Consider the following 56,146-nt stretch of genomic DNA (forward strand, 5'->3'; position numbering starts at 1 on the left):
GCAGTACTGGGAGCCGTGGGCGTCAACAGCACGTCAACCGACTGGAAGGCCTTGTCAAAGTCACGCCGGATCAGCGTTCTCACCTGCTGCGCTTTCTTGTAGTAAGCATCGACATAACCGGCTGAAAGGGCATAAGTGCCGATCAGAATCCGACGTTGCACTTCACTGCCGAACCCCTCCGCACGACTTCTGGCAGTCATGGCAGCCAGAGATGTTGAATCATCGGCCCGATAGCCGTACTTCACGCCGTCGTAGCGCGCAAGATTGGCGGATGCCTCCGAAGGCGCGATCACGTAATAGGTGGCGATGCCATCGTTGAAGCGGGGGCAGCTCACATCCACCAGTTCGGCGCCAAGAGCCTTGAGCTGATCTGCTGCCGCCAGCACCGACGCCTTCACCTGCGGGTCCAATCCGTCCTGGTCAAAGCACTCGGTGACCAGACCGACCCGCAAACCCTTGATCGGAGCGGCAAGGCCAGCGGTGTAGTCAGGAACGGGAACATTCAGACAGGTCGAATCGCGAGGATCAGCTCCTGCCATGACCTGCAACAGTTCGGCGGCATCCGCCACCGATGAGGTGAACGGTCCCACCTGATCCAGGGAGCTGGCGAAAGCCACCAGGCCATAGCGACTCACTCTCCCGTAGGTGGGCTTGAGACCAACGACCCCGCAGAAGGATGCGGGCTGACGAATCGAACCACCGGTGTCGGAACCGATGGAGGCCAGACACTCGCCGGCGGCAACAGCCGCTGCACTGCCGCCGGAGCTGCCACCGGGCACATGCTCAGGATTCCAGGGATTGGCGGTGGCACCAAACGCGGACGTTTCGGTGGAGCCACCCATGGCGAATTCGTCCAGGTTGGTCTTACCCAGAAGAACCGCTCCGGAGGCCCAGAGCCGACCGGTCACCGTGGATTCATAGGGAGGAACAAACTGCTCGAGCATGCGACTGGAGCAGGTGGTGCGCACGCCCCTGGTGCAGAGATTGTCTTTAATGCCCAGGGGGATCCCAGCCAGTGGCGGCAAATCCTCGCCGGCACGACGAGCCTCATCAATGCGATCGGCATCGGCACGAGCACGATCCACCGTGACTTCAAGAAAGGCATGCACGCTGGGGTCGACCGCATCGATCCTGGCCAGGTGATGGTCGGTGAGTTCCCTAGCGGACACTTCCCCGGTTGCCAGTTGCTGACGCCACTCGGCGATCGCCATGGTCAGGATTTGCGTGCAGCTGAGACGCTATCAGTCAGATGCGTTCGCATCGGGCCAACTCAGCCCTGGGATTCGATCGTGAACGGTTCGGAACGACGACAGCGCACCAATGAATGATCGAGTGAAGCGGGCGATTCCGAGGACACATCACTCAGAAAAGCCGGTAGCTCCCGCTCCAGGGTGGAGCGGCGCACGAAAGGACCGAACCAGTAGGTGACGTCTGGGCCATGGGTCTGAACCCTGGCCCACCAAGCCATGCCTAAACCGTTGGCAAGTGAGCGCATCGGTCGGTTCAGAGGGCCCATGGCGGAGCGATGAAGTCCCGCCATTGTGCCACTTTTAACGCTGGTGAAAACATTCAAATTATCGACTTGCTGAGATTGCACGTTTTTAAAGATCGATGCTGCCATCGAAGGCTGGTGCTGTGGTCTGCGGAAGACGTTCGAGTTGCAGATCAATCCCTGGATCCTCGAGCAACGAGTGAGTGGCGTCAGGCTGGACGGACGGCTGTGTCCCAGCAGCATCTAATGGCAATAGATCTGAGGAGGAATCGTTGAGTTCCTCGTTTTGCGACATCTCATCCTGAGTGGCCAACACCGATGGCGGTGCGGAGAGCTGGGGCCGCACGATGCGGGGAGAGGGGTTCTGTCCCTGAAGTCCCTTCATCCAGCCTCGACGAGCCACCTCATACAGGCAGAGAGCGGTGGCGACGGAAGCGTTCAGGCTTGGCGTGACACCACGCAGCGGGATGCGAATCAACTGATCGCAATGACGACGGGTCAGCATGGAAAGGCCCTGGTCCTCGGAACCTGTGACCACCACCAGCGGACCTTCTAAATCGACTTCTTCAAGGGTCTGACCACCTTCCTCGGCAAGACCAACCACGCGATAGCCAGCATCCTTGAGGGTTTCCAGAGAGCGGTTGAGGTTGACAACCCGCGCCACAGGCAGATGTTCCAGGGCACCCGCTGCAACTTTGGCCACGGATCCCGTAAGACCTGCACTACGACGCTGAGGCAAAACCACTCCGTGAGCTCCTAGGGCCTCAGCGGAACGTACGATCGCTCCAAGATTATGGGGATCAGTGAGGCCATCCAGAGCCAACAGCAGCGGAGGTTCATTAAGCTCACTGCAGCCATGAATCAGATCTGGAAGGCTCAGGGTGTCTGCTGCAGCGGTCTGCAAAGCGATTCCCTGATGAACTGCACCACCGGTCATCTGAGCTAGACGCGCCCAGGTGACCTCCTCCACCAAGACTCCGGAGGCCTTGGCATCCCGGAGAAGCTGCATGAATTTGGGAGCACTGCGCATCTCACTGGTGCACCAGATGCGATGGATCGGACGACCTGCCTCCAGTGCGGCCTGGGTTGCATGCCGGCCCCAGAGCAGATCATCAGCAACCGAATCAGACCCATGGGGAGTGGCTTCGCCGCGGGGCTGATCTGGAACCTGACGGTCATTGCGTTCGGAACGACCGGGGCGAAAGTTACGGGACTCGCCATCACTAAAGCGACGGCCTCCTGCACGACGGTCTGAAAAACTCCTGTCATCGGCGCGACGCCCCTTAAAGCGCTGGTCGCCATCGCGGCGATCCTCAAAACGCCGATTCTCAAAACGCCGATCGTCAGAACGTCGCTCTTCGGGGCGCCTGCCTTCAAAACGCCTGTTGCCTTCACGACGTTCACCATCACGGCGATCCTCAAAGCGACGGCCTTCAAAACGGCGGTCATCCGGACGGCGGTCATCCGGACGGCGTTGTTCAAAGCGCCGGTCCCCATCACGACGATCGCCACGGCCTGGTGGTCTTGATGCATCTCTTGCCCCCCCACGGAATGCACCATTCCGGGACGGTCCGCGTCCTCGGAACTCTCCATCATGTGATCCACGCCATGGCGTGTCAGCTCGACTGTCGTCTCCCTCTCGTCGCCGGGATCCTGTCGGGCTGCCATCCACTCTTGGGCGACGACCACGAGGTCCACCACGAGACGGTCGTCCGCCTGAGGAATCACCACCACGGGAGGGACGGGCGGGGCGGCGATCAAAACGGGAGCTCATGAAATCGATGGTTATGACAGGGCGGTTTCGGTCTCCTCAAGTCGATCCAGAAGCTGGGCAAGCCGCGTCGGATTTTGCAAAAAGAGCCAGCCAACCATTGTCTCAAACCCTGTGGCCTTTCCATAAGCCGCAGGGTCGGCACCCCGTGGGCCGCGGCCAGCACGATTACGGCCACGACGCACAAGGTCTTTCTCCTCCTCGCTGAGCCAGGGTTCAAGCCGCTTGAGGGCAATCGCCTGGGCATCAGCACGAACTTCGGCAACCACAGCACGGTGCAGATCCTTGGATCGGCCGGCCTGCCGGCAGTGCCGCAAACGTTGATGGAGCTCCCAGACGGCATCCCCGAGCCATGCCAGCTGCAGAGGACCGAGATCCGTAGAACCTGCCGGAAGAGACTGTTGAAGCCGGATCCAGTCGCTCAAGCAGCCAGCTGGGTGTAAGCCGTCTCCAAATCGTCCACCAGATGGAGGAACGATTCAAGACGGACCAATTTCACGGTCTGGGTGACACGTGCATTGCCAACCACCACGAAACTGCGCTTGGCGTCTTTGCATTGTTTGGCCAGCTGCACCAAGGCGCCGAGACCAGAGGAATCGAGAAAGTCGATTTTGCTCAGATCAAAGACAGCAGGAAAGGCATTGGCCTTCAAAACATCCATCACGTAAGTGATGAACTGCTTTTCGGAGTAGGCATCTAACTGACCGGTGAAGTGAAACACCAGGCAGCCATCCTTCTGCTCAAATCCTCCACGGAGCGAAACCGTCAGTCGCTGCAGTTCAGTGATGGGACCAGACCCCCCATGTTGCGTCGTCGTCGTGCGAAGTGTAGTGATGCTCTTCGAGACAGACCACGCATCAACGTCGATCTGACATCAGCGAAACGAAACGGGCGAAATGGTGATCGGCATCGTGGGGGCCGGGACTCGCCTCAGGGTGATATTGCACACCAAAGATCGGCTGCTGCCGATGGGCCATCGCTGCCACGGTGCGGTCGTTGAGATTGAGGTGCGTCACCTCAATGCAGTCGGCGGGGAGACTCGCCGCATCCAGGGCAAAACCATGGTTCTGACTCGTGATCTCCACCTGGCCGCTGGTGCCACAGGGATGGTTGAGACCACGGTGTCCATAACCGAGTTTGAAGGTGTTGCCTCCCATGGCCAGACCGAGAATCTGATGGCCAAGGCAAATACCGAACAAAGGGAGATCCCGCTGCTGAATTAGACCTTTGGACAAAGCGATACCGTCACCAACGGCGGCCGGGTCACCCGGTCCGTTGGACAGAAACACCCCCTCAGGCTTGCAAGCCAGCACGCTCTGCAGGTCAGTTGATGCCGGCATAACCGTCACATCACAACCATGACTGACTAATCGATCGAGGATGGCGCGCTTGATTCCGAAATCGATCGCGACGACTCGGTAAGGAGTATCCGGCCTGCCGACCTGCAAGCGTCGGTCGAAATCAACTGCACAGGGAACGCTCCAGGCGTAGGGAGTAGTTGTCGAAACCCTGTTGGCGAGATTCAAGCCTTCCATCGAAGGCGCTGAACGCACCACCTCGAGCAGCTCCGCCGGCGAGCGTCCATCGGAGCTGATCACTCCATTCATGGCGCCTGTTTCACGCAGGTGGCGAACCAAAGCGCGAGTGTCGATGCCGTGGATTCCGACAACTCCATGAGCCTCCAACCAGTCCTGGAGACTTTGACGGGACCGCCAGTTGCTGGCCACCGGTGACAACTGCCGCGCGATCAGACCTTGAACATGCGGCTTGTCTGCCTCCTGATCATCAGGATTGACCCCGGTGTTTCCCAGTTCCGGGTAAGTGAAGGTGACCAGCTGTCCGGAATAGCTGGGGTCGGTCATGACCTCTTGGTACCCGGTCATGCCGGTGTTGAAAACAACCTCACCGACCACGCTGCCGTCGGCGCCACAGGGCAATCCGGAGAAAGCAGTGCCATCGGCCAGCACCAGCCATGCCGACTCACTGGATGAAGCAGTCATCAGCAGATGAATCCCCTCAACAACGCTGGAGCCCTCATCCTCCCTCGGCGGGGGTCAGCCCCAAGCGCAACTGCTCGAGACGCTCCCAGGCAAGGCCATCGTTCAGAGCCGAAAGAGCTCGCTGCGCTCCAGACTTCAAATCCATTTCCACACCGGCTACCCAAAGCACCAGAGCGCAATTCAAGGCAACAACCTCAGCCTGAGCTTGGGTGCCGCGACCCTGGAGGAGATCACTCAAAATCGCCTGATTGCACTCAAGATCGCCGCCACGTAGAGCTGAGAGAGGTGCCTCCTGAAGGCCGAGATCTCCAGGGGAGATTGATTCTGAACGCAACACTCCATTTTCAAGAATGCGCAACGCATTGGGTCCGGCCAGTGACGCTTCATCCAGGCCACCGGCACCGTGAACCACAACGGCTCGCTCTTGGCGAAGGCTCTGAAGTGCCTCCGCCATTGGATCAAGCAAGTCTTCTGTGGCCACGCCCAACACCTGACCATCAGGACGCAGTGGGTTCACGAGAGGTCCCAACAGGTTGAACACGGTGCGTACACCCAAACTGCGACGGAGTGGAGCCAAATTCACCAGAGCCGGATGCCATGCGGGTGCAAACAAGAAGGTCACTCCGGCTTTAGGGAGAGCATCCACCACCTGACCTGCAGGAGCCTGCAGATGCAGACCAAGGCCTTCGAGCACATCCGCTGATCCCACTTTGCCGCTAGCGCTTCGATTGCCGTGCTTGGCCACATGGGCACCGCAGGCTGCGGCTGTAAAAGCCACAGCGGTGGAGATGTTGAAGGTGTCCGCACCGTCACCCCCCGTGCCACAGGTATCCACCATCAACAATTCGGGGCGTGCCCCTGGCAGAGGACAGGCACCCCTTAACACCGCTGCCATAGCACCAAGCTCACCGCCGTTGACGCCGCGCGCCCTGATCGCAGCAAGAAAAGCCCCTGTCTGCACAGGCGTGAGCTCCTCGGAGAGCCAGGCCCTCATCAGTGCCGCTGCCCGGTCAGGGTCGAGCACTCCACCGTTGAGCAGAAGCTCCAGTGTCTGAGGCCAGGAAACGGATTGAGAGACCATGGGAGAAGAGGCCTGGAGCCTTAGGGATCGACGGACAGAAAAAAGCCCGGGTGCAGATGCACTCCGGGCCGGGTGATGGGGACATCAACACTATCCCTTAAAAAGGATGCGATGGCCAGTTCGACGCCAATCTCAACCCGCCCCAGAGCGTTGCGCTCTCCTGAGCATCCGCTCAATGCCTAGTTTGTTCTTTGTTCAGGGTCCGCGATGGCCGCTTTCCGCCTCGATCTGATCCGCCGCTACCTGAAGCCCCATCGACGCACGGTGCTGATGGGTGCGATCGCTCTGGTCGTCGTGAACATCCTGAGCGTCACCATCCCCCTCGAGGTTCGACGGGTGATCGATGACCTTCAAGAGGGTTTTGCCTTCTCCGATGTGCTCCAACAGGCGGGCTGGATCGTGCTGCTCGCCACGAGCATGGGAGTGGTAAGGCTCATTTCACGCCAGCTGGTCTTCGGAGTCGGGCGCCAGGTGGAGGTTGAGCTTCGACAGAAGCTGTTTGATCAGATGCTGCAGCAGGAGCCCGGATGGGTTCAGCAAACGGGCAGCGGTGAAGTGATCAGCCGTGCGACAAGCGATGTCGAAAACGTTCGACGGCTACTTGGTTTTGCCGTACTGAGCTTGACGAATACCGTTCTGGCTTACGCCTTCACCCTGCCGGCCATGCTGGCGATTGATCCCGGTCTCACAGTTGCCGCGATCTCCCTTTACCCGGTGATGCTCGGCGCCGTTCGCTTGTTTGGAGGGCGAATGATGCGGGAACAACGGCGCCAGCAGGAAGCGCTGGCAGGTCTCAGTGAACTGATTCAGGAAGACCTGTCAGGTATCGCAGCCATCAAGATCTACAGCCAGGAAGAACAGGAGCTGAATGCCTTCAGTTCCCGCAACCGCGGATACCGCGATACCGCCATTCAGCTAGCACGCACGCGCAGCACCCTCTTCCCCTTACTGGAAGGCATCTCGTCCATCTCCCTGTTGTTGCTGCTCGCTCTTGGGAGCGGTCAACTCCAGCAGGGCACCCTGTCGATCGGTGGCCTTGTCGCGTTGATCCTTTATGTGGAACGACTGGTGTTCCCCACCGCTCTGCTTGGCTTCACGCTTAATACATTCCAAACCGGACAGGTCAGCCTGGAACGCGTCGAAGAACTGCTGTCACGAAAACCCCTGATCAGTGATCCGATTCAACCGGAGTCACTGGAACTACCAGTACGCGGAGAGCTGGAGGCTCGCAACCTACACATCCGTTACGACGGATCCGATTGCGACACCCTGAACGGGCTGAGTTTCCAGATTCACTCAGGCGAGCTGGTGGCCGTTGTCGGTCCAGTGGGCTGTGGCAAGACCACATTGGCTCGCGCTTTGGGCCGCATGGTGGAAGTGCCGGCTAATCAATTGTTCCTCGACGGGCACGACCTCACCAACCTGCGCTTGAACGACCTGCGCGAACAGATCGCACTCGTTCCTCAAGAGGGATATCTCTTTACGAGCAGTTTGGCGGACAACCTGCGCTATGGCGAACCCGAAGCAGACAGCGGACGGGTTGAAGCAGCAGCCGATCAGGCCCGCTTGCTGGGAGATGTACGCGGATTTCCCGATGGGATGAACACGCTTGTCGGAGAACGAGGAATCACTCTCAGTGGAGGCCAGAGACAGCGAACCGCACTAGGCAGGGCATTGCTCTTGAAGGCTCCTGTTCTGGTCCTGGACGATGCATTGGCGAGCGTTGACAACAACACCGCTGCCGAGATTCTCGCTTCGGTGCGACGTCAGACACAGCGCACGATTGTGATGATCAGCCATCAACTTTCTGCTGCAGCGGCATGCGACAGGATCTTGGTGCTGGACCAAGGACGATTGGTGCAACAGGGGCACCACGCTGACCTGATCAAAGAACAGGGTCTCTATCGGAGTTTGTGGGAACGGGAACAGGCTGCTGAACGGCTGGAAACGGTGGCCTGACGCAAAGGTTGCGCAATGTACGGGCGACAAACCCCATTGCCTCGGCTTAGCTGGAGTCTCTGCTGCCGAACCATGACGTCAGGTACACCTTTCTCGGTCCGCTGCACCCTGACGTTCGGGGATATCTATGGCCAGATCCTTGCCTGGATGGCCGTGATTTTTGTGAGTCTCGCCGCAGGGCTGGCCCTGATGGGATCCTCTCGACCAGTGTTTGCACTGGTGGGAGTCGGCTTGATTCTCGTGCTCAGCGTTCCGTTTCTGCTGTTCGCCTTCGTCACCACACTGCTCAATCACATTCGCCTGGATCCGATGACATCTGCCTAGGGTTGCGACACAGACAAGGATGTGATGCTGCCCAACTGGCTCACTGGTTCTCAGCAAGGACAATCAGACAGCAACGCTGACGAGCGTCACGTTGTTCTCGGTACCCCTCTGAAGGCGCCGCTGATGGAGGACCAGGAGGAAATCATTTTCGGCTGCGGATGCTTCTGGGGCGCGGAAAAGGGGTTTTGGCGGCTACCGGGTGTTGTCTCCACAGCCGTTGGTTATGCCGGTGGCCAGATGGCATCTCCCAGCTATGAGCAGGTCTGCAGCGGACGGACTGGACACACCGAAGTGGTTCGCGTGGTTTACAGCACCCCAGCCATCGACGTCAGCGATCTGCTCAAGCTGTTCTGGGAATGTCATGACCCCACGCAGGGGGACCGCCAGGGCAATGACCAAGGCAGTCAGTATCGATCTGCGATCTACACCACCACGCCCCGGCAGATGCAATTGGCCCTGGCCAGTCGGGACTGGTACCAACAGGCCCTAACTCAGGCCGAACGAGACAGCATCACGACCGAAATAGCCGCTGACCGAACCTTTTACTTCGCTGAGACTTACCACCAGCAATATCTGGCGCGACCCGGCAGCAGGCCCTACTGCTCGGCCATGCCCACAGGGATCAGCCTCGGGGCTTTTGAAGACGCCGACTTTCGATTGCCCAGTCAGGTCTGGAACCATTACGACTGGAGCATCAGTCACTGCGTCTTGCGTGGTGACAACAGTCCGATCCAGCTGCAGCCATGAATGATTCACTTCCCGACAGGGTGGTGATCGCCGTCATCACGCTGACGGTGATCCTGGTCTTCGCATTGGCTTTCACCCTGAGACCCCGCTCAGAGCATGAGCGTCCTTTTCTTTGGCGTGATCCGTCCCCTGCACCTGCCGCCCAGGTCACAGCTCCGCATCCGAGGGGAACCCTGGCGATCTGACCACTTCCTCCCCTCTGATCCAACCGACCTGGCATCGACCTGGCAAGGTTGGGAATGACTGGACTGATTGCGAGGCGTGCCCACCATTCCTGAGCCGAAGCCACCTCGCCGTCTGCACCCACTTCCGAACGGCCTTGTGGAGCTTTATGGCTTGATCGCTGTGCTGGTGGTGTTGATTCCGGAGTGGATCGCTGATGGCACTCTCAGTCTTGGGGACAACAAACGACGGTCCAACCTGCCGATTGCATCCAGAGCTTGGAGAACACTGCCGGAGCTGCAGCTTGCTTCGATGAGTCTGTCGTCGCTACGTCAGCTAGGTAGGCAACTAAGACTCTGGGGGTATGCGGGCGACAGCCGCGACAGGCTCACAACAAGACTGCTGACACGCATCAAGCGACACACGAAGAGCGGGAATGCCTTGTGATAGCTTGCATCTGCCGTCGGGGCGTGGCGCAGCTTGGTAGCGCACTACTTTGGGGTAGTAGGGGTCGTGGGTTCAAATCCCGCCGCTCCGATGTCACAGTCCAATCCATTGCTTAAGCCCCTCAAATGAGGGGTTTTTTTATGCAATTCTCTTAAATTTGCTCAAGCCAATTAACAACAATCTCAATCAATAGGCATAGGGTCACGCGCTCAGGAGCAATTCATTTGCAGGGCAGATGGGTGATCACGAGATGACGCTGGCCGTCAATCTTCAGCCATCCCTCATCTCTGAGCAGACCGATGACCCTGGTCACTGTCACACGGGTGGTGCTCAGGGCACTCGCCATCTCCTGATGGGTGAGGCGCAGATTGAGACGCAATCCGTGTTCACAGGGCTGTCCATAATCCTGGGCCAGCAACTCCAGAAAACCTCTGACACGCTCCTCAACTCGACGCAGACCAAGCAGAGAGAGAAGATACTCCGACTGCCTGTGACGAAGCACGACCGCTCCCAACAGATCGTTAGCGAGGTCCTGTGACTCACGCACCTCACCCATGGTCATGCAAAGAAGATCTGAGTCGGTGAGGGTGATGGCTTCATAGGCCTGCACCGTGCTCAACGGCTCACCGAAGGTTTCATTAGGACCTGCCAAGCCCAGCAACAGCTCATCGCCATGCACAGAAACAGCTCCGAGCTTCACCATGCCATTAACAACAAGCCACAACTTGTTTTTGTGCAGTGGCACAACGTTTCCCGCGGCGAGATGCAAGCGATTTCGATTTTGAGAACTGGAGTCCAGAAGGCAAGGCCTTACTTTTTATGTGTTTGATTCTGCAGCAGATTCGACAGCATCGACTGACGATTCCCTACCGACGAGTGTATGGAGCGCAACATCACATACCCAGACGAAGAGTCCGCAATCGAATCAATAAGGAGTGTTCAAAAGTATCGAAAGATCAGGGCAAAAACGGCCAATCGGTTGGTGTCAAACGGCGCAATGATCGTGCAGGAGGCTTGCAATTACTGAGCAATCCGTTCAACGACGGGCCGCGACTTGCTGAGAATTTCATCTGCAAGGGGAATCAAACCGAGCTGATCAACTTGGTTCTGGAACTGGTTGCTCAGCATGAAGTCAAGAGTTGCTCTGATTGCCTGCGTGTTGTCGCCGTTTCCAGACCTGTAAGCCAGAACCCAGATCAGCGTGACGATCGGATAGGCACCCTCGGCCGAAGGGTTGGGGCTGCTGCCGGCAAGATTGAAATCCAGCTCAAGGCCTTTGAGGGTCTTAGCGCCAGAGATCACACTTGGCCTTAGGAACTCTCCGGCGTTGTTCTGCAACGCAGCAAACCTAAGGCTGCCCTTGAGATGGGACGGAGAGATGTAACCAATAGCCCCTCTCCTGTTATCGATCGCAGAGGCAACTCCGGAGTTCCCTTCAGCAGCAATCGCATTGCCTGCTGGCCAGCGAATTGACGCGCCGGTCCCCAAAGGCCATTGCGAGGAAAACGCCTGCATGGATTGAGTGAAGGCATTGGTGATGCCAGAGATATCCGATCGATGCACCCAGGTCAGAGAACCCTGCTTGCAACCAAGCTGTTTCCAGTCAGTGATCCTGCCACTAGCCACCTGAACGGCCTGCTCCTGGGTCAGCTGCAAGTCGCACCCGGGTTGGTTGTATGCAAAAGCGATGGTGCTTCCAGCAATCGGGATTTGAACCACACCACGCCTCACCTTGGCCAGGTCCTTGGGTTGCATCGGAGCATCAGAAACCGTGAAATCAACGGCCTGCCTGATCAAAGCCCATTGAGCCTCAGCTGAGCCCGAGGATCGATACCTCACCTGAGGACCACCTGCGCGAGCCATCTGGTCAAACCATTTTCGGTAGAGCCTGGCGGGGAGGGAGGTGCCGACACTGGTCAGAGACGACTCTGAAGACGCCGACACACCGGTTGCAACAGCGAGCAGGGAGAACAAAACGACAGCCTGCCTGGCAAAGCTCATGGGTGGCCTGAAGGGAAGCGACCCATCCTTAGCTGAGAGAAGAACCTGGCAGGATCCGTGAGCATTCTTCTTGAACGCAGTTCATGAACGCTTTCAAGCGCTGAGGCAGTGAATCAAGACTTATGGACGGAAGCACCTGAAGGCAATCGCGTCGATGCCGAATAACGCGTCAGCCATCGATTCACTCGCGTTCGCTGACAAGTCGGGACTTCCTCCAGCAAATGGGAGAGCTCGAGCGCCCCGAGACGCTTCAGTTCGCGTACATCAACATGCCAGAGACATTCCGCCTCGCGAATCAGACGAGCCCAGGTCCGAACCTGCTGCCAGCGCTGCAGGCGAGAACGAATGGAAGGCGGATGCCTTGGAAAATCCATGACATCAGCCTGGCTATCTGAACTGCAGTACCGGCAAACCCACCGCGAGACTTCCGACTGCTAAAGCAAATCAGGACGCCAGGGGCAATTTGGGATCAACAGGCGAAACGGGGAAATCGAGATCGCAGGCCTCCCTCACTGATAGACGCCTGGCCCAGGCTCCTTTCACTGGCTCGTTCCAACGGAAACCGGCTTCCCTCGCGAGATGACGGTCGTTGTAAGACACCTGGGCACGCATCAGCTGGCGTGGCTCAAGGCCATGCTCAATCAACTGCTCAAGGTGATCACAGCGCCGGAAGACCTCCACCAAGTAGATGCAATCAGTGAGGGCACGATGGGCCGCCCAAACTGGGATTTCATAGGCCAGGGCCAGATCACGCACCGATGGCCGTGATCTGAGCTGACGATCCGCAGGCCAGCGGATGTCCTCCATGCTGCAGAGCCAGCGTTTGTCGGTGGCGGGCAGGTGGCCACGCCCGAACCACTGGCGATCGAAGGCAGCATTGTGAGCCACCAGCACATCAGCAGCATCCAGCAACGACTGGAGGTAGTCGAGGGCTGGTCGCCAGGGCTGAGACAGGTTCGTCGCTGAAGCAGGAATGCGATTGATCGCTTCCGCGGCATTGGCCTCTACCGGCAATAAAAACGATTGCTGCGCCAGCACCTGGCGACTGGGCACATCAAAAAGAATCACACCCACTTCAAGGCAGTGATCCAGCTGCGGATCCAGACCTGTGGTCTCGGTGTCAACGATCAGCAACGTGCGCGCTGGAGCCAGATCATCGTCTTCCGCCTTGAGGGCTGCACTGATCTCCTGAGGATCTGCCGCTTGCGCTGATGAAACCTCATTGAGCTGCTGCAAGGGGTGCTGAACTGGAGGTGATGCGGGATGACCTCCGCCCAAGGACAACAGATCGAGCTGACCTGGTACCGGTTGATTGTCCATGCGCTGCCTCCCTCCTGGATCACTCCATTCTCCGTCCTTCATCCACGCTTCCTAGGGTTTCGCCACCAGTTCGACTGCTTGTCATGGCCCTCACCGTTGGTGACAGCGTTCCGTCCATCAACCTGGAGGATCACGAAGGCAACAGCTGCGCCATCAGCGAGCGCAACGGCACCCCCCTCGTGTTGTTCTTCTATCCCAAGGACGAAACGCCGGGCTGCACAGCGGAAGCGTGCGGCTTTCGTGATTCCCATCAAGAACTCAAACAGTTAGGAGCTCAGGTCTGGGGCGTGAGCGGCGACGATCTTGTGAGCCATCGCCGCTTCGCCGAACGCCATCAGCTGCCCTTCCCCTTACTCAGTGACAGCGATCAACGTTTGCGCAGGGCTTTCGGCGTACCCAAAACCCTCGGCCTACTGCCTTCAAGGGTGACTTACGTGATTGATGGCCAAGGTGTGATCCAGCACGTGTTCAATAACTTGCTTGATGGCCCGGCCCATGTGCGCGAAGCCATGCAGGTCCTGCGTTCGCTGCAGCCCAGTCAATGAGCAGCTGGGTTCGTGTGCGTGACTGCTGGACCCTGTCCCCGCGCCAGCCGCGGGGACTCGTGGAATTTGTCGGCGGCAGCTACCTGTCAGCGACCCCACAGATCAGCTACAGGCGTCTGCTCGAAGGACTGGCGGCTCGTGGGATTGCGGTACATGCCTGGAGCTACGTGCCCGGTTTTGATCACCAGCTTCAGGCTCGCGAGGCATGGAGTGCCATGCGCGCCTGCCGCAATCGATTAAACGACCGCTTGAGCCAACTGCCTCCACCTCTGCGTCTTGGCCACAGCCTGGGTTGCAAACTGCATCTGCTCGCACCAGACGGAGGCCGAAACTGCAGCGGCCTTGTAGCGCTTAGCTTCAACAACTTCACTGCGGATCAGTCGATTCCTCTGCTTGGTGTCGTCGCTCCAAGCTTGGGAGTCAGCACCGAATTCAGCCCAAGCCCCAGGGAAACACTGCGCCTGATCGAGCGGCAGTACCTGCAACCTCGCAATCAGGTGGTTCGGTTCAACAGCGACCAGATCGACCAGAGCCTCGATTTGATCACAGCCTTGCAGGCACGTCAGGGAGATTGCAGCGAGCTCCTCCGGCTGCCTGGAGATCACCTCACACCCGCCAGTGCTGGTCTGCGAAGACAGTTTCTGGGCGATTGGGCGGAAGGCAGCGACAGGCAGCAACAGGTGAATCGTCTTCAGGACCTGATCACCTCCTGGGCACTGAGCGGCACCGTCTCCTCCGGGTAGATCACTGAATTGGCCTTGGGTTCTCCAAAGACGTCGTCGTCACTGAGTGCCGTCTCGATCAACTCAATGGGAACACCGTCGTCTTCGATGATGGCCACCTTGAAGCCGCTGAACGGTTCATAGGGCCCGAGAAGCAAGTGCTCATCCGCCACGGCGACCTCAAGATCATTCACTTGAAACGCCACATGCGGAGTGGACTGAATCAAAGGATGCAGGCAGCTGCCGGACTCGAAGCGGTGAAACTGAATCCGGAAACCGCCGGGGTCCTCGCCACCGGATGTGTACATGCGAAAGGTTGAGCTGTAGTGCTCACCCGGGCGTTGCTCCGAGGTTGGAACACCCATGTGGTGGTAGCGATAGCTGACGTTGGGCTTGCGTTTCATCACGGTTGATGACCAATGGATTCACCATGACTTGCGTCCTGGTGAGCAGCTGGTGAACAGGAGGAGAGTTTTCAGGCCAAAACGCTGGGCTCAGGCACGCAAACGGTCGAGCACCGAACGATCTTCAAGGGTGCTGGTGTCCCCGGTGACTTCCTGGCCTGCCGCGAGAGCGCGGAGGATTCGGCGCATGATTTTGCCGCTGCGGGTTTTGGGCAGAGCATCACTGCAGCGAATCTCATCGGGCCTGGCGATCGGGCCGATCTCCTTGCCCACATGGGCCCGCAGTTCCGCGATCAGGGCATCATCCGGTTCGCGTCCTGAGTCAAGAGTGACGAACGCGACGATGGCCTCTCCCTTCAGATCATCAGGACGACCCACAACGGCAGCCTCCGCCACGGCCGGATGACTGACCAGCGCGGATTCGATTTCCATGGTGCCGAGTCGGTGGCCGGAGACATTGATCACGTCATCCACACGACCCATCACCCAGAAGTAGCCATCGGTGTCACGACGGGCACCATCACCGGCGAAATAGATGTGACTTCCATCAGCAGGGCGGATGTGCTCCCAGTAGCTCTCACGGAAGCGCTGAGGATTGCCATGCACAGTGCGCATCATCCCCGGCCAAGGACGTCGCACCACCAGGTAACCGCCTTCATCGGCTCCAACAGAGTTGCCGTCGGCATCAACAACGTCGGCTTCAATCCCCGGTAAAGGCAACGTCGCTGAACCAGGCTTGGTCGGCGTTGCACCGGGCAGTGGACTGATCATCACGCCGCCGGTCTCGGTCTGCCACCAGGTGTCGATGATCGGGCAACGACCGGAGCCGATCACATCCCGATACCACATCCAGGCCTCAGGATTGATCGGTTCACCCACGGTGCCCAACAAGCGCAGGCTGCTCATGTCGTACTGATCAGGCACCTCACGGCCGTTTTTCATGAACGCGCGAATGGCAGTGGGAGCGGTGTAGAAGATCGTGATGCCGTGCTTCTGAATCAGCTCCCAGAACGCACCAGGCTTGGAGGGACGCGGCGCTCCCTCGTACATCACCGTGGTCGCACCATTGGAAAGCGGGCCATAAACGATGTAGCTGTGACCGGTGATCCAGCCCACATCAGCCGTGCACCAGTAGACGTCGTCATCACGGATGTCGAAGATCCATTGAAAGGTGAGATGGGCCCAGAGGTTGTATCCCGCCGTGCTGTGCACGACACCCTTGGGTTTGCCTGTGGAGCCTGAGGTGTACAGCACGAACAGACGATCTTCACTGGCCATCGGTTCCGCAGGGCAGTCGGTGCTCTGCGCCTCGACCAGCTCATGCCACCACTGATCACGCCCGTCGACCATCTCCACAGCCTGCTCGGTGCGTTGCACCACCAGCACGGACTGCACGGTTGGACAGCTGCCATTGGCAAGAGCCGCGTCAACAGCCGGCTTCAGTGAAACGGGCTTGTCCTTGCGGAAGCCGCCATCGGCGGTGACCACCGCCTTGGCTTCGCCGTCGATCAAACGATCGCGCAGGGCTTCAGCTGAAAAACCACCGAACACCACGGAATGAGGTGCACCAATGCGGGCACAGGCGAGCATGGCAATCGCCGCCTCAGGCACCATCGGCATGTAGAGCGCCACCAGATCGCCCTTGCCAATTCCCATCGCTTTGAGGGCATTAGCAGCCTTGCAGACCTCGGCGTGCAGCTCGCGATAAGTGAACCGTCGCACATCCCCCGGCTCGCCTTCCCAAATTAATGCCGTTTTGTTGGCCTTCTCGCTTTGGAGATGCCGGTCAAGACAGTTGTGGGAGATGTTGGTGGTACCGCCCTCGAACCAGCGCGCAAACGGCGCATCCGACCAGTCGAGGACCTTGTCAAAGGGAGTGAACCAGGACAGTTCCTTGCGGGCCGCCTCTCCCCAGAAAGCTTCAGGATCCTGGCGAGCAGCGTCGGCCATGGACCGATAGGCCTCCATACCACCGATGCGAGCTGAACTTGCAAAGTCCATGGGCGGCTCGAAAACGCGTTGCTCCTGAAGCACGCTTTCGATGGTGGATGTCTCGCTCGTCATCGGAGGTGTCCCTGTTTCGCCTAGGGCAAAAGATAGTTGCCACAGCGCATCCAGACAGAACCTTGGATCAAACCGTTTCGAACGACAGACGAACGACAGAACGCTCATCACCTCTGGATGCGGTCAGCAGGCAAAAGTCAGCGATCAATCGGTGGTCAGTCAGTGGTCAATCAGTGGGAGCTCCGATCAGAATGGTTGAAATTCAAGGAGCAGCCTTGTCCGGACTGCATGCCGACATCAGACTGGTTCTCGCTGAGTTCTTGCTCAATGACGACACCAGACATAGGTGTGATTTCTGAATCAGCTCACCACCCAACCCAAGGCCTGCCTGTTTGATCTGGATGGCTTATTGCTTGACACCGAGCCGCTGCATGCACGTGCCTGGCAACAGGCGGCATGCCATTTCGGCACCGACCTTGCAACAGAGCAGCTGATCCAGCTGCAGGGACGACGCCGACTCGACAACGCAAGGCTCGTGTGCTCCTGGATCGATCAACGGATCACACCAGAGCAACTGCTGGCCGTCAGACAGCCCATCGCAGCACAGCTTTTGCCTCAGGCCGAGGCCATGGAGGGAGCGGAATCGCTGGTACGCACGGCTGAACGCCTTGGCATTGCGACGGCCCTAGTGACCAGTAGCGACCGAGCATCAGTGCAACACAAAATTGGCAATCACCCCTGGGTCAGTCGCTTGCAGCTGATGATTTGTGGCGATGATCCCGGACTGAAGGCCGGCAAGCCCGCTCCTGATCCTTTCCTGCTAGGGGCTGAGGTTCTAAAAGTCAGTCCAGAGGAGTGCTGGGCCTTTGAAGACTCAAGAGCTGGATGTGAATCAGCGCTAGCCGCTGGATGCCTGGTTTGGCGTCTACTCAGGACGACTGAAGGAATTGATCAGTTGGAACACAAGGAGCAGGGATCGCTGCAATCAGATCGTCTGTTTGCCATCAACCGACTCACTGAAGCCGAGAACTGCCTGCAATCGTTAATCAGTACAGGCGACTGAGCACGAAATCGGGGAGCTCCAACAGAGCCGTGCGATAGGGAGAATCCGGGAGCCAGGTGAGAGCTTCGCGGGACTCTTGAGCGAAGGTTTCAGCCAATTGACGGGTACGGGCAATCGCATCCGACTCACGCACCATGCCAAGTGCTTCGTCGAGATCACCTTCAATACTGAATTCGCGTTCGATCAACACACCCATGGCTGGATTGCGCTCTAAGGCGTAAAGCGCTGGTGCAGTGAGATAACCACTGGACAGATCGCTGGCAGCAGGTTTGCCGAGTTGCTGATCACTGGCGGTGAAATCAAGAATGTCGTCTACCACCTGGAAGGCCAGACCGAGCTGGCGCCCGTAGCGATAAAGGGATTCCAATTGAGGTTCGGTACAACCGCTCAAAACACCTGCGGCACGGGCACTGTTCGCAACCAGAGATGCGGTCTTGCAGTAACTCTTTTCCAAGTAAGTCTCAAACGTCTGACCGGTGTCGTAGCGGAACAAACCCTGCTTGACTTCACCATCAGCCAGATCCATGATCACGCGGCTGAGCAACTTCACCACATCCAGATCATCGAGATTGGCGAGGTGCCAACTGGCCTGGGCAAATAAGAAATCACCGGCCAACACGGCTACTCGGTGATTGAAACGACTGTGAACGGTTTCAACACCGCGGCGTGTCGCAGCCTCATCGACGACGTCATCGTGAACGAGCGATGCGGTATGGATCATCTCGGTGATCTCTGCCAATCGGCGATGCCGAGACGTGAGCCCGCCATCACTGGCAAGAGCTCTTGAAATCAACAAGACGATGCCGGGCCTTAGGCGTTTGCCACCTGCACTGAACAGATGTTCTGCAGCCGCCTGAAGAATCGGATGACCCGCTCCGATCAGACTGCGAAGATCGCTGAGCAGGATCTCCAAATCCGCCTCAACCGGCTCCAGCAAATCGGTGACGGTGGTCATGAATCCTCTCAGTGCGCAGATCCTAGAAGGCGTCGACCGTTCACTGCAGTTGCACCATCTCAACCCGTGGCCGTTGACCCAGCCATGACGTGGCACGGTCCGCGAATCCCTCAGCATCCGCCGTCACACAGATACGCGTTGCCTCCAGGGCGAGGGGCTGAGTCAGGCCTTCGGGCACTGGCTTCCCCAGCAAGGCATCGAGCTGACTCGCAACAGCCATTGCTGGATCGATCAGCCGAATGGATTGCGGCAACAGGTTGTTGAGTAGCGGCGTCAGCAATGGATAGTGCGTACAGCCCAAAACCACCGACTCCACAGACGCCTCCATAAGGGGTTGCAGGTAGCGACATGCGGCTTCGCGCAGGGCTTCGGAACGCAGATCTCCGCTTTCAATCAAGGGAACAAAGTCAGGACAGGCCTGCTGCACCACAAGCGTCCCTGGATGAAGAGCCTCGATGCTTTCCCGGTAGGCCCCCGATGCAACCGTTGCGGGTGTAGCCAGCACCCCGACCCGGGATTCCCGAACCATTGCCGCAGCTGCACCAATCAGGCCAACCACTGGAACACCTGCTTGTCCTTCCGCAACATCCCTGGCCAAGGCATTCGTGGTGTTGCAAGCCATCACCACAGTGGAGACATGATGCTGGCTGAGCCAACTCACCACTTCAGCGGCAATGCTGCGGATTTCAGCAGGTGAGCGACTGCCATAGGGAACACGAGCCGTATCGCCGAGATAGATCACCTGCAGGGATCCATGGCGTTCCAGAACACGACGCAGGACTGTGAGTCCCCCCAGGCCACTGTCAAACATGCCAAGACGGATGGTCATCGCACACCCTGCAGATACTCAAGGATGCCGGTGGCAATAGCTAGAGAAAGCCGACGTCGATGCGATGCGCTGGCCAACCTCGGGGAGTCGAGACGGCCCGTCACAAAACCTGTTTCCACTAACACCGAAGGCATGGTGGTGCGACGGATCACAAAGAAGCGGCCACGACGGACACCACGATTGGGGCTTCCCGGAGACACATTCAGCACCTGCTGCTGAATGTGAGCAGCAAGCCGTGCAGAGCGGGGATCGGAAAAATAGAAGGTTTCAATGCCGTTCACTTCCGGTCGAGACATGCTGATGGCATTGGCATGAATGCTCACAAACGCCGTTGCACCGAGTCGGTTGGCAAGCGACACCCTCGGCGGCAGATCCACATCCACCTCTGCCGTTCGGGTCAGGGTGACCTGGACGCCTTTGGCCTCAAGCAAGCGAGCCACCTGAAGAGAAACATCGAGAACAATTTCCGACTCGCGAATCCCCCTGATCCCGACCGCACCGGGGTCAGGTCCCCCGTGGCCTGGATCGATCACAACCCTGTAACGACCACGAGACACACTCGGGAGCCCGGCCGCATTCACCGGAGTCCGCGTGGGCTTGATGCGAACGCCGCCCCAGCGTCCGGAACTCGCTCGATTGAGATCGCCTTCCCCAATGGTGCGCAGGCCTCCAGTGGCCAGCCCCTCGAACATCAACTTCCAGCGATCCGGTGAGGTGCCGATCAGTCGTAACTGACCGGGATCGAGTTCAACTCCGGGGTTGAATTCGATCACCAGACGTGTAGCTCCGGGGTTGGGCTTGCCCAGTCGAACCTCGCGGACGGGACCGGAACCACGAAGCTTGCGGGTCCGGCTCAGCTCACCAGGAAAATCGATCCAGACACGCGGTCCACGACCGGCTTCACCCGCTTCAAAAAAGGCCTCAAGGCGTGCGCCTGTGGCCGTGCGTAACTGAAGAACTCCATCTCGTCCCAGCGACCAGGCCGCCAAGGCACTAGCGGCACGAGCGGGCAGCGCCATCAACAAGCCTGCGCTCTGCAGAACGAGGGCAGCCAGCAGAACGCTGAAACGACGAGGTAGCCGAGGCATCAGATTCAGAACAATGCGGTTCTGCGGTGCTTCAGGCAAGGCATCTGAGTGCGGATGCGCTCAAGATGATCCAGGTCAACCGGAGCGACTGCAGCCCCCGGGCTAACCCCGGCATCGGCAAGCACTGTTCCCCAGGGGTCAATGACCATGGAATGGCCATGGTTCTGACGTCGGCCTGAGTAGACACCCGTTTGTGCAGGGGCAAGCACGTAGGAAGTGTTTTCGATAGCACGGGCCTGCAGCAGCACCTGCCAGTGGTCCTTACCCGTAAAAGCCGTAAAAGCGGCGGGAATCATCAACAACTCAGCTCCTGCTCCGATCAGATCTCGGTAGAGCTCAGGGAAGCGCACGTCGTAGCAAATCGACAGCCCCACCCGACAGAGTCCAGGAACATCGACAACGGGTGGAGGGGTTGAACCCGGGTTGAAAGAGGCTGACTCTCGATAGGAACTGCCGTCTGCCAGGTCAACATCGAACAGGTGGATCTTGTCGTAACTGGCAAGGATCTGACCATCGCGACCCACCAACTGGGCGCGTTGATAAGTGTGTGCATCGTCGCCGACAGGGACAGGGAAACCGCCGCCCAAGATCACCACTTGATAACGACGCGCCATGGTGACCAGAAAGCTGGAAGCCTGTTCTGCTAAAGCCGGCGCTAGTTCCAAACGCAGTGCATCCTCACCGAGAAAGGCAAAATTCTCGGGAAGTCCGATTAACTCGGCTCCCCGTCTTGCAGCCAGGTCGATTTGTTCCTCGGCAGCACTGAAATTGCTTTGCGGGTCAGAACTGCTAGTGAGTTGCACGGCCGCCGCCAGGAAATCACGCACAGAGATCAGAGTTCAGTCGATGAAATCGTATGGCTGACGGGTGCTCCGCGCTCTAGACAGGAACGGCTCTTAAAACACCGGGTTCAACCTGGGTCGGTACGACTTGAATCTGATCCAATCCAGCACAGCAGCTGAAATCGGCATCGTGGTTACCAATTCCAATCAGCCGTTGACCGTGCGAAGCGATGCGTAGACAGGCCTCCGGATCATGGTTCCACTGGTTCCAGAGGGCCAATGCAGCCTGGAGTTCATCATTCGCTACCGAAGCACCGGCCGACACAAGCAGCTCACCAACCGCTCCAGCAGCCAGAGAATCTTCCAGGGAATAGGTCCCTTCCCAGCCACTGCCGAGAATGAGAATCCGCTGGTGTTGTCCTGCCAGCAGTCGCTGTGCAACAGCGCGTCGGTTGGGCAAAGCCGCGGTAACAACGCAGGCGACATCGCGGACGCGCTGCAACGCGCGGGTGCCGTTGGTGGTACTCATTAACAAACGCTTGCCCTGGACCACCTTGGGAGTCACCGCCACAGGGGAATTACCGAGGTCAAAGCCCTCGAGCATGCAACCACCACGCTCCCCCAACAGCACACGAGAAGATTCGGGCCATTGCAGCGCCTGGGCACGCAGCTCATCGAGATCAGCGAAGGCTTGCACCGCCTCAGCACCGTTATGCAGCGCCCAGGCAATCGTGGTCGTGGCACGAAGAACATCGATCACGACCGCTGCGTCGGGACCATCGGCCGAACCGATCGTGTCGGGAACATCCGCAGCTGCATGAAAATAGGAAACCTGCATGGCCACACTCACCGTCAGCGTGCGTCACAGTACCGAGATCACCCCCGCTGAGGTGGATTCCAGATGGCTCTGTTCCGCTCCGGTCCCGGCACCAGGGATCTGCGCGCCTTCATTCAATTGCTGGAGGAGCGGGGTCAACTCAAGCGGATCACGGCACCAGTGGATCCAGATCTCGAGTTGGCGGCCATCGCTGATCGCGTGTTGGCAAGCGGTGGACCGGGACTGCTATTCGAAAACGTGATCGGATCCTCAATGCCGGTTGCGGTGAACCTTCTCGGCACTGTGGAGCGTGTTGTTTGGAGCATGGGGCTTGAACATCCAGAGCAGCTGGAGGATTTGGGCGAACGTCTGGCACTGCTACAGCAGCCACGCCCCCCGAAAGGATTAGGGGAAACCAAGAAATTCGCCCGAGTGTTCTGGGACTTAGTGAAAGCCAGACCAGACAGGGATCTGCTGCCGCCATGCCGACAGCAAGTGTTCCAAGGAGATGAGGTCAACCTCGACAACATTCCTTTAATCAGGCCCTGGCCAGGCGATGCCGGCGGCGTGATCACACTTGGATTGGTGATCACAAAAGACCCTGAAACCGGCGTCCCCAACGTGGGGGTCTACCGGCTTCAGAAACAGTCGGTTAACACCATGACTGTGCACTGGCTCAGCGTTCGGGGTGGTGCAGGCCATCTACGCAAAGCGGCTGCACTTGGCAAGAAGCTTGAGATCGCCATCGCGATCGGTGTGCATCCACTGCTGGTGATGGCGGCCGCCACGCCAATCCCAGTGCAATTAAGCGAATGGTTGTTCGCTGGGATTTACGCCGGCGAAGGTGTCAGGCTTAGCCCCTGCAAGACCGTCGATCTCCAGGTTCCAAGTCACAGTGAAGTGGTGCTGGAAGGCACGATCACACCAGGCGAAGTGATGCCAGATGGTCCCTTTGGTGACCATATGGGGTTTTACGGCGGCGTTGAAGATTCCCCGCTGGTGCGCTTTCACTGCATGACGCAACGCAAGGATCCGGTCTTCCTGACCACCTTCAGCGGCCGGCCTCCCAAGGAGGAAGCGATGCTGGCCATCGCACTCAACAGGATTTATACACCGATCCTGCGCCAACAAATCCCCGAGATCAAGGATTTCTTCCTGCCGATGGAAGCGCTGAGCTACAAACTCGCGGTGATCTCGATTGACAAGGCCTACCCAGGACAGGCCAAGCGGGCGGCAATGGCGTTCTGGAGCGCTTTGCCACAGTTCACTTACACCAAGTTCGTGGTGGTGGTTGACAGTCACATCAACGTGCGAGACCCACGGCAGGTGGTCTGGGCAATCGCGGCTCAAGTGGATCCACAGAGGGACCTGTTCACCTTGGAAAATACGCCGTTCGACTCACTGGACTTCGCCAGTGAACAACTTGGGCTTGGCGGAAGATTGGCGATCGACGCAACTACAAAAATAGGGCCTGAAAAAAACCACCCCTGGGGCGAACCTCTCAGCAGACCAGACGATCTGGAACAACGCGTAACGGATCGCCTGGACGAGCTGGGACTAACCGACATCAGCAACAGGGAGCCGAACCCTGAATTGTTCGGCTACCTGTTGGATCAACTCATTGCCAACCGGCCTGGGCCATGAGCTGAATAGCCTTGGGATTCAGAGCGCTCAACTGAGAAATCGACACATTGTCAGGGGTGAACTTGGTCATTCCTTTGAGGTAGGTCGAACCACCAACACCGGTGAGCGGGAATTCAAAGGTGGGACCTGCAATTCCTCGGCTTCCGTTCGGAGAGGCTAAAAACTCGATTAGTTTGACTGCAGCAGATTTGTTTTTGGCATATTTCGATACTGCAGCTGCGCTGATATTCACATGAGCAGGATTCGGCATCACAATTTTCACTTGATTGCCGAGCTTCTGATCCTTCGTCCCATTAATACCCGCACGCATGCGAGCGAGATAATAATGATTGACCACTCCAACACCGCACTTGCCCTGGGCAACGGCACGAATCAGGGCAATATCACCAGGGAAGTAAGGTTGAGAGACATTGGAGATCAAACCTTTAAGCCAAGCCTTGGTTTTCACCTCACCCCGGATTGCCAACTGATCAGCGACCAAAGATTGGTTATAGACGTTTTTACGATTACGAAGACACACTTTGCCTTTGAGATCAGGGGAAGCTAGCTGTGCATAAGTTTGAACTTGTGATGGATTGACCTGATTTGGATTAATAATAATTGCACGTACACGTCGTGCAATCCCGAACCAACGATTACCTGGATCACGATAACGCGCAGGAACTTCGGAATTTAACTTTGGAGAGTTGATCGACTGAAATAAACCTGCTTTTGCCGCATTATTAATTCTTGCTGCATCAACAAGAATGATCACATCAGCCTTGGTATTGCTTCCCTCGCGCTTAAGGCGCTCAACAAGGGAAATCCCAGAGGCTTCGATCAATCGAACCTTGATGCCGGTTTGATCGGAAAATGCCTTGTAACTCTGCCGGTCAGTATTGTAATGACGGCCAGAGTAAACACGCACTTCTTCAGCCTGCGCAGCAGCCGTCAGCAGAGACAGCGACACAAGCAAGGGAAAGGCTAACAGCTTCATAAAACACAAGAACCCACCTGAGGTTGTCTGCGAAAATCCAAATCGTCGCGCTAATTCGATACCACCAAGCTATACATTTTATACAAACATACCGTCATCAATGAACCACATCAAGCTCCAACTTTTCAACAGTGAGCAGTGCCAGGCAATTCTGGACAAAGTTGAAAACGACGAATGGAATGACGGCAGAACAACAGCTGGTGCTCAAGCCAGAGACGGAAAAATCAATGAACAGATTACCTACACATCCCCGATCAGAGCCGAGATTCAAACTCATGTGCAACAAGCGATGTGGGCAAATCCTGCGATTAAAAGCTTCTGTGTGCCGCGAAAACTGCACCGATTTTTGATTAGCCGAACAAAAACGGGAGGCGGTTATGAGAGCCACGTCGACAATGCCTACATGAGTAGCGGCAGAAGCGACTTGTCCTTCACACTCTGCCTTTCTGACCACAAGTCCTTCACAGGTGGTTCACTCGAAGTCGACACAGTGATGGATTCACTGGATTGGGAGCTTCAACAAGGAGAGATCGTGATCTATCCAAGCTCCACCATGCACCGCGTCAACAAAGTCACCAGTGGAGAGCGAATCGTTTGTGTGGGCTGGATCGAGAGCTATCTGAAAAATGAAGCTGATCGCGTCACCTTGTTCCAACTCGATACGGGGGCCAGAGGGTTGCTGGCCAAACACGGTCGCAGCGAAGAACTCGATTTGGTGTTCCTGGCGTATACAAATTTACTACGATCACTGGGCACCTGATCAACGCAGTTGAAACGACTTAGAATTGAAGTGGACTCTATAAATGGTGTTTGTTGGAATGAAGAGGTCAACTCTTTCAATCTTTCTTGCAGGGGCGGCTGCACTGAGCAGCCAAATTGCAGTACCAGCTGCATTTGCTGACACCAACCCAGACACCGCACCTATGGGTGGTGGATTGCAGGAATGGAACACTGATCAAGACATCGACGCCAAAGCCAAAAAGGATGCCGATGCAAAGAAAGCAGCTGAGAAAGCTGCAGAAGAAGATATCTGTGTACCGATCGGTGAGGGAGAGAACTGCTGGTAATCAAGCCAACCAGACATTTTTAATCAAAAGGAGGCCTTTAGGCCCCCTTTTTTAATGGAATCAAACCACAAAAAAAAGCTCCCTCGAAGAGGGAGCTTGGAGAAGAATCAACCGATCTGAATCAGAAACGGAAGGTGGTCTTCACGAGGTAGCCGAAGGTGTTGAAGCTTTCGGCATTTTCGCCGCCGGTCAAAGGACCACTGCCGGTGAGTTCACCGAAGGGACGTGAGACATAGAAGATGGCGGGAGTCACTGCAATGTTGTCAGTGACTTGGAACTGGTAGTACAGCTCCATAGCGTAGTTGCCGTCGTCGGGAGTTCCGTTTTCACGCTCTGTCTCGAACTGGGGCTGGCCAATGGCGAAGCCAAGCAGATTGCCCTTCATGAAGGCATCCTTCCAGTTCAGACCAACGGTCCAAGCTTGAGAAGTCTGCTTCTGCATGGGCTTCGTAGCTGTGAAGGTAGTACCGCTCACAGACTTGAACTTGTACTTCTTGCCGTTGAAAGAAGTGATGTCGTAACCGAGGGTGATGCTGGGAACCCAGCTAGCTTCGGAAGGCTGCCACCATGCACGGAGTGCAAAAGCGTTGGCATCGTCGAAACCGCGTGAAACGGACTCGTCGTCACCACCGATGACTTTGGTGCCGGAACCCAGAGGTGTGCCGTAACCAACGGTCATGCCGTCTTGGATGTAGGCATAGCCAGCGTTGATGTTCCACTGGGGTCCGCCGTAACCAACCTGAGCGACAAACTTGCCTTTCGAGTTGTCGGCGCCGATACCGCCGCCACTTTGAGGATTGCCCTTGGCACCGTTTTTGGCGGTGTAGTTCAGAGCAACGCTGAACTTGGGATCTCCAGGATTCTCCTGACTACCAGGCTTCCAGACGATACCTGCACCAGGAGAGGTGCTGGCGCCGTAAACGCCGTAGTAACCGCCGAGTTTGAAGTCCTTGAGAATCTCGCGATACACGGTGGCGGGGGCGCCAAGCATGTAGTAGTTCTCGATCTTGGCACCCAGATAAACCTGGAAGTCAGCACCCAGAGGGAACTGGTACCAAAGCTTGTCAACCTTCAGAGCATCACCAGTTGACTTAGCAGCGGAGAGCTGAGTGATGTTTCTGGTGTAACCCTTACCAGAGAAGGCGTTGGTGTTGAAGTTACCGGAACGCAGACGGGTATAGAGAAGATCCTTACCCGTGAAGCTGGTGTTCAGATTCAGGGTTGCGCGGTAGTTGAACGTGAAAGCGTCCTGACCGAGGTACTTGCCCTTGTTCTTGTAATAAACGGCCTTGCCCTTCTTATCAACGCCGATCTGGCGAGAAGGGACAGTGAGGTCGTAGTCGGTACCGCCGTAGCTGACACCGCCCATGACGAAGTCAACCTTGCCTTTCAGCTTGGTGGTGGTGGAGAACTGGGTTGCTTCCAGTTCGCCAACGCGAGCTTCCAGACCGTCAACGCGGCCCTTCACGATCGCGAGTTCCTTTTCGAACTCTTTCATCAGACGCTTGAGCTCGTCGGTCACTTCAGTGACGCGGTCGAGACAGGCGTTCAACAGTGCAGCCGCTTCAAAGCGGGTCATCGCACGGTTGCCGCGGTAGGTGCCGTTGGGATAACCAGCAACACAGCCGTAGCGCTCGATCAGGTTGCTGAGTGCCTGATAAGCCCAGTCGGTCGGGTAGACGTCTGAGAATTGGGTGATGCTGGTGACCTGATCCACAGCAACCGCGTCAGCAGACACGGGGGCGTAGTCGGAAACACCGGCAACATTGACTTCAGTCGCGCCAGCAGCCATCGGAGCCAGTAGGCCCAGAGCAGCAGGAGCAACCAGCAGTTGCTTGAACAGTTTCATTGATCCTCACACCAATAAAAGAGGAAGAGGCAATTGCCTCGGCCGTATTAAAACGCACAGACAGCGTCTCCGCTACCTGAAAAGCAATCGAGCCTTCAACGGAAGGACGGCCGATGCGCGGAAAAAGCTCAAAAAGGAGAAAAAACATCACCTCGCTCCGGCAATCAGCACGTCCGAAAACAGCTGTTATCGAAGCTCGATCGAAGCTGATAGGACGTGACAACGGAGCAAATCGGACAACATTTACCGCCCAAACCCCTTGGCCTCACTACATTAAGCTCGAACAAAAGACCCCGAAGTTGATCAACAGTCAAGGGGCGTCCAGCGTCACACCGAACGTTTTCAAGCTGGGGCAAGGACGGAACTCGAGCGAAAACAGAGTGATGAAATCGCCAAAGCACAAACCGACCACTCTGGTGATGGATGCAACCCTCGCGAGTAAAAACGGGTCAACCAACACGACGAACACAGGAAACCATCGACACCATTGCGCTTACAACAAGCGCGCTTACTCATGAGCGGCAACTCCAACAAGCGCTCAGATTCATTGATCACTCTGCGGTGCATCAGAACTACGCCCAATCCTCCAAAAACATCCATACATTATTTAGAGCAAGCAATAAATCATGCACGTAGCGCACGAGCTCCATCGACAGCAGCTCATCAAGGCTTACAACAATGCGGTCAAACGAAAAGATTGGCAAGCGGCTCGAAATTATCGAGATGAGCTCAATATCCTGATCGCCAAAAGAGTCATCCTTTCATAATCACGAATTCAATTTAGCTTTAAATCTATCTTCAGCACCAAGATGCTGCAGTGGTTTCGATAATTTCCTGGCCATCCGCGCGATACTTAAAACAAATCAAGAAAAAATCCAACTTAGAGTTCATTGTTAAGGCATCTTGTTGTTGAATTTTGCTTAAATACAGAAACTTCATGACAGCCAATCACAAATAGCCAGGTCAATCGAAAAATTTATAGATTCAACACACCCTGTGTTTAATTATATTTTGTTGAGATCGACCAAACATCTACAAACAAAACTGTTGCCAACAATTCACAATCTGTGGCTTGATTCAATAGCAAGGACAGACTGGTACTGGAGCAACGACTCATAGAATTTGACCACCAAGCCAATAGAGAACGTGCCGGGAACCCCTGGAGATGCTCGTCAACTGAGGTCCGGAGGAAGTCTCAGCGGTCGCGTGAAGGTCCCTGGTGATAAGTCGATCTCTCATAGGGCCTTGCTATTTGGGGCCATTGCCGAAGGCGAAACAACAATTGAAGGACTTTTACCGGCAGAGGATCCGGTCAGCACGGCTGCCTGTCTTAGAGCGATGGGAGCTGAGATTAGTTCTGTATCCGAAGGGAAAGTCATCACCGTTCAGGGTGTTGGCTTGGACGGCCTGCAGGAGCCCAACCAAGTCCTCGACTGCGGAAATTCAGGCACAACCATGCGTCTGATGCTCGGGTTACTGGCTGGACGCGATGGCCGACATTTTGTGCTGAGCGGGGATGATTCACTCAAGCGAAGACCCATGCAGAGAGTTGGGCAACCGCTCTCATTAATGGGTGCAGACGTACGTGGTCGGGGTCAAGGCAACTTCGCCCCCCTTGCTGTTCAGGGACGCAAACTTCGTGGTGCTGTTGTCGGCACACCCGTCGCCAGTGCACAGGTGAAATCTGCCCTGCTACTGGCTGCATTGACTGCGGATGGGACCAGCACGGTGATCGAACCTGCCCACTCTCGTGATCACAGTGAACGCATGCTGAAGGCCTTTGGCGCCGATCTGGATGTGGGCGGCGAAATGGGTCGCCACATCACCGTTCGCCCTGGTGCTCGACTGCAGGGTCAGCATGTGGTGGTTCCAGGTGACATCAGCTCAGCGGCGTTCTGGCTAATCGCCGGCGCCCTCGTTCCCGGAGCTGATCTGACCATTGAAAATGTGGGCCTGAATCCAACCCGAACCGGAGTACTGGAGGTCCTGGAGCAGATGGGAGCCCGGGTCGAAGTGCTCAATCAGCGTGATGTAGCAGGCGAACCAGTCGGGGACCTGCGTGTCAAACATGGGTCACTACAACCCTTCCGGTTTGGTGAAGAAATCATGCCGCGCCTGGTCGATGAAGTCCCGATCCTTAGCGTGGCGGCATGCTTCTGCGATGGCGAAAGCCGAATCACCGGGGCTGCTGAACTGAGGGTGAAGGAAACAGACCGTTTGGCGGTGATGGCGCGCCAGCTCAAAGCCATGGGCGCGGACATCGAGGAGCATCCAGACGGACTCACCATCCGTGGTGGTAGACCGCTGAAAGGTGCACAACTCGACAGCGAAACCGACCATCGTGTGGCCATGAGCCTCGCAGTGGCGGCCCTGATGGCTAAGGGTGATTCAACCCTAGTTCGCAGTGAGGCTGCAGCCGTCAGTTACCCCAGCTTCTGGAGCGATCTCGAACGACTGCAGCGTTGAGCCATCCACTCGGTCGACTCAGGCCGCTCGATACGGCTGACGGAAGTCTGAGTCTTCACAGCGAACAGTTTGATGAAGCGTTTCACAGTTCCACAGGGGCTCTGGAAGAGTCAAAAGCGAAATTTGTCCGACCCGCGGAGCTGGGAAGGTACTCGCAAGCCAGCGAGCTGAAACTGCTCGATGTCTGCTTCGGACTGGGATACAACAGTGCGTCCGTGATGCATGCACTGCAACAAACCAGCCCACCCAGGATTGTGTGGTGGGGGCTGGAAGTTGATCCGCGGCCACTCCAATGGGCACTGAGTCAGCAACCGTTTCGTGACCTCTGGGCCGGTATCGTCCTGCAGCGATTTGAGCAGCTTCACAAGAGCGGCAGCTGGTGTGACGCCGGGGGACAGGGAACAATGCTTTGGGGCGATGCGCGCCAAAACCTGAAGGGCTTACCAAGCAGTTACCAGCCAGACCTAATCCTCATGGATGCCTTTTCCCCAGGGCACTGCCCCCAGCTCTGGAGCGAGGAATTCCTCGGAGCTCTGGCCAGCCGCCTAGCACCGGGGGGACGACTGCTCACCTATTGCAGAGCCGCTGCAGTGAGAAGCAGCCTGCGGCGAGCAGGGCTGAGACTTCGCACACTGCGTCCAGCAGCCCGCCATCGGCTCGAATGGAGCTCTGGAACCCTGGCAGTGAAACCACACTCCACAGACCCATTGGCGATGGAAGGGCCGGGCTGGACCGTGCTGAGTCCGATGGAAGAAGAGCACCTCAACACAAGAGCCTCAGTGCCCTATCGGGATCCTGAGAGTGTTGACGAGCCCGGAATGATTCATCAGAGGAGAGAGCGCGAACAGCAGTCCTGTGGCCTGGAGAGCACGAGCGCCTGGCAACGCCGCTGGTTGATGAAAAAACCTTCAGCTTGATTCCCATATCACCTAAATGTGGCTCTAAACCGCCGTGACAAGTCTCAATCTCAAGGCTGCAGCGACATCAAAATCGATTGTGCAAGCTGAATCAAAACGATCTGAACAAACTATTTTTGCTACTCACATCAACTTCCGCCCGTATGAAAAACATGGCCAACGGGGGGATGTCGATGGTCTTTTCTGTTAATTCATGGTGGGGAGTTCAAGACATCGTCGATTTCGGGCCCATGAAGGTCCAGTCTGAATGAAGTGATGTGCATTTCTGCCATGACTTTCACCCTGTCCGGCTTCGACGCCTGGACATTTCAGATCGTCTTTTACGGCAGTCTTCTGGTTCTTGAAGCCCTGCATGACGACGAGCGCCTCAGCACAGTGCTCCAACCGATGGACTGCACCCGTCAGCGGGCCCATGCCTTAATCCGTCAACCCAGTTGCACCTTGGTCGGCCGTTAAAGAGATCACAAACCTTTCTGGTGGGCTGAACTCACCGGATCCCGGTAGATTCCGCCCGATCCGCATTGCTTTTCATGCTCGCCGTCGCTGTTCTGGCCGCAGGCAAAGGCACCCGCATGAAGAGTGCATTGCCGAAGGTGCTTCAGCCACTGGCGGGCGCCACTTTGGTGGAACGAGTTCTTGCCAGCGCCGGCAATCTGCATCCTGAGCGCCGAATTCTGATCGTTGGCCATCAGGCCGGTCGTGTTGAGCAGCAGCTGAGCACAGTCGGCGGGCTCGAGTTTGTTCTGCAGGATCCTCAGAACGGCACAGGCCATGCCGTGCAACAGCTGCTGAAGCCATTGGAGGCTTTTGAGGGAGAGCTGCTGGTCTTAAACGGCGACGTTCCACTGCTGCGTGCGGAAACCATCGATCAGTTGGTGGCCACACACCGGAGCAGTGGCGCCGATGTGACGCTGCTAACGGCAAGACTGGAAGATCCCACTGGATATGGCCGTGTTTTTGCGACTGCGGATGGCATGGTCAGCGCAATCATCGAGCATCGCGACTGCAGTGAGGAACAACGCTGCAACAACCTCACCAATGCGGGCATCTACTGCTTCAATTGGCGCAAGCTCGCAGCCGTGCTCCCGACGCTGAGCACTGACAACGACCAAGGTGAGTTGTACCTCACCGACACCGTTGGCATGCTCGATCGGGCTATGCACCTGGAAGTGCCTGATTCCGATGAAGTCAACGGAATCAACAACCGGCGCCAGCTTGCTCAATGCGAAGCCCTGTTGCAGCAGCGTCTCAAGGAGCACTGGATGGACGAGGGAGTCACCTTTGTGGATCCGAACAGCTGCAGCCTGAGTGAAACCTGCCAGTTCGGTCGCGATGTGGTGATCGAAGCTCAGACCCACCTCCGAGGCACCTGCCAGATCGGTGACAACTGCCGACTAGGACCCGGCAGCCTTCTCGAGGATGCGGTGCTTGGCGCGGGGTGCACCGTGCTGCATTCGGTGATCAACCAGGCTGCGGTAGGAAGCAACACTGCCATTGGACCGTTCGCCCACCTCCGACCCGCTGCTGCAATCGGTGATGACTGCAAGATCGGCAATTTTGTGGAGGTGAAGAAAAGCACGATTGGCAGCGGCAGCAAGGTGAATCACCTCAGCTACATCGGCGATGCCGAGCTGGGAACCAATGTGAATGTTGGCGCTGGAACAATCACAGCTAATTACGACGGCGTGAACAAACACCGCACCGTGATCGGTGACGACAGCAAAACAGGTGCCAATTCAGTGCTGGTGGCACCGATCACCCTCGGCAAGAGGGTCACGGTGGCGGCCGGTTCAACCCTCACCAAGAACGTTGCAGATGGAGCTTTAGCGATTGGACGCGCCAAACAGATGATGAAAGAGAACTGGTCTGCAGCAAAGCCATAGAGCCAACCAAAACTGCATCTTGTGCCAAGGCATCGTTTGTAATCCCAAGCGCTCATGGAGACGAAGTCAGAATCTGTCGCTCGAACAACTCAGCACTTTTGGGATCTATAACCCTCAATCATCAGCTGACGCTGAGCGTTGGTTCCACTACCAACAAGGGTGTCATTGATGGTGCTTTTGCCATCAATCGAGCCCGACAGATTGTCAGAGATGGGTGCTTTCGACAGCACAGCCAACCCAGCTCCTGACATCCGACCTCACGCCTGAGCATCGATGCCGTCGAAGATTGTTCTCAATGCCGATCTGAACGTCTGTGCGGCACTCAGATCCTGGGTTTGCAACAACAGTGAGGTGCTCAAAGGTTTCGATCTTCTCGTTGCTGAGGATGTACTTGAGCGGATGAGCAGCGGCGGAAGCCTCGACAATCTTGCTGTGTCGTCTTCACGAGCTATCGCAGAAGGAGGCGATATCGAACTTGCCGCGACGATTCTGCACGGTGATGTCAGCGGCCTAGTTCATTTCCCTTCCCCAGGAGCTGAACGGGCAGGGGATGTGCTTTCAGAGCCGCTCCTACGCGCAGCACTGCTCAACAACCTGCCGATTGCGCTCAATCCCGCCACCGCGTCGGCAATCCTTCGCGGCATCAAGGGAAGTCGCCGGGGCTTTTTGATCTTCAACCCCGTCGCCGGACAAGGCGATCCCAACGTCGAACTCGCCGAGATCCGCAACTATCTCGAGCCGCAGATCATGCTTGAGGTGTGGATGACCAAACCCGGGCTGGATCCGGGCGTGCAAGCACAAGAACTGATTAAGGAGATCAACGCCTTCGATCAGGAGGGTCAGGGTAAATCGCTGATCATCGCCTCAGGTGGTGATGGAACGGTGGGTGCCGTCGCCAGCGCACTGCGAGGCACAGACATTCCTCTGGGCATCATTCCCCGGGGAACGGCCAACGCCTTCTCAGTCGCGCTGGGGATTCCAACTTCAGTGAAGGCCGCCTGCACCAATCTGATCCTTGGCAACACGCGCCTGGTGGATGTGGCGCTCTGCAATGACAAGCCGATGATCCTGCTAGCAGGACTTGGCTTCGAAGCCGGCATGGTGAACAAAGCCAGCCGTGAACTGAAAAACATGCTGGGGCCGATGGCTTACATCTTCTCAGGAGCCCGCCAGTTGGTAGAACAGCAACCCTTTGATGCCAAATTGACCATCGACGGCGAAGCAACGGAAGTGCATGCCAGCGCTATCACCGTGGCCAACGCCGCTCCAGCCACATCCGTGATGGCCCAGGGATTCGGACAGGTGATCCCCGATGACGGCCAGCTTGAGGTGATCATCGCTTCACCACGAGGCCGGATGGGAGGGTTCTCGGTGTTGTCCAGCCTGGCGAAATCAGCAGTGCTCAAGAACAGCGCCAACAATGCCGATATCTTTTGCGTACGTACCCATCAACTGAGCGTGACGCTTCCAAAGCCTCAATCCATGGTCATTGATGGTGAAATCGAGGAAACCGATCACATGACCGTGTCGGTGATTCCTGATGCGCTGAAGGTCATCGCACCGATCCGACTCAGCCCTTGAATCTCGCCAGCGACCCGCCGATCGAGCGCAAGATGATGCGCATGGCGCATCGTGTTCGCTGGCAGCATCCAGCGATCAGCGCACGCAAGATTGATCAGACACGGCTGGTGATCGAGCAGCCAGGCATGAACGGCGGGGAGCACTCCGCCTTTCACTTTCTGGTTCTTGGTGACAGTGGAACCGGCCGCCATCGACGCCATAGCCCTCCACGTCACATTGCTGAACGTCTGCTCCCGCACAAAGACAAAGCTGCGTTTCTACTGCACACAGGTGATGTGGTTTATCTGGTGGGTGCCGCAGCCCAGTACCGCAACAACTTTATTCGCCCTTATCGGGAATGGCTCACTGGTGGGGAGGACTGGGAAAGCATCCATCCGCAGAGACTGGTGTTCAACCAGCCATTCCTGCCGGTGCTCGGCAACCACGACTACTACGATCTGGCACCCATGATCTCGGCACTGGCCGGATTGACCCTGCCCCTGCGTCGCCATCTGCAGTGGTTTCACGACGTGGACACGGGATGGCGCGGATCCGATCAGGGAGGCTGCTTTGCCTACGCCTTCATGGATGTGCTGTCGGATGTGACCAGCAGTCAATTAGACGACTATCTCGACCGCCATTACACGGCTGAATGGGATGGTCAACGCTGCCTCCAATACCAACCGGGGCATCACACCAAACTGCCGAACCGCTACTACCGGTTTCGCCATGCCGGTGTGGACGTCTTCGCGCTCGACTCCAACACCCTGATTGCTCCGTTGAGCGGACGGGACGACCGTGCGTCGCTGCGACAACAGCTGAAATCCCTCGACGACGAGCAGACTCGCTGCCTGAAAGCGCTGTCGCTGAGGGCGCGCGATGAACACCAATGCGATGGATTAATGGACGATCTCGAGACCCTGCAAGAGGAACGGCTCGACCTGCAACGGAGACTTCATCATCACGCAGCCGAAGATGGCGAGCAGCTCACGTGGCTGCGCGACGGACTGATCGCATCCCATCGGGATCCTGGTGCGCGCGGCCGGATCCTGACGCTGCATCACCCTCCCTACGTGACCGAGAGAACCAAATGGTCACAGGCTGACACCATGGGCATCAGACAACGGCTGCGCAATGTTCTTGATGATGTCAACAGAGCCCTCGGCCGTCAGATTCGCAGCCAGCGAACCGTCGATCTCGTGCTCAGCGGTCATGCTCACTGCCTCGAGATTTTGAGAACTCACGACACCGGTCACGGTGATTCGTTCACCAACTGGGCTGTTTGCGGCGGCAGTGGCTACAGCCTGCGAGACCAGCGAGGTCAGGGCCCACAGCTCAGCGAATCACAGAGCAATGGAGAGCAGCGGCAGGTCGCCACCAGTGACCTTTACGTCGGCAGAAGCTGGGCTGACTGCGATGGCGGCAAGGCATACAGTGCCCTGCGAGTTGACATCAGCAAAGGAAGCCCTCTACGGATCCAGCTGACACCCCTGATCTCCAATCGTGAGGAGAATGGCTGGAATGAGGTCACGATGGATCCGATCGAACTACCGCAACCTGATCAACTCAAGACAATGATCTCAAAGGCTGATTAGGGGGTTGCCAAAACTCGTTTCAGGTCAGATCAATGCATCAACCTGATACGGATTCCCTGATTGTCTTCAGGTGATGACGATGGCCTAACGCTGATCATGCGGGACGTTGGGTGGATCCATCACTGGATCCATGAACGATCACAAGCGCTACACGGTGCGATACCGCGACGCCAGGAGCCAACAGATCGAATCCTGTTACTACGCCGGTGATGCGTTTGAAGCCAGAGTGCTCGCCATGGAGGCGGTTCCCTACATTCGAAACCATCCCCATGCCATCGATCTGATTCGCTGCGAAGACGCCCAGTCAGGAGTGATGGCGGCCTAAACCGCAGTCCTCAGGGTTGTTTGAGCAAAGGGATCAGTCGCTCAAGAGCCACTCCGCGGCTGGCCTTGAGCAACAGCGTGTCGCCTGGCTGCAACCAACGATTGAGAGTTTCCGCAGCCAGTTCGGGCGACTCCACAAGAGCAAATCGCTCCAGGGATGACGCAGCTCTCTGCATGGCAGCAGCCTCCTCACCCGACGCCACCGCCACCAACCCGTCCAATCCGAGCTGGATGGCTCTAGCGACAACGGCCTCGTGCAGCTCAATGCTGCTAATGCCGAGCTCGAGCATGGTCCCGAGAACGGCGAATCGACGACCAGACTGCTGTGCCAGGAGATCCAGAGCTGCGAGCACTGCTTCCGGTGAGGCGTTGTAAGTCTCATCGAGAAGAGTAAGTGTGCCGATGCTCAAGCGCCGGTTGCGGCCACCGGGAACGGTCACCTTGAGGTCCTGAAGATCAACCAGAGGAACACCAAGCTCAGAGGCCACCGCCAGAGCCAACATCAAGTTGCGGGCGTTGTGACGACCGTCCAGAGGACAGGAGAAGCGCAGACCCTCCAGGCTGAGCAAACCCTGCTGCGCATCATGAATCCCCACCAGATCAGCAGCAGGACAATCACTCTCCGGCAGGTCAGAAGCAATGTCATCTTCAAGCGCAACCCGCAGCGTGCGACCACTCCAGCAGCGCGACAGGGCAGCTTCTAACAGGGGATCACCCGCTGGGATCACAACCACTCCCTGGGGAGCTAAAGCGGCAGTGATCTCACACTTTGCCGTGGCGATGGCCGCACGACTGCCAAGCCGACCGATATGTGCCGTACCGATGTTGGTGATCACGGCAATCTCCGGTTCAACGCAACGGGAGAGACGTTCAATCTCGCCCAGGCCACGCATGCCCATTTCCAAAACCACAGCAGCATGACCTTGGTGAGCACCCATCAGGGTGAGCGGCACGCCGATGTCATTGTTGTTATTGCTAACCGTGGCCTGAATCTCTCCGAGAGGCGCCAGCGCTACTCGGATCAGCTCACGGGTGGTTGTCTTACCAGCTGAACCGGTCACAGCAACGATGCCAGCCTTCAGCTGACGCCTATGCAACGTGGCCAGCTGCTGATAGGCCCAAAGCGTGTTCTCAACCCGCCAGTGCAGAAGCCCATCCGGCAGGGGATGATTCCAGTCTTGATCAACAACAGCAGCTTGCGCGCCAAGCTCCGCGGCTTGATCCAAAAAGGTATGCCCATCAAACCGCTCGCCGCGCAGGGGAATAAAAAAAGCACCCGGTTGCAGCTGGCGACTATCGCTGCAGACCGGTCCGAGCTCGAGCTGCAGATCCACCTGCAGATCATTTGGTGTTGTTGCACCCATCTCGGGATGCCCCCAAAGCTGCACAAGGTGAGCGAGCTGCAGCGTCATGGCGAAGGCAACAGATCAAACATGATCATGCCGCCGCCCACCCGGGCCGGCCTGGCGAGCAGATGTTGATTGACATCTTCGAGCGTGATGGCGTCATAGCCCTGCTCCTGCAGAGTGGCCCACCAGCTTTCAGCACGCTCACGTCTGAGTGCCTGTGGAACTTCAGACCACAAACCAGAATCAACAACAAGCACCGCAGCATTCTCAGCAGGAACAGGACGCGCGGACATCAACAAGCCCGCTGGAGCTGCGCGATCGGCATCCACTTGCTCCAGCAGTTTCAACAAGGGATCCACCTGAAGGACAGGCAGCTCGGACTTAGGGAGTTCAAAAGTCTCAGGCTCAGGTGTTGTGACCTGAATCGACTCTTGTTGAGGAGACGTTTGCTGTGATGTTTGTTCTGGATCTACTGCAGCCGGCAAGATCTCCGGCTCTGACATCAGCGGTCGAGCCTCAGGCAATGGAGTCGTCAGAATGCGTTCGACAGCCGGAACGGGATCTGCACCGGCAGGGTTCATGGCTGCGCGCAGCTGGATAACACCAAGAGCCAGCAGCAAAATCAGAACAACCAGCAGCACGGGCCAGAAAAGAGGAGCTAGATCCTGCGGCCAGAATCCAGGCGTGGAGAGATCACCCTCCCGGTTGCGTCGCCAGAGTTCCTGAACGCGTAGGCGCAGATCCGCAGCCGCAGCGGGAAGATCCTGACGCAGGGCGTCCCAGGGGCTCTGATAGGGAGCCGGAAGCGAACGTTCGTCCCTTGCGTCCTGATCCTGCATCACTTAAGAGTTGGGACATTGAAACCGAGTGCCGCCCAGTTGGTGCGCACCAGGTTCATTCCAATCATGGCCTGCCCTGACGGCGATGTGCTGGTTTTAAGAGCGCGACTGACGCAGCAAACGGGCCAGAGGGTTGCGACTGCCACGACCGCGGCTTTCAGGTTCTGGTGTTGGATCGGACTGCGGATCAACGGCTGCGTTGCGCGATGGATCAGCGTCCTGGCCCTGAGAAAACCGCTCAACAGCTGCCGCATCGGGACCAGGTTCCTTCAGACCACACACGTCCCTGTACATCTGGTCGTACTCAAGGGCCGAGCGCGCCCAGCTGTAGTCCTCACGCATGCCTCGCAGCTGGAGCTGTTTCCAGCTGTCCTGATGGCGGTAGGCCTCCCAGGCGCGCACAAGCGCGGTATAGAAGTCGACAGCTTCAAATCGATCGAAACAAAAGCCTGTTCCCACAGCGTTGCGGGGATCGTGCGGCGGCACGGTGTCCACTAGGCCGCCAACTTTGCGGACAACCGGCACACTGCCGTATCGCATGGCATTGAGCTGACTGATACCACAAGGTTCAAAACGACTCGGCATCAGGAAGGCATCGCTGCCAGCATAGATGAGCCGAGAGAGTGCATCGTCGTAGGTGAGGAACACCGAAACCCTGCCCGGATGGCGAGAGGCGAGCTGCCACAGACCGGACTCCAGTCCGCGTTCACCAGTCCCGAGCACCACAATCTGGGTATCGGTGTAGGCCAATAGCCGATCGGCAACTTGAAGGAGCAGATCCACGCCTTTCTGATCAACCAGACGCGTCACCATGCCCAAGACAAAGGCGTCATCTCGCACTTCAAGCCCCATCCGCTCCTGCAGAACGCGCTTGCAAACCAGCTTGCCGCTGAGATCATCAGCGCTGTAATTCGCCGGCAGGGTCTTATCTGTGGCGGGGTTCCAAGCCTCTAGATCGATGCCATTGAGGATGCCTCGCAGCTTGCCGGAGATGTAGTTCAGCAACCCCTCCAGTTTTTCGCCGTACTCGGAGGTGCGTATCTCCTGCGCATAAGTCGGCGAGACCGCATTGACCCCCTCGGCGTAGAGCAGTGCTGCCGCCATGGTGTGATCACCCTGCATGTACCAGGGGCACCAGGTGATGCGATCCAGCTTCCAGCGCCAAGGCCCCTGGTATTTGAGGTTATGGATGGTGAAGACCGTGCTGATTTCTGGGTCCTGATGCATCCAGACCGGGATCATCCCCGTGTGCCAGTCATGGCAATGCAGCACCTGGGGCTTCCAGACATTCCAGGAGAACTCCGCCGCCGCACTGGCGAAGAAGGTGAAACGCCAGTCTTCGTCTTCGCCGCCGTAGATCCGCTCCGGATCAAACACGGGATGCCCCACCAGATAGAGAGGCAGGCCATTGGTGGGATGGCGGGTCTCGAAGACTGCAAATTCAGTGCCCATGGTCTGGGCACGCCAAATGGGTTCAGCTGGGATATCCAGCTGGCTCCAGAGCTTGCTGTAGCCCGGCATGATCAGGCGCACGTCGTGGCCGAGTTGGGCCAGTGCCGGAGGCAAGGAGCCAACCACATCGCCCATACCGCCCACCTTCACCATGGGTGCGCATTCAGCGGCGGCAAACAGCACACGCATGGACGATCGATCCGGCTAAGCGGCGCGACTGTAAGCGCAATGCCGTTTGATCAGGGCCAGTAATCAGGCCAATCAGGGCAGCACGGTGACCGGAGTACCGACCCGCACCAGCTCAAAGATCTCCTGCACGTTCTCCTCGTAAAGACGCACACAGCCGTGAGAGACGGCGCGGCCCACGGTCCAGCGATAGGGGGTGCCGTGGAAGCCAGCCACTGTGCAGCCATCGATATCGAGGTATTGCTCTCCATCCCAGCCTGCTCGGCCTTTGCAGTCGCGGTAAAAGCCGATCCAGCGACTACCAAGTGGGTTGGTTGCATCATCAGGGCCTAGCTTCTTGCCATTGACCGGGTGGGTCCACACCGGTTTCTTCACCTTCTGCATCACGCGAAAACGTCCTGCAGGGGTTTCCCAGCCCACGGTTCCGACCGCAGCTGGAAAGCGTCGGGTGAGCACACCGTCATGGAGCACCAGCAGCTGGCGGTGCTGACGATCAAGAATCAGCTGTAAACCAAGACGCTGCAGCAGATCATCGGGAACTCGTTGCATGGATTCAGCGTCGGAGACAGCTGCTGCTAGTGGGGGGATGGGGTCGGGTTCGCGTTGGGTTGAGGTCTGAGTTGACGACTGAGTGGACTGCTCAGCAGCCTCAATGATTGGTGAATCGGTCTCAACGGACAACGCTGCGCCAGGAACAATCAGCAGCACTGCGGCCAGAGCCGACAGGCCTGAAACGAAGGGGATGCGAACCGGCATCGCTGCGCCAAACAGGGGATTTCTCCCTGTTTAGCTAGGGCAGCCAGGGAGAAGAAGAGAAATCAGGATCCCGCTTCTCCAAAAAGGCGTTGCGACCCTCCTGGCCTTCCTCCGTTCGATAGAAAAGATGGGTGGCTTGCCCCGCCAGCTCCTGGAGGCCCGCCAGCCCGTCGGTCTCGGCATTAAAGGCAGCCTTAAGGCAGCGAATCGCCGTGGGGCTGTGCTGTAACACCTCGCGCGCCCAGCGCACGCCCTCCGTCTCCAGCTCCTGCAGAGGGACCACGTCATTCACCAGCCCCATCGCCAACGCCTGCTCAGCCCCATAACGACGACAAAGGAACCAAATCTCCCGCGCCTTGCGCTGACCCACTACCCGCGCCAGATAGCCGGCACCGAATCCGCCATCGAAGCTTCCGACCCGCGGACCGGTCTGGCCGAACACGGCATTGTCTGCTGCGAGACTCAGGTCGCAAAGTAGATGCAGCACCTGGCCGCCACCGATCGCATAGCCGGCCACCAGAGCGATCACGACTTTGGGCAGGCTGCGGATCATCCGCTGCAGATCGAGAACATTGAGACGCGGAAGTCCCTGCTCATCGAGATAGCCGCCGTCGCCACGGACGCTCTGATCACCGCCGGCGCAGAAGGCATAGCCGCCGTCGTCTGCAGGACCAACCCCGGTGAACAGCACCACACCGATGCTGCTGTCATCACGAATGCGCGCAAATGCATCGCAGAGCTCCGCCACGGTGCGTGGACGAAAGGCATTGCGTTTCTGCGGTCGATTGATGGCGACCCTGGCGATGCCTGTCTCGCAGCGATCGAGCAACACATCCTCGTACTGACACCAGGGCTGCCACATCGCCCCTGAATCACCGGGCAAGACCGCGCGGGATAACGACTCAGCCATGACAGCGATGACGATCAGGCCTCCGTTGTACCGCCCCGCGACCGCTGCAGCGCGGTGACCGTGATCTCTCGCAGCTGATGACGCAGTTCGGCATCAGCGGATCGATCCGTACAAACGCGTAGCAGCGCAGTGCGCTGCTGCGACAGTCCCCACTCCAGAGCCGACTGCAGATCCTCGAGCCTGGTCAGCTGACGGGCGGGCACCGCATGGGCCGCTGCCAGGGCCAGAGGATCTAGGCGCTGCGGCATGGCGAACAGCTGATCCAACGAGCTGGATGCAACGGAGGCAATCGGCAGCTGGGCAAAGATGCCACCTCCGTCGTTATCAATCAGTAGCACCAGCAGAGGTGGTGAGGCCTCACTCGCCAGCAGCCAGCCGTTGCTGTCGTGCTGCAGCGCAAGATCACCGCAGATCAGCACAGTGGGGCCCTGAACGCGGGCAAGACCAAGGGCAAGCGACAGGGTGCCGTCGATGCCTGAAGCCCCGCGAAAGCTGAAGCAACGACGCGCCCCGAGGTCAGCAGCAGCGAAGGTCTGCCAGTCGCGCACAGGACTGCTGGCCGCAAGCATCAACGGCAACCCCTCAGGCAACAGTTCAGGCAAGGCCTTCATCAGTGCGGGCTCGGTAACCCCGCCTGCAGCCGGCAAATGCTGATCCAGAACCTGTTGCACGTGCGCATCGGCCTGAGCCCATTGCGCCAGCAAGCCCCTCGAACTGGAAGGGCTGAAGCGGGCATTCACGCTGATGGCATTCCACCAAGCCACCAGGCCACTGCTGTACTGCTGGGATAACCCCAGTGGATCCAGGCAGCGGGGTTCGCCTTCACTGATCAAAAGCTGGCCGGAACCAAGGCTGCTCAACCAAGTCTCTAGACGGCGGCTTGCAGGGAGTGGACCCAAACGCAGCACTTGAAGGCCTGCCTCAGCAGCAGGCAGAGAGTGCGGCAACAGCAGCTCCCAGTGGCGAATCAAATGGGGCAAACCCGCGGGAATCGCGGCCAGCTGATCGGCCAGCACTGGCCAGCCACTGCTCTCAGCGACTGCCCTGAGTGCCTGCTGATATGCGGGCCTGTCTGCTTCAAGACCGCGCCAAGGTCCAGCCACCACAACACCGGGACGAGACCAATCGAGGCCCACCGGTGGCTGAGTCGCAGCGGTAACCCGTGACCGGCAAAGCTGATGCTGCTGATGAGCGGCCCACTCCCAACCAGACCAGGCCTGCTGCTGGTCTTCGCGGCTGGGATGCAAAGGCTCCTCAAAAGGGAGATTGAGATGAACCGGCCCGGGATACGAAAGCGTTTGTTCCCAAGCTCCACAAGCCAGCGATTCCAACTGGGCCTGCGAGAGCAGGTGCAGGCCATCAAGGGGTCCGGTCGTGAACAAACGACAAACCGACGCCAGAAACTCCTCCTGATTCACCGTCTGGTTGGCGCCGCAGTTCTTCAGGCGCTGCGGCCGATCGGCGGTGAGCAACAGCAAGGGCAGAGCTGAGCGATCAGCCTCCACCGCAGCGGGCAGCAGATTGGCCACGGCAGTGCCCGAGGTCGTGATCACAGCCGCAGCACGTCCGGATGCAGCAGCCATCCCGAGGGCATGAAAGCCAGCGGAGCGCTCATCAATGGCTGTGGTCAACCTGAGCAATCCCCGTTCGGCCAAGCCACCCGCCGCCAGCGCCAAGGGTGCGGAACGACTGCCAGGGCAGAGCACCAGGCATTCCAGGCCTTGCTGCTCCAGGCACAGCAGCAAACCAATCGCTGCAGCAAGATTGTCAGAAGCGTGACTCAGACCTGATGCCGAGGCTGATGCGATCCTCGTTCAAGGCCAACCCTCATTGCTGAAGCTGCTGATGAGCGACCCGTCCGCCGACTCCACGACACGTCAGGGGAGCTGGCGCTCATTACTGATCTGGGTGCTGCTGGCATTACTGCTGCGCTGGCAGGTCGTCGAACCGCGCTGGATTCCATCGGGATCGATGTTGCCCACCCTGCAATTACAGGACCGCATCCTGGTGGAGAAACTGCGTCCACGCTTTGATCGATTACGACACCAACCGCTTCCGCTGAACAGCATCGTGGTATTCAGGGTTCCTGAGCCACTGGTGCAAGCCGGCTATGACCCAGATGCTGCACTGATCAAGCGTTTAGTGGGTAGGCCCGGAGACCAGCTGGAGGTGCGTGATGGCCAGCTCATACGCAACGGTGACGTTGTGAGTGAGCCCTGGCTCAACGAAGCGATCGACTACGTGATGGCCCCGGTCACGGTGCTCGACAACGAGTTATGGGTCATGGGCGACAACCGCAATGCCAGCCTTGATTCCCACCTCTGGGGTCCCCTGCCGGAAGCGGATGTGATCGGAACGGCAATCCTGCGCTATTGGCCGCTCAACAGGTTCGGTCCGATTCGGTTCTCCCGACCGGACGCATTAGTGACGGAGAGCACAGCTGCGATAAGGTCAAACACAAGACGGAGATCGATGGGATGTTTAACCCTGAGTTTCTGACCACTGATAACCAGGAGGGTCAGCCCGTCAATGGCCTGATTCAGTACTTGCAGGATCAATCACCTGACGTGTTGCAGCGCGTAGCCAAATCGGCCAGTCCGGACATTCAGGACATCATTCGCCACAACGTTCAAGGATTGCTGGGAATGCTTCCCGGTGAACAGTTCGAGGTGAAAGTCACCTCCAATCGCGACAATCTGGCGAACATGCTTGCCTCCGCGATGATGACTGGTTATTTCCTGCGTCAGATGGAGCAGCGCAAGGAACTGGAAGAGACCCTGTTTGGGGACGATGAAATGGCGATTGACTCCGACACGGATCTCTGATTCCAATTCGAGTCTGCAGTGATCAGCGTTTAGTTCGTTTGTTCACTGCGATGACTTAGCAGAGTCAGGAACAACGCCAAGGTTGAGAAGTGTTTGATCAATGCTTCCTAGGAACTCCCAGTTGCCTTCGCTAGGGGCCCATTCCCTCATCATGAGATGTTCGCGCAGTTGAACCACCTGTTGGGTTGAGAAGGTCAGCGGTGCTGAATAGTGGGCCGGCACCAGCCAGCGCAGATCACGCTGCTGTTCGAGAGCAGCCAACCAGGCGATCAACGCTTGTCGTTGCCTGGGCAGCACCAGACGCTCCAGAACAGGTGCCACCTGCAATCGTGGTTGATCGTCTCCCATCAGAGCCTTGGCCGAATCCAGCCACCCCGGCTTCCAGGCAAAGGGATAGATCCCGAAATGGGTTCTTGCACTGCGCAGACCAGGCCGAAAGGCGTACCGAATCACCTGCAGCCAACTAGGGACATCCAGCGGTTCAGGGCGAAGGTAGGAGGCAAACAACACAAGCCTCGCCCAGCCGCGGCGGCGATGATCCGGGGTGTCTTCAAAGGGTTGATCACCGCGATCACGGGCATGAAACAGCAACGGTGCAGGGTCGTGCTTAAAGACCTCCGGCGGTTGCGAAGAAATACCAACCAGGGCATCGGTCACCAGTAATGCAGCTGAGGGGCGGTGCAGGCAGCTCACCTCCTGAAAACGACCGACACCCAGATCCAAGGGCCCCAGTGAAATCCACTCGCACACCTCGCGATGGGGCACGCCATCGTCGAGCAACACCCTGGTTCGATTGGCGGGCACACCCAGCCAAGACAGCGGCAAATTGATCGGGAAACTCCATTGGCCAGGACAGACCCAGAGATCAGCTTGCGGAAAGGCTCTGGCCAGCGGAGCCAACGGCAGCTTGTGCTCCAAACCTGAAGCGGTGGGCAACACAATGCTGAGCACCGCTCCATGTTCAGCTTCGAGGGTGCGAATCAGCGCAAGTAGCTCGCCGGTGGGCGGCAGCGGATTCACCAGCATCAGACCGCCGGGAACCTTCACCACCGTTAGCCGGATCGGCACCGCCACGTAATAGACACCCTGAAGTTGCTCAAGGCTCCAGATCTGCCCGGGAATCAGCTCTTCAAAGTGGGTGGCACGGCGGCCATACGGATACAACGGCAGCAGTGGCCACCAGGGCCAGCTTTGGTCCTCTGGCGAGATGCCCTCAGTTGCACTCAGATCGCCTGCCATCACTCAAATCAGCTGTTCCATGGACTCATTTTGTGCATCTGGGCAAAACCTTGTGCAAGTGGTTTTAGGGACATTTCAGGGATAAAATTGGCGTACATGCCACCTTGTCCCTAAATGACAGAGTCGACTGGGCAACGCCGCAACAGCGCAAGGCTGAAGCGACTCTCTCAGTATCTCCGGACGCATCACTCTGATCGATACGGCCTCTCGTTACGACGAAAAACAAGGCCTTCAGGAGAAGAGCTGATCTACCTCTCCTTCAACACCCGCGCTGACGGATCGGGAGATCAGAGGTGGCTGAAGCTGACCTCCACCTATGAAGATCCCGACGTCGCGATCTCTAGAGCAGTCGACCAGGCACTGGCCAACTTCGACAAAGACCTCAAGCGCAACGCAGGCGGGCCAGTCGGAAGCTCATTGGGCGTTTACCAGCGGCAGGCACTAAACCGCATCGAAGCCTCGGGGAATTCCGAGAAACATGCTTCGCGAAGGGTGAAATGGCTGAAATCCTGCGTGCAATGGCTCAGCGATCAGAACGGTCGAGCCACCAGCCGTGAAGACCTACTGAAATGGATCCAACATTGGCCGGCAGAAGCAAGGAGCCGGCGCGATGCCATCTCTGCAGCATGCCTCTTGTTCGATATCGCGACAGATGGGAAGAGACTGAATCCGGGTCAAGAAAACGCTTACAAGGAACCAGCTGCAGGGCAAGGAAAACCTGTCGAGCCAACTGAGGTGGAAAGAGTGATCCTGTCGCTCTGGGATCGAGCCAAGTCGTCTGAACTTGCTCACGCCGCGGCCTGGCTCACATCCTGGGTCGCCCTCACAGGCGCAAGAGGATCCATGGTGATGTCCTCTGAGTTGATGTGGAAAATGAAAGGCAGTGTCGAAGTAGCCGTTGGGAGCTACGTGCGATGCCAAGACAACAAACGGGGCAGAAACCGCCCCGCCAACCTCTGCCCGTCTTGGCGTGATCTCCTAGAGAGCGTCGGGCCTCAACGTCTGCAAGAACCACCTGAGCGACTTCGCCTTGCAGCAAGCCCCTGGGACGAGAAGCCCACTCAGGATCAGCAACGAAAGACAGAGCAAGAGCTTGGTGCCGTACATGGCTGGATTTGGCGGGAACTCTCGGATGAGAAAGGCTTGAAGGAAGACCGCGATCTAATTGGCCTCCGCACACTGCGCCATAACGCAGCTCGACGACTACTGGAGGTCAAGCAATTGGACTTACTTCAGATCGCGGGTCTGCTCTCAACCTCAGAAGACATGCTTCGACGGACTTATGCAGACCATCACCGATTCCGCTCGCACGAAATCATCCGAGAAGTCTTCGGATAGTGCGCGTCATGGTTCAACTGCGTCCTTCCCAATCTCAATCCAGCTCACCGCTTTTCACCTTCTGGTGAATGGCCCGCAGAAGATCTCGAATCAGCTCCTCATTGGTGGAGATACCACCACTGTGGCGATCACGACGGGCCTCAAAAAACAAGCTGCAACGCAGCTGCGTAAGCGTTGCCGCACCACCTGAATTCGCCAGATCCGCACAGGCATCAAACCCTCCCATCTGCTCATAGCCATTGATGGTGTGCGCGAAGCGAATCCAGCCGCTTAGATCACCCTCAGGCGAGGGGATCTTCTCAAGGATCAGTTCCGTGTTGGGAATAATGCTCATGGCTATGGCCTGGGGCAGTTTCGGCTGACGTCCGCATCAGATTCGTAGTTTTTCTCCGATCGAAAATCCCCCAATGGAGGGATCCCAGAGAAGTCGAACTGATTCATCGTCGAGCAGAGAACATCTGGGAGTCATATGACCACTTCGTTACCGCCAACAGGCAAATTCCCTGCAGAGCCCAACCAACTCGAGCGGGCAGAGCTGGCAGCACACCTTGAGGCGGAAGGTGTGACCCCACCGCCCAAACCACTGGAAAGTTTCACCAAGAAGGAGCTGGTTTCGATGCTGAAATCACTGCTGGGGGAGAGCCTGAAATGACCATCACGCCCCGATACGGAGAAGCACTGCAATGGACCGATGCATTGCACCGAGATCAACGGCGCAAAGGTAAAGCCGTTCCCTACATCGCTCATCTGATTGCCGTCAGCTCCTTGTTCGATAGCCCCTCTGTCAGACCCACAAGTACTTCCTTCTCCCTTTCTGTGATGTCGTTCGGGAGAACCATTGCAAAGGGGTTCGCACCCACATAACCCGCTTTCTTCCTGACTTGTTCGGGGTAGTAGACGCCTCGTTTGGCAATGGCTCGCAGAGCTTTGACGAAGTCGCCATCCCCGTCAGAGATGTTGGAGTTGAAGCAGATTCCTTCTGCCCCTGCCTCCAGGCACTCCTCAACGACAACAGCTGTTTCCTTTGCCAGGAAGATCAGGGTGTGGGTGTTCGGAGCAGTGGTCTTCAGTTCTTTGATGAGTGAGGGGCCGTAACCCTGTTCCAACTCATCGGTGAGGATGACGAGGTCAGGTGCCTGTACCGCTGCCTCTTGGAGTGCCTCCTTTTCACAGGTCACTGCCCAAAGCACTTTCCCCCTGAAGAACTCCAGAAGGTTCATTGCGGCCAGTAGTAGTGGGTTGCCAGCCACCAGGCCAATGGTCTGTCCTTTCAGGAGGGAACGAGCCTCGTCCTCCTCAATGGCTCTTGCTGGGGAGACGTGATTCAGCTTCATGGAACCAGTTTGGCCACGAATGGACTTGCGCTCTAATCATTGGTGACATTGCCCACAATCACGCCCAGTTGCACAAAATCCCAAGGACAAATCAGGGACAGACTCCTCAGACCTTTTCCTTTAACTGGGAGCTAGGTGGCAGCAGCGGCCACCAACCCCAGCGCTGATCAGCAGGATTCACACCAGCTCCAGCCACCATGCTCCCCGTCAATGCAGTAATTCTGCAGAGGAATCGATCAGGCCAGGGGCAAACCACCCACCGCGGCGCAAAACAGCACCACCCGCCACGCCGGTTGCCGCCAGCTCACCAACAGCACAAGTGCCACCAACGCCAGGCTGAACTCAGCGCTATCGCGGATTCCCGTTTGCCAGCGGGTTAAAACAAGGACGCCAAGAACGGCTGAGTTCGTCGCGAGTCAGGCCCGGCCGAACAGCGTCGCGTAGTGCCGATACCAGTCGCTCTGAAACCGGCATTCGGGGTCGTGCATCAGTTTCGCATCGAGGAACTCCGAAAATTGCGGATAGCACGTCTCGACCTGTTCCCTCGTCGCCCACGGGTGATAGGTGAGATAGAACCGCCCCCCATGCTCGATCACCCGGTCGATGATCCGGCGAAAATCGGCCTGGGCCTTACGGATGCCTTCCGGCGTGTGCATGACATGCAGATTGCAGACGATGCAGACGCTTCTCCGAGTAGCCCAAGGGAGAAAACTCTCCTCGTCGGGCTCGATGAACCGGATGGTTCCATAGGTCATGTCGACTGCATGGCGAATGAAGTCCTGACGCACCTCGATCAGAAACGGGATCAGTGAGTCGCGGTCGACGTAAACCTCCGTGATCATCTCGGTCCCCTGATCGGTGGACACCACGGCGTCATACCCATCGAACACGTTCGAAAGCTGGTGGGCATCCGACCAGTAGACCTGACCCGAAGTACCCAGATAGAACTGCTTGTACGTCGCAAAGGCCTTTCCCTTGTTGGTTCGCGCGAGTCGATAGAGATCGGCCCAGTCGGACGCCGCCATGTGGCGGGTCTCTTCGGGAACGGGAGTGTCGTCGGGAACCGGTCGGTAGCAGGAGAAGACTCCGGGATGGAACTCCTCGCCACCATGCAGGTCGATCGAGTACTGACAGTCACCAAAGAGGAAACCATCCTCAATCGCCGCATCGATTCGAGGCATGAGAGTCCTGACCGCGATGACCTCCACGATCCGCTTCACCTTGCACCGAGGCACAAGTCGAATCGTGACCCGGGTCACCACGCCGAAGAGACCGTACCCGCCGATCGCGAGGGCGAAGAGATCACGATTCTCGGTTCGACTGCACACCTTCAATCGCCCATCGGCGTCGATGATCCGGAAGGACTCGATGTCCGAAACGAAAGGCGGAAATTGAAGTCCCCGACCGTGGATGTTGGAGGAGAGCGAGCCCGCAATGGAGACCTGATCGATTCCGGTCTGCTTCTGCCGCACCGCCCAGATCGTTTCACTCCCGTCCTGATCAGCGTGGAGGTAACCGATCAATTCCGGCCACATGATTCCACCCTCGACTTCGATCAGACCATTCCGACGATCGAATGCAACGATCCGATCCATCCCACGAAGATCGAGATGCAAGGTTCCGCTGCCGAACTGCTGCCGCCCCATCGAATGCCGGCCTCCGGCCATGGAGATCGAATCGCCCGCCTCGGCCGCAGTCAGGATCGCCTTCCGGACCTCCTCCTCCGAACATGGCGAAAGAATGGATTTCACATGAGTGGGATTCAGACGGGATTGAGCATCATTGACTTCAGGCATGAAAAAAGGCTCCTTCGATGGACGTGGTTATGGATGAGACAGTCATTCACTCGGAACCATCCAGCACGAAGTTCTCGGTGACAGCGTCACCATCCCAGGGACTGACGACGAGGTAAAGGCGACGTTCGCCAAAGCATTGCTCAGGCTGCGAATCATCACTGGCCCACAATCACGACAAATTGCACAACAAAACAGAAGCAATTCAGAGATCAACCTCTTAAACCCACTGCAAGCAGACAATCCTGAGTGGCAGCAGCAACCAGAAGGGCCAGCTTTGACTCTCAGGCTGGGTGACATTTACCTTCACACATTTCTGGCTCAGTCAACGACATTCTGACCATTGGCGATGCTGTGCAGTGGTTGGTCTTCAGTGTTCACTGCACACAAAGCCCCGCAGGAACCGTTTCACGAAATACTCCAAGCCACGCGCAAGCAAAAGCAGGGCATTAATGAGACTTGCCTGCCCGTTTCAACCAATCATCCAAGGTTTCTGAAAGCAAATAGTGATAGCCACGTTCCAACGAAGCATCTTCATAAGCACCAAGATCAACCACCTTCCATCGAAATGACTCAAGTCGATCTCGTTCAAGAAACACAACAACAGGATGCTCAAACTGACGGTTTTTACCACCAGAAAGAATCACAAGATTCACTTTGACTTCATCTGGATCCACAACTTGGCATCGAATTGACTGAATCCCATCAGTTCCCCATTGCGTTCCGGAAAAAATATCAATGTCCACGACCACATAACCCTTTCTCGAGGCTTCATATTGGGCCTGTTCCTTTGCAACATCGAGCAACTGCCTGTAAATAGCTGCTTCGAATAGATGGCTATATCGTGAGAGGCTCTTGCTCCAGAAATCAGACCTTACCTCTTCGCTGTAAAGCAAGCGCACTAATGGCTCAACACCGTCAGGACAACCAGAGTTCTGCTGGTTAGCCGACGCAGGAGCCAATGACATAGTCAACATGAGCCCCAGGAACCAAAGATGCATCGAAGGGATACTTGTATGCATTAACACATCCAAACAAAACATCAACCATTTAATCATCGGCGAGACAACCAACCTAAAAGGATAGAATTTTTAAAAATTAATTTAACGACTACAGTTTTGCTGCAACAAGTGTGCAATAACCATGGCGCCACTGAGTCAACACAAACACTGTTCAAGCCAGGTTCTGCTGAGCAGCCAGAACTGTTCCGTTGCCGAGCAATTCCTACAGACTCAGCTCCACCTACCAGAATGCTCCGGAGCGGGAAATTGGCAGCTTCGGAGATATGCTTTTTTTGCTTCATCGCCATCTCTGCAAGCAACAGATCAGACTCAAATCACAGTAACAAGACACTGAGGCAACAACGGATGTGCAGGCGATGGCTGGTGCATCAATAACAAAACCGAAAATGAATCAGAACCGCACCTCAGCATCACAGGTAGCAACAGACAAAGAGCCAACCATCAATAAGATCGCTCTCGAAGAACACTTCTCCATCGAAGAACTTCTCCCCACATCAGCGGAGTTGGAGTTTTTCGACCCACAGGTGCTTGGCGTGATTGAACCGTTGCTGCCTGAACTAGCTGAACAGCGCCTGTCCAATATGGACAAGGCCGGGATCGAGATCGCTGTGCTGTCACAGACTGCACCGGGAATTCAAGCGATCGCCCACTCGCCCGAAGCATCGGCCATGGCTAGACAAGCCAACGACGCTCTACACGCAGCCGTAGAGATAGAACCTCGACGATTCAGAGGCTTTGCGGCGCTGAATCTGCACGACATCGATACAGCTTGTGCTGAGCTAAAGCGATGCGTAGGCGAGCTGGGTTTCGTTGGAGCTCTGGTCAACGGCAGCACACAAGGTGAATACCTCGACAGTCCCAGAGTCGATTCGCTGTGGTCGACGCTCGAGCAGCTTGACGTGCCCCTTTATCTCCATCCCGGACTTCCAACCAATCAACCCGCTTCGATGGTGAAGGAACTCGATGGTGCCACTTGGGGCTGGTCATTTGACACCGCTACCCATGCGCTGCGCCTGATTGTGAAAGGCGTTTTTGAAAAACATCCCAACGCCAAGGTGATCCTGGGACACATGGGGGAAAACCTGCCATTCTATCTCTGGCGACTCGACAGTCGATATTCGTCGACTCGCTATCGCGGCGACATCAGCACACCACCCAGCGATGTATTCCGGCAAAATTTCTTCATCACCACCTCAGGCGTCTGTGATGATGCTGCACTGCAATGTTCGATCGCTACCCTCGGCGCAGAACGCATCATGTTCTCCACGGATTACCCCTATGAAGACATCGAACTCGCAGGCCGATGGATTGAGCAAGCAGCGATCGATCCACTCGCGAAGACCATGATCTGCAGAGACACAGCGCGGACGCTGCTTCGCCTTGGCTAAAAGGGCGAGCCCATAAATGCAGTATCTCAGTTCACATTCAGTTCTTCAGCAAGTCTCTTGTACATGATCACGAATCAGACTCCAGGCTTCAGCAGCGGTATCAGCAAATTGGAACAACTGACGATCTTCATCATTAATCAGTCCTGAGTCGGCCATAAATTCGAAATCGATCAATCGCGACCAGTAATCAGTTCCAAAAAGAATGATTGGCATTGCACTTTTAGCCCCAACTTGTCGTAACGTCAAAACCTCAAAAAGCTCATCCAAAGTACCAAAACCGCCCGGAAACAAGACTGCACCAACAGAGCGCATCACAAAATGGAACTTACGTAGCGAGAAGTAGTTAAATTTAAAGCACAAGTTTGGAGTGATATAAGGATTTGGATACTGCTCATGCGGCAGTTCAATGTTAAAACCTATTGAACGACAGCCAGCGTCGAAGGCTCCACGATTGGCAGCCTCCATAATCCCAGGGCCACCCCCAGTCACAATAACGTGGGTTGAACAACAAGGTGTTGTGCTGTCTTTGGGTTGGCCATATCTAGAGGCCAAAAAGGCGAATTCTCGTGCTGAATCGTAGAAGCCTGAAAGCTCTAAAAGTTTTCGGGCCTGCTCCACCCTTCGTTGCAGCAACTTAGAATTAGGATCAGCATTCACTGCATCAAGTGATTCCGCAAGACACGACTCTGCGGCTGAGCGCTCCTGAACTCGAGCACCTCCAAAGACAATGACGGTAGAAGTAATTCCAGCTTCCTCGAGTCGAAGTTCTGGCTTACTGATCTCCAGAAGCATTCTCACTCCCCGCATTGAAGGGCTGTTCAGCAGATCAAGATCGTGATGCGCCAACTTGTAAGTATCAGAGGCAATAATCTGATCAAGATTTTGTGCAATCAAGTTCTGATCGTCACTGACAAATTTGGAATCGCTTGATGCTGACGACATTGATAAACCATCCATAACGACAGATTGGCAGCAAGGTTTTAGGTCATCACGCCCATTTCATGAAGTGTGGTCATCACCTGTTGTCGTGCAGCAGCCTCAGTGAGCCTTGGATTCTCTCTCTTGATATTAGAAACCATTCGCTTAAACATCTCTCGATGTTCAATCGAAGCATGCTTCAGCCACTCTTCATATTCAGACCTGGTTTTATTTAAAAGTCTCTCCTCAAACATAATTTTATAGTGAGGATAAAGGAATGCATGATCTCTCTCACATCGGATCCCCATATCCGTTAGAAGCTGCATCGATGATCGACCACTCAGATAACTCAAGCCAACCTTCTTCTTGTGACCAAGCCAGTCGCATGCAGAAGCCAGGGCTTCATACGCACCTTGCTGATTGCTCATCACAAGCTTTTTCCATTCGTCGTAAGTGTCCTGATCGAACTGACCAATAATCAGTGTTCGAATGCCAGAGGGGGAGCATCGGAAGCGTTTGCCAGTCTTCACACCTAAGGTCCAAACCGGATACTTATGCCTCTTACCCGCTTCGTCGGTTAGCGCAAGCACAACCGCCCAAAGCCCGCACATAAAGGTAACGGCGTGTGGATGCTTCACCACAAACACACCGTGGCCTTGTTGTCCCTCTGGGATGGCTGCCAACAGATCTGGTTTCCAAATCTTGTGTTCCTGGTTCTCCTCAGTCCACCTGTCATGGTCAAACCATTTTTGGGATGCCTCAATCTCATCAGGGGTGGCGTCCTTAAAGTTCTGATTGAAGATTTCCTTCGTCCGGCTTGCTGAGTAGCCATCACCGGCCTCAATCTCGTTCGCGAATGCTGCCATCAGCCGATGAGAATTACTGCTTTGCTGGAATGAGTGATCAGAACCGAAGTCCTCTGTGTTCTTGCTGAAACCTGAAGAGTTCCATGATCGGCGGCATTCAGCAAGAAGCCCTGTTCGTAGTCCAACGAATGATCCCAGTCCCGATCAGTGTGGACACCAGTGAGCGGCCTTGGCATGCGCGTCAGGACAACGACGTGATGTCAAATCAAGCGTGCATCAGAACCGAGGCAAACCATTCTCACTATTGGAGGATTTGCCAATGAAGGCAATGCGCCATTTGACCGATGGCAAGACCGCCACTGCGGGTGGAGAGTGAGGCCACGAATCGGAGGAGCCCATGACGGCCGATACTCCACCTGAGCAGATCTCAGAAGCAGACTGACTTCTGGCCCCTACTCCAACAGTCTCATCCATGACCTGGGTTGGTCCTTTGGCAGGCATGACTTGTGCGCCACGCCAATCGACACTCCGCTTGCACCGCCCTAGGTGCCCCAGGAGTTCACAACCTCCCACCTAGAGCCAATGGCCCCAGGGCGCCTCTAGCCAGACGCTTCGACCCCTTCCTTCCACAACAAGTGATGGGTTGAACAATGCATAAACGAGCGAGTTAGGCCGTCTTTCCATCCGGAAGGGCGGCCTTCCTTCTTGGTGGTCTGCGACTGACGCACCGAGTCAACTCACCGATCTGACAACTTGCTGATCCAACAGCAAGCCAACAAAAAGCCCCCTCGTGAGAGGGGGCTTTCCGATTCAGTTGACCTGAATCGTTTGTTGATTCCAGATCAACCGATGGCAGGTGCTTGCAGAGCCACAGGTGTGGACTCAGCAGCAGCCAGGTCGAGGGGGAAGTTGTGAGCGTTGCGCTCGTGCATGACTTCCATGCCGAGGTTGGCGCGGTTCAGCACATCAGCCCAGGTGTTCAGGACGCGGCCCTGACCATCAAGGATGGACTGGTTGAAGTTGAAACCGTTCAGGTTGAAGGCCATGGTTGACACGCCAAGGGCGGTGAACCAGATGCCGACAACAGGCCAGGCAGCCAGGAAGAAGTGCAGGCTACGGCTGTTGTTGAACGACGCGTATTGGAAGATCAGGCGACCGAAGTAACCGTGGGCAGCCACGATGTTGTAGGTCTCTTCT

General features: G+C 56.9%; 58 protein-coding genes and 1 tRNA gene (2 of these 59 only partly in view). 24 read left to right on the forward strand and 35 right to left on the reverse strand.

The annotated features are described in order from the left end of the window. From gatA to trpD, 7 genes are all read right to left on the reverse strand, one after another. Positions 1-1,211 carry the 5' portion of an Asp-tRNA(Asn)/Glu-tRNA(Gln) amidotransferase subunit GatA gene (gene gatA, locus SynBIOSU31_RS07925; RefSeq protein ID WP_186489002.1) on the reverse strand. Its footprint begins 253 nt before the window's first position, so only the first 1,211 of its 1,464 coding nucleotides appear in the window; its start codon is at positions 1,209-1,211; the stop codon falls past the left edge of the window. 59 nt (positions 1,212-1,270) lie between these two features. Continuing rightward, positions 1,271-1,516, reverse strand: coding sequence for a DUF1816 domain-containing protein (locus SynBIOSU31_RS07930; RefSeq protein WP_186489003.1), 246 nt, complete (start codon positions 1,514-1,516; stop codon positions 1,271-1,273). Positions 1,517-1,601: 85 nt separating this feature from the next. Then, positions 1,602-3,266 (reverse strand): 23S rRNA (guanosine(2251)-2'-O)-methyltransferase RlmB, encoded by a 1,665-nt coding sequence (rlmB, locus tag SynBIOSU31_RS07935; protein ID WP_186489004.1) that lies wholly within the window; start codon positions 3,264-3,266, stop codon positions 1,602-1,604. Between the two features lie 11 nt (positions 3,267-3,277). After that, positions 3,278-3,688 (reverse strand): ribonuclease III domain-containing protein, encoded by a 411-nt coding sequence (locus tag SynBIOSU31_RS07940; RefSeq protein WP_186489005.1) that lies wholly within the window; start codon positions 3,686-3,688, stop codon positions 3,278-3,280. After that, on the reverse strand, positions 3,685-4,032 hold the full coding sequence (locus SynBIOSU31_RS07945) for an STAS domain-containing protein (protein WP_186492932.1): 348 nt from the start codon (positions 4,030-4,032) through the stop codon (positions 3,685-3,687). Before SynBIOSU31_RS07945 ends, SynBIOSU31_RS07940 begins: the two co-directional genes overlap by 4 nt. Positions 4,033-4,120: 88 nt before the next feature. Next, the gene (carA, locus tag SynBIOSU31_RS07950) at positions 4,121-5,263 is read right to left on the reverse strand and encodes a glutamine-hydrolyzing carbamoyl-phosphate synthase small subunit (RefSeq protein ID WP_186489007.1); all 1,143 of its coding nucleotides are present in this window, start codon (positions 5,261-5,263) and stop codon (positions 4,121-4,123) included. A gap of 34 nt (positions 5,264-5,297) precedes the next feature. Next, positions 5,298-6,344, reverse strand: a complete 1,047-nt coding sequence (trpD, locus tag SynBIOSU31_RS07955; RefSeq protein ID WP_186489008.1) for an anthranilate phosphoribosyltransferase — start codon at positions 6,342-6,344, stop codon at positions 5,298-5,300. Between the two features lie 207 nt (positions 6,345-6,551). Here trpD and SynBIOSU31_RS07960 point away from each other — a divergent pair, with 207 nt between their 5' ends. From SynBIOSU31_RS07960 to SynBIOSU31_RS07985, 6 genes are all read left to right on the forward strand, one after another. Continuing rightward, on the forward strand, positions 6,552-8,303 hold the full coding sequence (locus SynBIOSU31_RS07960; protein WP_186489009.1) for an ABC transporter ATP-binding protein: 1,752 nt from the start codon (positions 6,552-6,554) through the stop codon (positions 8,301-8,303). Positions 8,304-8,375: 72 nt separating this feature from the next. Continuing rightward, on the forward strand, positions 8,376-8,627 hold the full coding sequence (locus tag SynBIOSU31_RS07965) for a hypothetical protein (protein WP_066906518.1): 252 nt from the start codon (positions 8,376-8,378) through the stop codon (positions 8,625-8,627). Positions 8,628-8,651: 24 nt separating this feature from the next. Then, positions 8,652-9,374, forward strand: coding sequence for a peptide-methionine (S)-S-oxide reductase MsrA (gene msrA, locus SynBIOSU31_RS07970; protein WP_186489010.1), 723 nt, complete (start codon positions 8,652-8,654; stop codon positions 9,372-9,374). Continuing rightward, complete coding sequence (locus tag SynBIOSU31_RS07975) at positions 9,371-9,559, forward strand: hypothetical protein (protein ID WP_186489011.1); 189 nt, start codon at positions 9,371-9,373, stop codon at positions 9,557-9,559. Before msrA ends, SynBIOSU31_RS07975 begins: the two co-directional genes overlap by 4 nt. Positions 9,560-9,635: 76 nt before the next feature. After that, entirely contained in the window at positions 9,636-9,983 is a 348-nt protein-coding gene (locus tag SynBIOSU31_RS07980; RefSeq protein WP_186489012.1) for a hypothetical protein, read from the forward strand. 17 nt (positions 9,984-10,000) lie between these two features. Continuing rightward, positions 10,001-10,074 (forward strand) — tRNA-Pro (locus SynBIOSU31_RS07985). Positions 10,075-10,203: 129 nt separating this feature from the next. Here the strand turns inward: SynBIOSU31_RS07985 and SynBIOSU31_RS07990 are convergent. From SynBIOSU31_RS07990 to SynBIOSU31_RS08005, 4 genes are all read right to left on the reverse strand, one after another. Beyond that, on the reverse strand, positions 10,204-10,782 hold the full coding sequence (locus SynBIOSU31_RS07990; protein ID WP_186492933.1) for a Crp/Fnr family transcriptional regulator: 579 nt from the start codon (positions 10,780-10,782) through the stop codon (positions 10,204-10,206). A 221-nt stretch (positions 10,783-11,003) separates the two neighbouring features. Beyond that, positions 11,004-11,984 carry a PstS family phosphate ABC transporter substrate-binding protein gene (locus tag SynBIOSU31_RS07995; protein ID WP_186489013.1) on the reverse strand — a complete coding sequence of 327 codons (981 nt, stop codon included), beginning with the start codon at positions 11,982-11,984 and terminating at the stop codon, positions 11,004-11,006. Between the two features lie 113 nt (positions 11,985-12,097). Next, on the reverse strand, positions 12,098-12,358 hold the full coding sequence (locus tag SynBIOSU31_RS08000; protein WP_186489014.1) for a hypothetical protein: 261 nt from the start codon (positions 12,356-12,358) through the stop codon (positions 12,098-12,100). Between the two features lie 70 nt (positions 12,359-12,428). Further along, entirely contained in the window at positions 12,429-13,346 is a 918-nt protein-coding gene (locus tag SynBIOSU31_RS08005; RefSeq protein WP_370593612.1) for a 3'-5' exonuclease, read from the reverse strand. Between the two features lie 41 nt (positions 13,347-13,387). Here SynBIOSU31_RS08005 and SynBIOSU31_RS08010 point away from each other — a divergent pair, with 41 nt between their 5' ends. Further along, positions 13,388-13,849: a peroxiredoxin gene (locus SynBIOSU31_RS08010; protein WP_186489015.1), complete on the forward strand. Its 462-nt coding sequence runs from the start codon at positions 13,388-13,390 to the stop codon at positions 13,847-13,849. Next, positions 13,846-14,592, forward strand: a complete 747-nt coding sequence (locus tag SynBIOSU31_RS08015) for a DUF1350 family protein (RefSeq protein WP_186489018.1) — start codon at positions 13,846-13,848, stop codon at positions 14,590-14,592. The genes SynBIOSU31_RS08010 and SynBIOSU31_RS08015 overlap by 4 nt, the downstream gene beginning before the upstream one ends. Here SynBIOSU31_RS08015 and SynBIOSU31_RS08020 read toward each other — a convergent pair. Both SynBIOSU31_RS08020 and acs read right to left on the reverse strand, forming a co-directional pair. Next, on the reverse strand, positions 14,541-14,975 hold the full coding sequence (locus SynBIOSU31_RS08020; RefSeq protein WP_186489020.1) for a VOC family protein: 435 nt from the start codon (positions 14,973-14,975) through the stop codon (positions 14,541-14,543). The genes SynBIOSU31_RS08015 and SynBIOSU31_RS08020 overlap by 52 nt on opposite strands. Before the next feature lie 90 nt (positions 14,976-15,065). Beyond that, entirely contained in the window at positions 15,066-17,039 is a 1,974-nt protein-coding gene (acs, locus tag SynBIOSU31_RS08025) for an acetate--CoA ligase (RefSeq protein ID WP_186489022.1), read from the reverse strand. Between the two features lie 328 nt (positions 17,040-17,367). On the opposite strand from acs, the gene SynBIOSU31_RS08030 reads away from it, so the two are divergent. After that, the gene (locus SynBIOSU31_RS08030) at positions 17,368-18,042 is read left to right on the forward strand and encodes an HAD family hydrolase (RefSeq protein WP_255477446.1); all 675 of its coding nucleotides are present in this window, start codon (positions 17,368-17,370) and stop codon (positions 18,040-18,042) included. On the opposite strand, the gene sds is transcribed toward SynBIOSU31_RS08030, so the two are convergent. The 5 genes from sds to SynBIOSU31_RS08055 are packed head-to-tail and all read right to left on the reverse strand — an operon-like array spanning position 18,026 to position 22,534. Next, entirely contained in the window at positions 18,026-18,997 is a 972-nt protein-coding gene (sds, locus tag SynBIOSU31_RS08035) for a solanesyl diphosphate synthase (RefSeq protein WP_186489024.1), read from the reverse strand. The genes SynBIOSU31_RS08030 and sds overlap by 17 nt on opposite strands. A 40-nt stretch (positions 18,998-19,037) precedes the next feature. Next, the gene (gene murI, locus SynBIOSU31_RS08040) at positions 19,038-19,826 is read right to left on the reverse strand and encodes a glutamate racemase (protein WP_186489026.1); all 789 of its coding nucleotides are present in this window, start codon (positions 19,824-19,826) and stop codon (positions 19,038-19,040) included. After that, positions 19,823-20,914, reverse strand: a complete 1,092-nt coding sequence (locus SynBIOSU31_RS08045) for an N-acetylmuramoyl-L-alanine amidase (protein WP_186492936.1) — start codon at positions 20,912-20,914, stop codon at positions 19,823-19,825. The genes murI and SynBIOSU31_RS08045 overlap by 4 nt, the downstream gene beginning before the upstream one ends. Before the next feature lie 5 nt (positions 20,915-20,919). Then, on the reverse strand, positions 20,920-21,741 hold the full coding sequence (locus SynBIOSU31_RS08050; protein WP_186489028.1) for a carbon-nitrogen hydrolase family protein: 822 nt from the start codon (positions 21,739-21,741) through the stop codon (positions 20,920-20,922). A 52-nt stretch (positions 21,742-21,793) separates the two neighbouring features. Next, positions 21,794-22,534 carry a 2-phosphosulfolactate phosphatase family protein gene (locus SynBIOSU31_RS08055; protein ID WP_186489031.1) on the reverse strand — a complete coding sequence of 247 codons (741 nt, stop codon included), beginning with the start codon at positions 22,532-22,534 and terminating at the stop codon, positions 21,794-21,796. 63 nt (positions 22,535-22,597) lie between these two features. On the opposite strand from SynBIOSU31_RS08055, the gene SynBIOSU31_RS08060 reads away from it, so the two are divergent. After that, positions 22,598-24,157 (forward strand): UbiD family decarboxylase, encoded by a 1,560-nt coding sequence (locus SynBIOSU31_RS08060; RefSeq protein ID WP_186489033.1) that lies wholly within the window; start codon positions 22,598-22,600, stop codon positions 24,155-24,157. On the opposite strand, the gene SynBIOSU31_RS08065 is transcribed toward SynBIOSU31_RS08060, so the two are convergent. Then, positions 24,132-25,133 carry an extracellular solute-binding protein gene (locus SynBIOSU31_RS08065; protein WP_186489035.1) on the reverse strand — a complete coding sequence of 334 codons (1,002 nt, stop codon included), beginning with the start codon at positions 25,131-25,133 and terminating at the stop codon, positions 24,132-24,134. The two genes, SynBIOSU31_RS08060 and SynBIOSU31_RS08065, sit on opposite strands and share 26 nt — an antisense overlap. 100 nt (positions 25,134-25,233) lie before the next feature. On the opposite strand from SynBIOSU31_RS08065, the gene SynBIOSU31_RS08070 reads away from it, so the two are divergent. After that, positions 25,234-25,893: a Fe2+-dependent dioxygenase gene (locus tag SynBIOSU31_RS08070; RefSeq protein ID WP_186489036.1), complete on the forward strand. Its 660-nt coding sequence runs from the start codon at positions 25,234-25,236 to the stop codon at positions 25,891-25,893. 58 nt (positions 25,894-25,951) lie between these two features. Further along, positions 25,952-26,200, forward strand: a complete 249-nt coding sequence (locus SynBIOSU31_RS08075; RefSeq protein ID WP_186489037.1) for a hypothetical protein — start codon at positions 25,952-25,954, stop codon at positions 26,198-26,200. Positions 26,201-26,321: 121 nt separating this feature from the next. Here the strand turns inward: SynBIOSU31_RS08075 and SynBIOSU31_RS08080 are convergent, their stop codons facing one another. Continuing rightward, positions 26,322-28,049 (reverse strand): iron uptake porin, encoded by a 1,728-nt coding sequence (locus SynBIOSU31_RS08080; protein WP_186489038.1) that lies wholly within the window; start codon positions 28,047-28,049, stop codon positions 26,322-26,324. A 1,146-nt stretch (positions 28,050-29,195) separates the two neighbouring features. Between SynBIOSU31_RS08080 and aroA the strand changes: the two genes are divergently transcribed. The 7 genes from aroA to SynBIOSU31_RS08115 all read left to right on the forward strand — a co-directional run bounded on the left by aroA (position 29,196) and on the right by SynBIOSU31_RS08115 (position 36,795). Continuing rightward, positions 29,196-30,515: a 3-phosphoshikimate 1-carboxyvinyltransferase gene (gene aroA, locus SynBIOSU31_RS08085; protein ID WP_186492937.1), complete on the forward strand. Its 1,320-nt coding sequence runs from the start codon at positions 29,196-29,198 to the stop codon at positions 30,513-30,515. Next, positions 30,512-31,432: a tRNA (5-methylaminomethyl-2-thiouridine)(34)-methyltransferase MnmD gene (locus SynBIOSU31_RS08090; RefSeq protein WP_186489039.1), complete on the forward strand. Its 921-nt coding sequence runs from the start codon at positions 30,512-30,514 to the stop codon at positions 31,430-31,432. Before aroA ends, SynBIOSU31_RS08090 begins: the two co-directional genes overlap by 4 nt. A 270-nt stretch (positions 31,433-31,702) precedes the next feature. Then, on the forward strand, positions 31,703-31,888 hold the full coding sequence (locus tag SynBIOSU31_RS08095) for a hypothetical protein (protein WP_066906656.1): 186 nt from the start codon (positions 31,703-31,705) through the stop codon (positions 31,886-31,888). 74 nt (positions 31,889-31,962) lie between these two features. Further along, on the forward strand, positions 31,963-33,315 hold the full coding sequence (glmU, locus tag SynBIOSU31_RS08100; protein WP_186489040.1) for a bifunctional UDP-N-acetylglucosamine diphosphorylase/glucosamine-1-phosphate N-acetyltransferase GlmU: 1,353 nt from the start codon (positions 31,963-31,965) through the stop codon (positions 33,313-33,315). 273 nt (positions 33,316-33,588) lie between these two features. Beyond that, positions 33,589-34,896: a diacylglycerol kinase family protein gene (locus SynBIOSU31_RS08105; protein ID WP_186489041.1), complete on the forward strand. Its 1,308-nt coding sequence runs from the start codon at positions 33,589-33,591 to the stop codon at positions 34,894-34,896. Next, positions 34,893-36,470: a metallophosphoesterase family protein gene (locus tag SynBIOSU31_RS08110; protein ID WP_255477166.1), complete on the forward strand. Its 1,578-nt coding sequence runs from the start codon at positions 34,893-34,895 to the stop codon at positions 36,468-36,470. The genes SynBIOSU31_RS08105 and SynBIOSU31_RS08110 overlap by 4 nt, the downstream gene beginning before the upstream one ends. 130 nt (positions 36,471-36,600) lie before the next feature. Beyond that, a complete protein-coding gene (locus SynBIOSU31_RS08115) occupies positions 36,601-36,795 on the forward strand; it encodes a hypothetical protein (protein WP_186489042.1) in 195 nt (64 codons plus the stop codon). A gap of 10 nt (positions 36,796-36,805) precedes the next feature. On the opposite strand, the gene SynBIOSU31_RS08120 is transcribed toward SynBIOSU31_RS08115, so the two are convergent. The 6 genes from SynBIOSU31_RS08120 to menD all read right to left on the reverse strand — a co-directional run bounded on the left by SynBIOSU31_RS08120 (position 36,806) and on the right by menD (position 44,031). Then, positions 36,806-38,206 carry a UDP-N-acetylmuramoyl-tripeptide--D-alanyl-D-alanine ligase gene (locus SynBIOSU31_RS08120; RefSeq protein ID WP_186489044.1) on the reverse strand — a complete coding sequence of 467 codons (1,401 nt, stop codon included), beginning with the start codon at positions 38,204-38,206 and terminating at the stop codon, positions 36,806-36,808. Beyond that, positions 38,203-38,982: a hypothetical protein gene (locus SynBIOSU31_RS08125; protein WP_186489046.1), complete on the reverse strand. Its 780-nt coding sequence runs from the start codon at positions 38,980-38,982 to the stop codon at positions 38,203-38,205. The genes SynBIOSU31_RS08120 and SynBIOSU31_RS08125 overlap by 4 nt, the downstream gene beginning before the upstream one ends. A gap of 96 nt (positions 38,983-39,078) precedes the next feature. Beyond that, positions 39,079-40,623 (reverse strand): glycogen synthase GlgA, encoded by a 1,545-nt coding sequence (gene glgA, locus SynBIOSU31_RS08130; protein WP_186489047.1) that lies wholly within the window; start codon positions 40,621-40,623, stop codon positions 39,079-39,081. Positions 40,624-40,695: 72 nt separating this feature from the next. Continuing rightward, positions 40,696-41,376, reverse strand: a complete 681-nt coding sequence (locus SynBIOSU31_RS08135) for a L,D-transpeptidase (protein WP_186489048.1) — start codon at positions 41,374-41,376, stop codon at positions 40,696-40,698. Between the two features lie 34 nt (positions 41,377-41,410). Then, complete coding sequence (gene menB / locus SynBIOSU31_RS08140) at positions 41,411-42,286, reverse strand: 1,4-dihydroxy-2-naphthoyl-CoA synthase (protein WP_186489049.1); 876 nt, start codon at positions 42,284-42,286, stop codon at positions 41,411-41,413. 14 nt (positions 42,287-42,300) lie between these two features. Beyond that, on the reverse strand, positions 42,301-44,031 hold the full coding sequence (menD, locus tag SynBIOSU31_RS08145) for a 2-succinyl-5-enolpyruvyl-6-hydroxy-3-cyclohexene-1-carboxylic-acid synthase (protein ID WP_186489051.1): 1,731 nt from the start codon (positions 44,029-44,031) through the stop codon (positions 42,301-42,303). 100 nt (positions 44,032-44,131) lie between these two features. Here menD and lepB point away from each other — a divergent pair, with 100 nt between their 5' ends. Together lepB and SynBIOSU31_RS08155 are read left to right on the forward strand one after the other, a co-directional pair. After that, on the forward strand, positions 44,132-44,785 hold the full coding sequence (gene lepB, locus SynBIOSU31_RS08150; RefSeq protein WP_186489053.1) for a signal peptidase I: 654 nt from the start codon (positions 44,132-44,134) through the stop codon (positions 44,783-44,785). Then, positions 44,764-45,111, forward strand: a complete 348-nt coding sequence (locus SynBIOSU31_RS08155) for a DUF760 domain-containing protein (protein ID WP_186489055.1) — start codon at positions 44,764-44,766, stop codon at positions 45,109-45,111. Before lepB ends, SynBIOSU31_RS08155 begins: the two co-directional genes overlap by 22 nt. A 42-nt stretch (positions 45,112-45,153) precedes the next feature. Here SynBIOSU31_RS08155 and SynBIOSU31_RS08160 read toward each other — a convergent pair whose 3' ends face one another. After that, complete coding sequence (locus SynBIOSU31_RS08160) at positions 45,154-46,350, reverse strand: DUF4336 domain-containing protein (protein WP_186489057.1); 1,197 nt, start codon at positions 46,348-46,350, stop codon at positions 45,154-45,156. A gap of 114 nt (positions 46,351-46,464) precedes the next feature. Here SynBIOSU31_RS08160 and SynBIOSU31_RS08165 point away from each other — a divergent pair, with 114 nt between their 5' ends. Beyond that, a complete protein-coding gene (locus SynBIOSU31_RS08165; RefSeq protein WP_186489059.1) occupies positions 46,465-47,688 on the forward strand; it encodes a hypothetical protein in 1,224 nt (407 codons plus the stop codon). Between the two features lie 34 nt (positions 47,689-47,722). Here the strand turns inward: SynBIOSU31_RS08165 and SynBIOSU31_RS08170 are convergent, their stop codons facing one another. Beyond that, complete coding sequence (locus tag SynBIOSU31_RS08170; protein ID WP_186489061.1) at positions 47,723-48,022, reverse strand: hypothetical protein; 300 nt, start codon at positions 48,020-48,022, stop codon at positions 47,723-47,725. 135 nt (positions 48,023-48,157) lie between these two features. On the opposite strand from SynBIOSU31_RS08170, the gene SynBIOSU31_RS08175 reads away from it, so the two are divergent. After that, a complete protein-coding gene (locus SynBIOSU31_RS08175) occupies positions 48,158-48,340 on the forward strand; it encodes a hypothetical protein (protein WP_186489063.1) in 183 nt (60 codons plus the stop codon). Between the two features lie 91 nt (positions 48,341-48,431). Here SynBIOSU31_RS08175 and SynBIOSU31_RS08180 read toward each other — a convergent pair whose 3' ends face one another. From SynBIOSU31_RS08180 to SynBIOSU31_RS08190, 4 genes are all read right to left on the reverse strand, one after another. Then, a complete protein-coding gene (locus tag SynBIOSU31_RS08180; protein ID WP_186489065.1) occupies positions 48,432-49,022 on the reverse strand; it encodes a response regulator transcription factor in 591 nt (196 codons plus the stop codon). 416 nt (positions 49,023-49,438) lie between these two features. Then, a complete protein-coding gene (locus SynBIOSU31_RS08185; RefSeq protein ID WP_186489067.1) occupies positions 49,439-50,818 on the reverse strand; it encodes an FAD-binding oxidoreductase in 1,380 nt (459 codons plus the stop codon). A gap of 46 nt (positions 50,819-50,864) precedes the next feature. Further along, entirely contained in the window at positions 50,865-50,987 is a 123-nt protein-coding gene (locus tag SynBIOSU31_RS14775) for a hypothetical protein (protein ID WP_255477167.1), read from the reverse strand. A gap of 277 nt (positions 50,988-51,264) precedes the next feature. Next, on the reverse strand, positions 51,265-51,783 hold the full coding sequence (locus SynBIOSU31_RS08190) for a hypothetical protein (RefSeq protein WP_186489069.1): 519 nt from the start codon (positions 51,781-51,783) through the stop codon (positions 51,265-51,267). Positions 51,784-52,223: 440 nt separating this feature from the next. On the opposite strand from SynBIOSU31_RS08190, the gene SynBIOSU31_RS08195 reads away from it, so the two are divergent. Then, the gene (locus SynBIOSU31_RS08195; RefSeq protein WP_186489071.1) at positions 52,224-53,225 is read left to right on the forward strand and encodes an amidohydrolase family protein; all 1,002 of its coding nucleotides are present in this window, start codon (positions 52,224-52,226) and stop codon (positions 53,223-53,225) included. 45 nt (positions 53,226-53,270) lie between these two features. On the opposite strand, the gene SynBIOSU31_RS08200 is transcribed toward SynBIOSU31_RS08195, so the two are convergent. The 3 genes from SynBIOSU31_RS08200 to psbA all read right to left on the reverse strand — a co-directional run. After that, on the reverse strand, positions 53,271-54,167 hold the full coding sequence (locus tag SynBIOSU31_RS08200; RefSeq protein WP_186489073.1) for an LOG family protein: 897 nt from the start codon (positions 54,165-54,167) through the stop codon (positions 53,271-53,273). A gap of 38 nt (positions 54,168-54,205) precedes the next feature. Beyond that, positions 54,206-55,009: a hypothetical protein gene (locus SynBIOSU31_RS08205; RefSeq protein WP_186489075.1), complete on the reverse strand. Its 804-nt coding sequence runs from the start codon at positions 55,007-55,009 to the stop codon at positions 54,206-54,208. A gap of 782 nt (positions 55,010-55,791) precedes the next feature. Then, on the reverse strand, positions 55,792-56,146 hold the final stretch of the coding sequence (gene psbA, locus SynBIOSU31_RS08210) for a photosystem II q(b) protein (RefSeq protein WP_186490358.1). Its footprint extends 725 nt past the window's final position; the window shows 355 of its 1,080 coding nt (coding positions 726-1,080); its start codon lies beyond the right edge, outside the window — the gene reads right to left on this strand; it ends in the stop codon at positions 55,792-55,794.

This window comes from Synechococcus sp. BIOS-U3-1, from assembly GCF_014279975.1.
In the GTDB taxonomy this organism is placed as follows: Bacteria; Cyanobacteriota; Cyanobacteriia; order PCC-6307; family Cyanobiaceae; genus Synechococcus_C.

Bases quoted from the DNA above. Each gene is read 5' to 3' on its own strand.
- SynBIOSU31_RS07930 (WP_186489003.1), bottom strand. From the start codon at position 1,516: ATGGGCCCTCTGAACCGACCGATGCGCTCACTTGCCAACGGTTTAGGC.
- rlmB (WP_186489004.1), bottom strand. From the start codon at position 3,266: ATGAGCTCCCGTTTTGATCGCCGCCCCGCCCGTCCCTCCCGTGGTGGT.
- carA (WP_186489007.1), bottom strand. From the start codon at position 5,263: ATGACTGCTTCATCCAGTGAGTCGGCATGGCTGGTGCTGGCCGATGGC.
- trpD (WP_186489008.1), bottom strand. From the start codon at position 6,344: ATGGTCTCTCAATCCGTTTCCTGGCCTCAGACACTGGAGCTTCTGCTC.
- SynBIOSU31_RS07960 (WP_186489009.1), top strand. From the start codon at position 6,552: ATGGCCGCTTTCCGCCTCGATCTGATCCGCCGCTACCTGAAGCCCCAT.
- SynBIOSU31_RS07965 (WP_066906518.1), top strand. From the start codon at position 8,376: ATGACGTCAGGTACACCTTTCTCGGTCCGCTGCACCCTGACGTTCGGG.
- msrA (WP_186489010.1), top strand. From the start codon at position 8,652: ATGCTGCCCAACTGGCTCACTGGTTCTCAGCAAGGACAATCAGACAGC.
- SynBIOSU31_RS07975 (WP_186489011.1), top strand. From the start codon at position 9,371: ATGAATGATTCACTTCCCGACAGGGTGGTGATCGCCGTCATCACGCTG.
- SynBIOSU31_RS07995 (WP_186489013.1), bottom strand. From the start codon at position 11,984: ATGAGCTTTGCCAGGCAGGCTGTCGTTTTGTTCTCCCTGCTCGCTGTT.
- SynBIOSU31_RS08000 (WP_186489014.1), bottom strand. From the start codon at position 12,358: ATGGATTTTCCAAGGCATCCGCCTTCCATTCGTTCTCGCCTGCAGCGC.
- SynBIOSU31_RS08005 (WP_370593612.1), bottom strand. From the start codon at position 13,346: ATGAAGGACGGAGAATGGAGTGATCCAGGAGGGAGGCAGCGCATGGAC.
- SynBIOSU31_RS08010 (WP_186489015.1), top strand. From the start codon at position 13,388: ATGGCCCTCACCGTTGGTGACAGCGTTCCGTCCATCAACCTGGAGGAT.
- SynBIOSU31_RS08015 (WP_186489018.1), top strand. From the start codon at position 13,846: ATGAGCAGCTGGGTTCGTGTGCGTGACTGCTGGACCCTGTCCCCGCGC.
- SynBIOSU31_RS08020 (WP_186489020.1), bottom strand. From the start codon at position 14,975: ATGAAACGCAAGCCCAACGTCAGCTATCGCTACCACCACATGGGTGTT.
- acs (WP_186489022.1), bottom strand. From the start codon at position 17,039: ATGACGAGCGAGACATCCACCATCGAAAGCGTGCTTCAGGAGCAACGC.
- sds (WP_186489024.1), bottom strand. From the start codon at position 18,997: ATGACCACCGTCACCGATTTGCTGGAGCCGGTTGAGGCGGATTTGGAG.
- murI (WP_186489026.1), bottom strand. From the start codon at position 19,826: ATGACCATCCGTCTTGGCATGTTTGACAGTGGCCTGGGGGGACTCACA.
- SynBIOSU31_RS08045 (WP_186492936.1), bottom strand. From the start codon at position 20,914: ATGCCTCGGCTACCTCGTCGTTTCAGCGTTCTGCTGGCTGCCCTCGTT.
- SynBIOSU31_RS08055 (WP_186489031.1), bottom strand. From the start codon at position 22,534: ATGCAGGTTTCCTATTTTCATGCAGCTGCGGATGTTCCCGACACGATC.
- SynBIOSU31_RS08060 (WP_186489033.1), top strand. From the start codon at position 22,598: ATGGCTCTGTTCCGCTCCGGTCCCGGCACCAGGGATCTGCGCGCCTTC.
- SynBIOSU31_RS08065 (WP_186489035.1), bottom strand. From the start codon at position 25,133: ATGAAGCTGTTAGCCTTTCCCTTGCTTGTGTCGCTGTCTCTGCTGACG.
- SynBIOSU31_RS08070 (WP_186489036.1), top strand. From the start codon at position 25,234: ATGAACCACATCAAGCTCCAACTTTTCAACAGTGAGCAGTGCCAGGCA.
- SynBIOSU31_RS08075 (WP_186489037.1), top strand. From the start codon at position 25,952: ATGAAGAGGTCAACTCTTTCAATCTTTCTTGCAGGGGCGGCTGCACTG.
- SynBIOSU31_RS08080 (WP_186489038.1), bottom strand. From the start codon at position 28,049: ATGAAACTGTTCAAGCAACTGCTGGTTGCTCCTGCTGCTCTGGGCCTA.
- SynBIOSU31_RS08095 (WP_066906656.1), top strand. From the start codon at position 31,703: ATGACTTTCACCCTGTCCGGCTTCGACGCCTGGACATTTCAGATCGTC.
- glmU (WP_186489040.1), top strand. From the start codon at position 31,963: ATGCTCGCCGTCGCTGTTCTGGCCGCAGGCAAAGGCACCCGCATGAAG.
- SynBIOSU31_RS08105 (WP_186489041.1), top strand. From the start codon at position 33,589: ATGCCGTCGAAGATTGTTCTCAATGCCGATCTGAACGTCTGTGCGGCA.
- SynBIOSU31_RS08115 (WP_186489042.1), top strand. From the start codon at position 36,601: ATGAACGATCACAAGCGCTACACGGTGCGATACCGCGACGCCAGGAGC.
- SynBIOSU31_RS08120 (WP_186489044.1), bottom strand. From the start codon at position 38,206: ATGACGCTGCAGCTCGCTCACCTTGTGCAGCTTTGGGGGCATCCCGAG.
- SynBIOSU31_RS08125 (WP_186489046.1), bottom strand. From the start codon at position 38,982: ATGCAGGATCAGGACGCAAGGGACGAACGTTCGCTTCCGGCTCCCTAT.
- glgA (WP_186489047.1), bottom strand. From the start codon at position 40,623: ATGCGTGTGCTGTTTGCCGCCGCTGAATGCGCACCCATGGTGAAGGTG.
- SynBIOSU31_RS08135 (WP_186489048.1), bottom strand. From the start codon at position 41,376: ATGCCGGTTCGCATCCCCTTCGTTTCAGGCCTGTCGGCTCTGGCCGCA.
- menB (WP_186489049.1), bottom strand. From the start codon at position 42,286: ATGGCTGAGTCGTTATCCCGCGCGGTCTTGCCCGGTGATTCAGGGGCG.
- lepB (WP_186489053.1), top strand. From the start codon at position 44,132: ATGAGCGACCCGTCCGCCGACTCCACGACACGTCAGGGGAGCTGGCGC.
- SynBIOSU31_RS08155 (WP_186489055.1), top strand. From the start codon at position 44,764: ATGTTTAACCCTGAGTTTCTGACCACTGATAACCAGGAGGGTCAGCCC.
- SynBIOSU31_RS08160 (WP_186489057.1), bottom strand. From the start codon at position 46,350: ATGGCAGGCGATCTGAGTGCAACTGAGGGCATCTCGCCAGAGGACCAA.
- SynBIOSU31_RS08165 (WP_186489059.1), top strand. From the start codon at position 46,465: ATGACAGAGTCGACTGGGCAACGCCGCAACAGCGCAAGGCTGAAGCGA.
- SynBIOSU31_RS08170 (WP_186489061.1), bottom strand. From the start codon at position 48,022: ATGAGCATTATTCCCAACACGGAACTGATCCTTGAGAAGATCCCCTCG.
- SynBIOSU31_RS08175 (WP_186489063.1), top strand. From the start codon at position 48,158: ATGACCACTTCGTTACCGCCAACAGGCAAATTCCCTGCAGAGCCCAAC.
- SynBIOSU31_RS08180 (WP_186489065.1), bottom strand. From the start codon at position 49,022: ATGAAGCTGAATCACGTCTCCCCAGCAAGAGCCATTGAGGAGGACGAG.
- SynBIOSU31_RS08185 (WP_186489067.1), bottom strand. From the start codon at position 50,818: ATGCCTGAAGTCAATGATGCTCAATCCCGTCTGAATCCCACTCATGTG.
- SynBIOSU31_RS08190 (WP_186489069.1), bottom strand. From the start codon at position 51,783: ATGTCATTGGCTCCTGCGTCGGCTAACCAGCAGAACTCTGGTTGTCCT.
- SynBIOSU31_RS08195 (WP_186489071.1), top strand. From the start codon at position 52,224: ATGAATCAGAACCGCACCTCAGCATCACAGGTAGCAACAGACAAAGAG.
- SynBIOSU31_RS08200 (WP_186489073.1), bottom strand. From the start codon at position 54,167: ATGTCGTCAGCATCAAGCGATTCCAAATTTGTCAGTGACGATCAGAAC.
- SynBIOSU31_RS08205 (WP_186489075.1), bottom strand. From the start codon at position 55,009: ATGGCAGCATTCGCGAACGAGATTGAGGCCGGTGATGGCTACTCAGCA.